42 protein-coding genes (2 of these 42 cut by a window edge) are annotated in these 57,671 nt (G+C 58.8%); 20 read left to right on the forward strand and 22 right to left on the reverse strand.

Annotated features, from left to right (window positions below):
* The 4 genes from LGH74_RS21725 to LGH74_RS21740 form a co-directional block, all read left to right on the forward strand.
* On the forward strand, positions 1 to 1,212 hold the 3' portion of the coding sequence (locus LGH74_RS21725; RefSeq protein WP_226179703.1) for a lactate utilization protein B. It extends 156 nt beyond the left edge of the window; only the last 1,212 of its 1,368 coding nucleotides appear in the window; its start codon lies beyond the left edge, outside the window; the stop codon is at positions 1,210 to 1,212.
* 241 nt (positions 1,213 to 1,453) lie between these two features.
* Positions 1,454 to 2,020, forward strand: a complete 567-nt coding sequence (locus LGH74_RS21730) for a LutC/YkgG family protein (protein WP_226179705.1) — start codon at positions 1,454 to 1,456, stop codon at positions 2,018 to 2,020.
* A gap of 447 nt (positions 2,021 to 2,467) precedes the next feature.
* Entirely contained in the window at positions 2,468 to 3,916 is a 1,449-nt protein-coding gene (gene kaiC, locus LGH74_RS21735; protein WP_226179707.1) for a circadian clock protein KaiC, read from the forward strand.
* Positions 3,917 to 3,978: 62 nt separating this feature from the next.
* Positions 3,979 to 4,254, forward strand: coding sequence for a circadian clock KaiB family protein (locus LGH74_RS21740; protein WP_226179709.1), 276 nt, complete (start codon positions 3,979 to 3,981; stop codon positions 4,252 to 4,254).
* Positions 4,255 to 4,338: 84 nt separating this feature from the next.
* Here the strand turns inward: LGH74_RS21740 and LGH74_RS21745 are convergent, their stop codons facing one another.
* A complete protein-coding gene (locus LGH74_RS21745; protein WP_226179711.1) occupies positions 4,339 to 5,772 on the reverse strand; it encodes a glycoside hydrolase family 28 protein in 1,434 nt (477 codons plus the stop codon).
* Positions 5,773 to 6,439: 667 nt separating this feature from the next.
* Between LGH74_RS21745 and LGH74_RS21750 the strand changes: the two genes are divergently transcribed.
* Both LGH74_RS21750 and LGH74_RS21755 read left to right on the forward strand, forming a co-directional pair.
* Complete coding sequence (locus tag LGH74_RS21750; RefSeq protein ID WP_226179713.1) at positions 6,440 to 9,646, forward strand: SusC/RagA family TonB-linked outer membrane protein; 3,207 nt, start codon at positions 6,440 to 6,442, stop codon at positions 9,644 to 9,646.
* Between the two features lie 27 nt (positions 9,647 to 9,673).
* Positions 9,674 to 11,188: a RagB/SusD family nutrient uptake outer membrane protein gene (locus LGH74_RS21755; RefSeq protein ID WP_226179715.1), complete on the forward strand. Its 1,515-nt coding sequence runs from the start codon at positions 9,674 to 9,676 to the stop codon at positions 11,186 to 11,188.
* Positions 11,189 to 11,358: 170 nt separating this feature from the next.
* Here the strand turns inward: LGH74_RS21755 and rhaM are convergent, their stop codons facing one another.
* The 5 genes from rhaM to LGH74_RS21780 all read right to left on the reverse strand — a co-directional run bounded on the left by rhaM (position 11,359) and on the right by LGH74_RS21780 (position 17,454).
* Positions 11,359 to 11,673 (reverse strand): L-rhamnose mutarotase, encoded by a 315-nt coding sequence (gene rhaM, locus LGH74_RS21760; protein ID WP_226179717.1) that lies wholly within the window; start codon positions 11,671 to 11,673, stop codon positions 11,359 to 11,361.
* 83 nt (positions 11,674 to 11,756) lie between these two features.
* Positions 11,757 to 13,028: a sialate O-acetylesterase gene (locus tag LGH74_RS21765; protein ID WP_226179719.1), complete on the reverse strand. Its 1,272-nt coding sequence runs from the start codon at positions 13,026 to 13,028 to the stop codon at positions 11,757 to 11,759.
* Positions 13,015 to 13,296, reverse strand: a complete 282-nt coding sequence (locus LGH74_RS21770) for a hypothetical protein (protein ID WP_226179721.1) — start codon at positions 13,294 to 13,296, stop codon at positions 13,015 to 13,017. The genes LGH74_RS21765 and LGH74_RS21770 overlap by 14 nt, the downstream gene beginning before the upstream one ends.
* 73 nt (positions 13,297 to 13,369) lie before the next feature.
* Positions 13,370 to 16,222 carry a glycosyl hydrolase gene (locus LGH74_RS21775; protein ID WP_226179723.1) on the reverse strand — a complete coding sequence of 951 codons (2,853 nt, stop codon included), beginning with the start codon at positions 16,220 to 16,222 and terminating at the stop codon, positions 13,370 to 13,372.
* A gap of 65 nt (positions 16,223 to 16,287) precedes the next feature.
* The gene (locus LGH74_RS21780; RefSeq protein WP_226179725.1) at positions 16,288 to 17,454 is read right to left on the reverse strand and encodes a glycoside hydrolase family 88/105 protein; all 1,167 of its coding nucleotides are present in this window, start codon (positions 17,452 to 17,454) and stop codon (positions 16,288 to 16,290) included.
* A gap of 199 nt (positions 17,455 to 17,653) precedes the next feature.
* Between LGH74_RS21780 and LGH74_RS21785 the strand changes: the two genes are divergently transcribed.
* Positions 17,654 to 18,418 (forward strand): rhamnogalacturonan acetylesterase, encoded by a 765-nt coding sequence (locus LGH74_RS21785; RefSeq protein WP_226179727.1) that lies wholly within the window; start codon positions 17,654 to 17,656, stop codon positions 18,416 to 18,418.
* Positions 18,419 to 18,482: 64 nt separating this feature from the next.
* Entirely contained in the window at positions 18,483 to 19,475 is a 993-nt protein-coding gene (gene mgrA, locus LGH74_RS21790) for an L-glyceraldehyde 3-phosphate reductase (protein ID WP_226179729.1), read from the forward strand.
* Positions 19,476 to 19,678: 203 nt separating this feature from the next.
* Here mgrA and LGH74_RS21795 read toward each other — a convergent pair whose 3' ends face one another.
* Together LGH74_RS21795 and pta are read right to left on the reverse strand one after the other, a co-directional pair.
* Positions 19,679 to 20,896 carry an acetate/propionate family kinase gene (locus tag LGH74_RS21795; protein WP_226179731.1) on the reverse strand — a complete coding sequence of 406 codons (1,218 nt, stop codon included), beginning with the start codon at positions 20,894 to 20,896 and terminating at the stop codon, positions 19,679 to 19,681.
* A gap of 128 nt (positions 20,897 to 21,024) precedes the next feature.
* Entirely contained in the window at positions 21,025 to 23,118 is a 2,094-nt protein-coding gene (pta, locus tag LGH74_RS21800; protein ID WP_226179733.1) for a phosphate acetyltransferase, read from the reverse strand.
* Positions 23,119 to 23,374: 256 nt separating this feature from the next.
* On the opposite strand from pta, the gene LGH74_RS21805 reads away from it, so the two are divergent.
* Both LGH74_RS21805 and LGH74_RS21810 read left to right on the forward strand, forming a co-directional pair.
* Positions 23,375 to 23,710: a YbaB/EbfC family nucleoid-associated protein gene (locus tag LGH74_RS21805; RefSeq protein ID WP_226179735.1), complete on the forward strand. Its 336-nt coding sequence runs from the start codon at positions 23,375 to 23,377 to the stop codon at positions 23,708 to 23,710.
* Complete coding sequence (locus tag LGH74_RS21810) at positions 23,700 to 24,839, forward strand: glycosyltransferase family 2 protein (RefSeq protein WP_226179737.1); 1,140 nt, start codon at positions 23,700 to 23,702, stop codon at positions 24,837 to 24,839. The genes LGH74_RS21805 and LGH74_RS21810 overlap by 11 nt, the downstream gene beginning before the upstream one ends.
* Before the next feature lie 13 nt (positions 24,840 to 24,852).
* Here LGH74_RS21810 and LGH74_RS21815 read toward each other — a convergent pair whose 3' ends face one another.
* Positions 24,853 to 25,071 (reverse strand): PspC domain-containing protein, encoded by a 219-nt coding sequence (locus tag LGH74_RS21815; protein ID WP_226179739.1) that lies wholly within the window; start codon positions 25,069 to 25,071, stop codon positions 24,853 to 24,855.
* A 173-nt stretch (positions 25,072 to 25,244) separates the two neighbouring features.
* Here LGH74_RS21815 and LGH74_RS21820 point away from each other — a divergent pair, with 173 nt between their 5' ends.
* Together LGH74_RS21820 and LGH74_RS21825 are read left to right on the forward strand one after the other, a co-directional pair.
* The gene (locus tag LGH74_RS21820; RefSeq protein WP_226179741.1) at positions 25,245 to 27,053 is read left to right on the forward strand and encodes a tetratricopeptide repeat protein; all 1,809 of its coding nucleotides are present in this window, start codon (positions 25,245 to 25,247) and stop codon (positions 27,051 to 27,053) included.
* A 476-nt stretch (positions 27,054 to 27,529) separates the two neighbouring features.
* The gene (locus tag LGH74_RS21825) at positions 27,530 to 28,513 is read left to right on the forward strand and encodes a pyruvate dehydrogenase complex E1 component subunit beta (protein ID WP_226179743.1); all 984 of its coding nucleotides are present in this window, start codon (positions 27,530 to 27,532) and stop codon (positions 28,511 to 28,513) included.
* Positions 28,514 to 28,583: 70 nt separating this feature from the next.
* Here LGH74_RS21825 and LGH74_RS21830 read toward each other — a convergent pair whose 3' ends face one another.
* Positions 28,584 to 30,080 carry a hypothetical protein gene (locus LGH74_RS21830; protein ID WP_226179745.1) on the reverse strand — a complete coding sequence of 499 codons (1,497 nt, stop codon included), beginning with the start codon at positions 30,078 to 30,080 and terminating at the stop codon, positions 28,584 to 28,586.
* Between the two features lie 158 nt (positions 30,081 to 30,238).
* Between LGH74_RS21830 and LGH74_RS21835 the strand changes: the two genes are divergently transcribed.
* A complete protein-coding gene (locus tag LGH74_RS21835; protein ID WP_226179747.1) occupies positions 30,239 to 30,778 on the forward strand; it encodes a DinB family protein in 540 nt (179 codons plus the stop codon).
* 211 nt (positions 30,779 to 30,989) lie between these two features.
* Here LGH74_RS21835 and LGH74_RS21840 read toward each other — a convergent pair whose 3' ends face one another.
* Together LGH74_RS21840 and LGH74_RS21845 are read right to left on the reverse strand one after the other, a co-directional pair.
* Complete coding sequence (locus LGH74_RS21840; protein ID WP_226179749.1) at positions 30,990 to 31,436, reverse strand: acyl-CoA thioesterase; 447 nt, start codon at positions 31,434 to 31,436, stop codon at positions 30,990 to 30,992.
* Positions 31,437 to 31,537: 101 nt separating this feature from the next.
* Positions 31,538 to 32,281, reverse strand: coding sequence for a class I SAM-dependent methyltransferase (locus LGH74_RS21845; RefSeq protein ID WP_226179751.1), 744 nt, complete (start codon positions 32,279 to 32,281; stop codon positions 31,538 to 31,540).
* 184 nt (positions 32,282 to 32,465) lie between these two features.
* On the opposite strand from LGH74_RS21845, the gene LGH74_RS21850 reads away from it, so the two are divergent.
* The 3 genes from LGH74_RS21850 (at position 32,466) to LGH74_RS21860 (ending at position 34,850) form a co-directional block, all read left to right on the forward strand.
* Positions 32,466 to 32,858 (forward strand): hypothetical protein, encoded by a 393-nt coding sequence (locus tag LGH74_RS21850; RefSeq protein ID WP_226179753.1) that lies wholly within the window; start codon positions 32,466 to 32,468, stop codon positions 32,856 to 32,858.
* A 402-nt stretch (positions 32,859 to 33,260) separates the two neighbouring features.
* The gene (locus LGH74_RS21855) at positions 33,261 to 34,130 is read left to right on the forward strand and encodes a hypothetical protein (protein ID WP_226179755.1); all 870 of its coding nucleotides are present in this window, start codon (positions 33,261 to 33,263) and stop codon (positions 34,128 to 34,130) included.
* A 78-nt stretch (positions 34,131 to 34,208) separates the two neighbouring features.
* On the forward strand, positions 34,209 to 34,850 hold the full coding sequence (locus tag LGH74_RS21860; RefSeq protein WP_226179757.1) for a YceI family protein: 642 nt from the start codon (positions 34,209 to 34,211) through the stop codon (positions 34,848 to 34,850).
* 131 nt (positions 34,851 to 34,981) lie between these two features.
* On the opposite strand, the gene galB is transcribed toward LGH74_RS21860, so the two are convergent.
* Complete coding sequence (gene galB, locus LGH74_RS21865) at positions 34,982 to 37,471, reverse strand: beta-galactosidase GalB (RefSeq protein WP_226179759.1); 2,490 nt, start codon at positions 37,469 to 37,471, stop codon at positions 34,982 to 34,984.
* A gap of 249 nt (positions 37,472 to 37,720) precedes the next feature.
* Here galB and LGH74_RS21870 point away from each other — a divergent pair, with 249 nt between their 5' ends.
* The gene (locus tag LGH74_RS21870; protein ID WP_226179761.1) at positions 37,721 to 39,859 is read left to right on the forward strand and encodes a glycoside hydrolase family 97 protein; all 2,139 of its coding nucleotides are present in this window, start codon (positions 37,721 to 37,723) and stop codon (positions 39,857 to 39,859) included.
* A 375-nt stretch (positions 39,860 to 40,234) separates the two neighbouring features.
* Positions 40,235 to 42,481 (forward strand): pectate lyase family protein, encoded by a 2,247-nt coding sequence (locus LGH74_RS21875; RefSeq protein ID WP_226179763.1) that lies wholly within the window; start codon positions 40,235 to 40,237, stop codon positions 42,479 to 42,481.
* 254 nt (positions 42,482 to 42,735) lie between these two features.
* On the opposite strand, the gene LGH74_RS21880 is transcribed toward LGH74_RS21875, so the two are convergent.
* The gene (locus LGH74_RS21880) at positions 42,736 to 43,725 is read right to left on the reverse strand and encodes a GDP-mannose 4,6-dehydratase (RefSeq protein WP_226179765.1); all 990 of its coding nucleotides are present in this window, start codon (positions 43,723 to 43,725) and stop codon (positions 42,736 to 42,738) included.
* A gap of 231 nt (positions 43,726 to 43,956) precedes the next feature.
* Between LGH74_RS21880 and LGH74_RS21885 the strand changes: the two genes are divergently transcribed.
* On the forward strand, positions 43,957 to 44,718 hold the full coding sequence (locus LGH74_RS21885) for a glycosyltransferase (RefSeq protein WP_226179767.1): 762 nt from the start codon (positions 43,957 to 43,959) through the stop codon (positions 44,716 to 44,718).
* A gap of 54 nt (positions 44,719 to 44,772) precedes the next feature.
* A complete protein-coding gene (locus LGH74_RS21890; protein WP_226179769.1) occupies positions 44,773 to 46,491 on the forward strand; it encodes an ArnT family glycosyltransferase in 1,719 nt (572 codons plus the stop codon).
* A gap of 19 nt (positions 46,492 to 46,510) precedes the next feature.
* Here the strand turns inward: LGH74_RS21890 and LGH74_RS21895 are convergent, their stop codons facing one another.
* From LGH74_RS21895 to LGH74_RS21930, 8 genes are all read right to left on the reverse strand, one after another.
* Positions 46,511 to 47,239, reverse strand: coding sequence for a 4'-phosphopantetheinyl transferase family protein (locus LGH74_RS21895; RefSeq protein WP_226179771.1), 729 nt, complete (start codon positions 47,237 to 47,239; stop codon positions 46,511 to 46,513).
* A 234-nt stretch (positions 47,240 to 47,473) separates the two neighbouring features.
* Positions 47,474 to 49,090, reverse strand: a complete 1,617-nt coding sequence (locus LGH74_RS21900; protein WP_226179773.1) for an MBL fold metallo-hydrolase — start codon at positions 49,088 to 49,090, stop codon at positions 47,474 to 47,476.
* A gap of 157 nt (positions 49,091 to 49,247) precedes the next feature.
* Complete coding sequence (locus LGH74_RS21905; RefSeq protein ID WP_226179775.1) at positions 49,248 to 49,622, reverse strand: hypothetical protein; 375 nt, start codon at positions 49,620 to 49,622, stop codon at positions 49,248 to 49,250.
* Positions 49,623 to 49,661: 39 nt separating this feature from the next.
* Positions 49,662 to 52,094, reverse strand: coding sequence for a penicillin acylase family protein (locus tag LGH74_RS21910; RefSeq protein WP_226179777.1), 2,433 nt, complete (start codon positions 52,092 to 52,094; stop codon positions 49,662 to 49,664).
* Between the two features lie 98 nt (positions 52,095 to 52,192).
* Positions 52,193 to 52,927 carry a thioesterase II family protein gene (locus LGH74_RS21915; RefSeq protein ID WP_226179779.1) on the reverse strand — a complete coding sequence of 245 codons (735 nt, stop codon included), beginning with the start codon at positions 52,925 to 52,927 and terminating at the stop codon, positions 52,193 to 52,195.
* A 53-nt stretch (positions 52,928 to 52,980) separates the two neighbouring features.
* The gene (locus tag LGH74_RS21920; RefSeq protein WP_226179781.1) at positions 52,981 to 54,639 is read right to left on the reverse strand and encodes a cyclic peptide export ABC transporter; all 1,659 of its coding nucleotides are present in this window, start codon (positions 54,637 to 54,639) and stop codon (positions 52,981 to 52,983) included.
* A gap of 148 nt (positions 54,640 to 54,787) precedes the next feature.
* Positions 54,788 to 56,125: an FAD-binding oxidoreductase gene (locus tag LGH74_RS21925; protein WP_226179783.1), complete on the reverse strand. Its 1,338-nt coding sequence runs from the start codon at positions 56,123 to 56,125 to the stop codon at positions 54,788 to 54,790.
* Positions 56,126 to 56,426: 301 nt separating this feature from the next.
* Positions 56,427 to 57,671 carry the 3' portion of a TonB-dependent receptor domain-containing protein gene (locus LGH74_RS21930; RefSeq protein WP_226179785.1) on the reverse strand. 939 nt of this gene lie beyond the right edge of the window, so 1,245 of the gene's 2,184 nt are visible here — the last part of the coding sequence; its start codon lies beyond the right edge, outside the window; the stop codon is at positions 56,427 to 56,429.

Raw genomic sequence — 57,671 nt, forward strand, 5'->3', positions numbered from 1 at the left:
GAGCACACCCTCAGCCGCCTCGATGAGTATCTGAAGCAATTCGAGGCCGAAGCTCAGCTCAACGGCGTGCACGTACACTGGGCCACCGACGCGGCCGAGCACAACGCCCTGGTACTCGATATTATCCGGCAGCACGGGGCCACGCGCATCGTCAAGAGCAAGTCCATGCTCACAGAGGAATGCCACCTGAACCCGCACCTACTGGCCCACGGCATCGAGGTCATCGACACTGATTTAGGTGAGCGAATCATTCAGCTGCGCGAGGAGGCGCCCAGCCACTTGGTGCTGCCGGCCATTCACCTGAAAAAGGAGGATGTGAGCGACACGTTTCACCTGCACTTAGGCACCGAGAAAGGCAACCACGACCCGCAGCAGCTCACCGAGGCGGCGCGGCAGCATTTGCGGGCCAAGTTTCTGGCCGGGGAAGTGGCTATTTCGGGCGTCAATTTCGCCGTAGCCGAAACCGGCGGTGTCGTTATCTGCACCAACGAGGGCAATGCTGATCTGGGCGTAAATCTGGCCAAAGTTCACATTGCCTGCATGGGCATCGAAAAGCTCATTCCGCGCCTCAGTGACCTGGGCGTCTTCACCCGGCTACTGGCCCGCAGCGCCACCGGCCAGCCGGTTACCACCTACACCTCGCACTATACCAAGCCCGCCGAGGGCCGGGAAATGCACATCGTCATCGTCGATAATGGCCGCACTCAGCAGCTGGGCCGCCCCGACTTCCGCGCCTCGCTAAAGTGCATCCGCTGCGGGGCCTGCATGAACACCTGCCCAGTGTATCGGCGCAGCGGCGGCCACAGCTACGATTTCACCGTACCCGGCCCCATCGGCGCGATTCTGTCGCCCAACATCGACATGAAAAAGCATAGCTCCCTGCCGTTTGCCAGCACGCTCTGCGGCTCCTGCACCGATGTATGCCCGGTCAAAATCGATATTCACACCCAGCTCTATAAGTGGCGGCAGGTGCTGGCCGAAGCCGGCGAAATTCCGACTGCCAAGAAGTGGAGCATGAAGTTTACGGGCCGCCTGCTGGCCAGCCCCACAGCCTTTGGAATGGGCGGCCGCCTGGCCCGCACCGGCCTGCGCCTGCTACCCCACGGCCTCACCCACGCCACCACCGTCAACGCCTGGGCCGTGGCCCGCGAGTTGCCCGAGCCTCCTAAGCAAAGCTTCCGCGAATGGTACCAAGAGACGGTGAAGCTATAATGTGCTCAAGCGCTAATGTGGTTGAATGTAGACAATGTGTCATTGCGAGCAGCGCGAAGCCATCCGTCCTCTGCGCAGTACGCACTGTCCTTTTATCAGAAAGCCCTTTTCCGTGTGCACCGATTAATAGTTTTTCACAAAAGGAAGCTTAGCACATTTCAGCGGACGGATTGCCACGGCTGCGCCTCGCAATGACACGAGTTTAGCACATCAGCACATTAATCATTCGCACATTACCCCAGTGACTACTTCCCGCGAAAAAATACTGGCGGCGGCCCAGGCCAACAAGCCCGCCGAAACGCCTTTGCCCAACATCCCGGACTTTGGCGGGGATGCTTCCGTGGAGCGTTTTACGGCCGTGCTGGCCGGTATCGGGGGCCGGGCGGTGTGGGTTGAAGGCCGGGGCCAGGTGGAGCAGGCGCTGCGGCAGCTGTTTCCCGAGGCCCGGCTTGTGGCCTCGCCCCTGTTTGCAGGTACGGTAGCCGTTGATGCCCAGACGCCCACCGCAATGCTGGCCGACATTGACTTGGCTGTGCTTCAAGGGGAAATTGGGGTGGCGGAAAACGGGGCCGTGTGGCTGCCCGAGGCCAATATGCTGCACCGCGCCCTGCCCACCATTACCCAGCACCTGGTGCTCGTGCTCGACCACCGCCGCCTGGTGGCTACCATGCACCAAGCCTACGCCCAGCTGCCCGGCACCGGCGGCTACGGCGCTTTCGTGGCCGGGCCCTCCAAAACGGCCGACATCGAGCAGTCATTAGTCATTGGCGCGCACGGGGCGCGCAGCCTGGTGGTGGTGCTCTACTAATTATTTCCTCCTGCTGAATCGAAAGAAGCTGCTGCTATTCGTGGCGGCTTTTTTCGATTCAGCCAGATCCGGTGCTACTGGCGCAGTAATTCGCGAACTTCCTCCTGAGCCCTTAAAACCGCTGTCAGAAACCCCAAAGACGCATTAGCATTACGTACAGGATAATTGGCCGGAACTTACCGGGTACTACCGTTTTCTAACCAACTGCTGCGCTTACCTGTTTATCTAGTGCTCAGCTTCCGCCAGTAGCCGCCGCTCTGCCCGGCCAAAGAAATTACTGAGTTCCAATAGCGTACCTTGCGGCTTATCCTCCCAGGCAAAAGCCCCTGCCCTCCCCCGATCTGCCTGCTCCGCTCCGGTTTCTTTCGGACTTACCCGAATTTCCTGTTCCTTCCCAGCCGGCGGCGCATTGCCTTCCGCCGCTTCATCCTGCCCTTTTCTCTGCCCATGAGCATCAAAAAACTTCAAACCGGAATTACCGCCTTCGACCATATTTCGGCCGGCGGGCTTCCCTACGGCCGCACCACCCTGATTTCGGGTAGCTCGGGGTGCGGCAAAACGCTGTTCAGCGCGCAGTTTCTGGCCATGGGTATTCAGCTTTTCGACCAGGCCGGTGTGTTTGTCACCTTCGAAGAGCAGGTGGAGGATATCCGCATCAACCTGCGCACCCTCAACTGGGACATCGACACCTGGGAAAAAGAGGGCAAATGGGTGTTTGTGGATGCCTCCCAGAAGGACGACGACTCGCTGACCGTAGGCGACTACGACCTGAGCGGCTTCCAGGTACGCCTCGAGCGGGCCATTACCAAGTGCAACGCCAAGCGCGTAGTGCTCGACTCCATCGGCAGCGTGTTCACCCAGTTTCAGGAAATGAACAGCATCCGCCACGAGCTCTTCAAAGTCACGCTGGCCCTGGGCCGCCTCGACACTACTTCTATCATCACCACCGAGCGCACTGAGGAATACGGCAAAGTGTCGCGGCTGGGCGTGGAGGAATTCCTGACCGATAACGTCATTATTCTGCGCAACGTGCTGAGTGAGGAGAAGCGGCGGCGCACCATCGAAATTCTCAAGTTTCGGGGTAGCATGCACGAAAAGGGCGAAAACCTGTTTACGATTCACCCCGAGCAGGCCATTGTCATCATCCCGCTGTCGGCCATGGACCTGAAGTACCGCTCGTCGAGCGTGCGGGTAACGTCGGGGGTGGCCAAGCTGGACGAAATGTGCGGCGGTGGCTTTTACCGTGACTCTATCATTCTGGTTTCGGGCTCCATTGGGGCGGGCAAAACGCTGCTGGTAGCCAACTTTATCAACGGAATCCAGAAGAAGGAGCGGTGTTTGCTGCTGGCCTTCGAGGAAAGCCGGGAGCAGCTGTTTCGCAACGCTACCGGCTGGGGCCAGGATTTTGCCAAGCTCGAGGAAGACGGACAGCTGAAAGTGGTGTGCATCTACCCCGAGGTATCGTCGCTGGAAGACCATCTGCTCAACATCCAGGCCATCGTCAAGGAATTCAAGCCCGACCGGATTGCCATCGACAGCCTCTCAGCCTTGTCGCGCACCAGCACCGACAAAGCCTTCCGGGAGTTTATCATTGCCCTTACCTCGTTTCTTAAGCACCAGGAAATCACCGGTATGTTTACCGTGACGACCACGCTGCTCTCGGGCGGCACTTCCGACACCGAAGGCAATATTTCCCCCCTCACCGACACCATCATTCTGCTGCGCTATGTGGAAATGTCGGGCGATATGCAGCGCAGCCTATCGGTGCTGAAAATGCGCGGCTCCAAGCACGATTCCTCCATCCGGGGCTTCACCATCGACGACAAAGGCATCAACATCGGTGAGCCGTTTATCGGCGTCAGCGGCATTCTTACCGGCATTCCGCTTCGGAGCTAGTCTCCGGACCCGCAGTCCGAATAACTCAACAGTAACCCGGTGTGGCAGCCTTAGCATAACCCATGAGCAAACTCGCTTTACATCTTTATATTAACGGGAAAAGTCACATTTCGGTGGAGGCCATTGATAACCTGAATACGATTTGCCAGGAAAAAGTCCCAGGAGAATACGAGCTGGAAGTCATCGACATTCAACTCGACCCCGACCGGGCCGAAGAGGCCGGCATCCTGGCCATTCCCACCCTGATCCGGACCTGGCCCCTACCCGTAACCCGCATGATTGGCGCCCTGACGGTTAAGTCCCGCGTCATGGCGGGCCTGGGCTTGTCGAATCTGTAGCCCGCCATTCCGCCCGTATTCCTTCCTAAAGCAAAGAAGCGGCCCTTACCCGGGGCCGCTTCTTTGTTTTCAAGTCAAGTCGTTTCAAAACTTCATGCCGGTGCTGTTGATGACGGCAACGGGCTCCTGGTCCTGGGCCGTGATGTTGATGTTTTTCACATGCCAGCCCCGGCCGTAGTTGATGCCGCCGGCGGTTTCGGCCGTCATCGTGATATTCTCCAGGGTCATGTTTTCCAGCAGGGAGTTGGCCTGGCCTTCGGCCGAAATGGCGGTTTTGGCGTTGGTTACCCGCACGTTGGTGATGGTCACGTCCTTGAAGTGCGGAATGCCTTTCTCGGCGGGCTCCACCTTGGTGAGCATAGCTTTCCAGTGCGCGGGCAAGGTTTCCTGGGTGTAGCCTTCCGGCAACGAGGAGTAGCTGTAGGCCGGGTTCCAATTCATGGTCATCAGAATGGCCGTGCCCACGCCGTCCATTTCGATGTTATCCACCACGATATCCTCCACGGTGCCGCCCCGCGTGAGGGCCGATTTGATGCGGATGCCGACTTTGGTGCCCTTGGCTTTCAGGTTGCGGGCAATGACGTGGCGAATACCGCCCGAGGTTTCCGAGCCGCAGGTAAATAGCCCGTCGCCGGCCCCGGCCACGCAGTTCTGAATCAGGATGTACTCGGCGGGCCGGTTTACGCGCAGCCCGTCCCAGTCGCGCCCGGCTTTGAGGCAGAAGTTGTCGTCGTTGCAGTCGATGTCGCAGTTCTGCACCAGCACGTAGCTGCTCGAATCAATGTCGATACCGTCGGTGCTGGGGCCGTGGCCACCCACGTTGTTGCGAATTACCAGCCCGTCGGCCGTCACGTTTTTGGAGTAGAGAATATGCACCGTCCAGAACCCGGCGCGCTGCAGCGTGATGCCCTTGAGCGTGACATTCGAGGAATTGGCGACCAGCAACGTGCGGGGGCGCTTGGCGTCGTAGTCCACTATCCAGCGCAGGCCTTTGGGGTCGTACTCCTTGCGCATGGCCCAGTAGTTGTCCCAGAACGGCTTGCCCTGCCCATCCACGGTGCCTTCGCCCACGATGGCCACGTTGTCCTGATCCAGAATATTGATGAGAGCGGCGGGCCACTTCATTTCGAGGCCGGCCACGCGGGTGGGCATATCGGGGTAATCTTTCAGATCCTGGCTGCCGAGCAGCGTCACGCCCTTATCGAGGCGCAGGGTCACGCCTTTTTTCAGGAAGAGGGAGCCCGTCAGGTATTGGCCGGGCGCAAACGTCACCACGCCGCCCTTCTTAGCCGCCGCATCAATGGCCTTCTGAATGGCCTGGGTATTGAGGGTTTTGCCATCGGCCACGGCCCCGTATTTGGCGGCCAGAAACGTGTTTTTGGTGGCCGGCAGGGTTTTGGCGCCGGTTTCTTTCACCCAGACCGGGTCGGCAGCAGCGGCCACGACCGGCTGGGGTTCAGCAAAGCTGCCCAGCCAGGTAAGCAGCGGCAGCAGAAAGGAAATACTCAGAGTCATCATGGGCGGGAAGGCTGGCGGCGTGAGAAATGGCGGCTATGACGTGACGCGTGGCCGGAAACGCGAGGAAGTCAAATTCCCACAGATGCCTCCTGCTTTCCTTGGGGGCCCCGCGTCAGTCAAGGTAGCTCTCCATTGTTTCAAATTTGCCGGTTGCGCCCAACAGAACCCTCCCGTACCCTCCTGCTGACTTAAAAAACGGCAGCGGCCACGGCGGGGCGATGCGCCGGCAGGTTGTGGACAGCGCGGCGGCGCAAACGTTTCCGGGACTTTAGCTCAGCAAAAACTCGCTTTATGGCCGCGTCAGGCCACTATTCACCCGGCCGCAGCTTCCTGGCCACGGAACTATAAACCAGCTGCTTTCAACCATTTTGGGCGTCGATAAGCCAATAAAATCCGCCTGACAGCCGAAGGCCTTACAGCTGATATATCCAATTTAGCACGGCACTCACTAACTATTTACCCTTCGCTGTTACGCACTAAACGCCATTATCTTAGGAATATAACTATCAAAAAATAATTCAAACGGCCCTGCTCCCGAAAACTGATTCTAAAAATAATAACACCCAGCAGTCTACAGGAGAGTTTCGGCTGGCGGACGAAATACTTTGGCAACACCAAAGCAGTGGCTTCGGGCACACTTCCGTCTCAAACCTCACCCTCCGCACGTATGAAAAGAAGTTACACCTTGTGGCTGGCCGGTCTGGCCGCCATTTCGCTGCCCGCCCCACTGCTGGCCGGGCCCACGGCAGCCCCGGCCTACTTGCCCAGCCGCGCCGGGGCCGAATGGCAGCTGACGGGCAAAGTAACCGCCGCCAACGGCGAAGCCCTGCCCGGCGTGACGGTGGTGCTGAAAGGTACTACCCGCGGCACCACCACCGGCCCCGACGGCAGCTTTGCACTGGCCGTACCCGAAACGGCCGGCACCCTGATTTTCAGCTACATCGGCTACCTGACCCAGGAGCACAAGTTTACGGGCGCGGCCACCATAGCAGTGCGGCTGGCCGACGATTCGAAGGCCCTGGAGGAAGTGGTGGTGGTGGGCTACGGCACCCAGAAAAAGGCCGACGTCACCGGGGCCATTGCCCGCTTCGATGCCAAGCAGCTGGAGGAGCGTCCCATTGCCCGCGTCGACCAGGCCCTAATCGGGCAGCTGGCCGGGGTGCAGGTGAAGCAGACGACGGGCGTGCCAGGCCGGGGCTTTTCGGTGCAGGTGCGGGGCTCGGGCTCCATTACGGCCGGCAACGAGCCGCTGTACGTCATCGACGGATTTCCACTGGAAACGGCCGCTCAGAACGCCGGTGGGCGCTTCGGCAGCGGCAGCCCGCTCGATAACATCAACCCCAACGACATTGAGAGCATCGAGGTGCTGAAAGATGCCGCCGCCGCCGCCATTTACGGCTCGCGCGCATCGAACGGGGTGGTGTTGATTACGACCAAGAAAGGCAAAACGGGCAAGCCCCGCATCAGCGTGAACACCTACGCTGGCTTCAGCCAGGCGGCCCGCAAGCTGCCCATGCTCGACGCCGAGCAGTGGGTAGACCGGGCCACGGAGATGATAAATGCCGCCTGGGTGAATTCGGGGCCGGGCCGCACCGCCAGCCAAACCACGGCCCAGCGCCAGGCCATCCTGGGCGTGGCTACCATCAACCCGGCGCTGATGCTGGACGACCGGTGGGCCCTGCCCGGCCACCCCGGCCTGACGTACGTGGACTGGCAGAAGGAAGCTTTCCGCACCGGGGCCACCCAGGACTACCAGGTGTCGGCCAGCGGAGCCAACGACTTCGTGAACTACTACGTTTCGGGCGACTATTTCAACCAGGGCGGCATCATGACCGGGCTGGGCTACAAGCGCTACTCGGCCCGCGCCAACATGGACATCTGGGCCAACGACAAGCTGAAATTCGGCCTGAATATCTCGCCCTCCTACTCCATTGCCAACGACCCGGGCGTGGAAGGCAAAGACGCGCTGATTCACATCGTGACGTCTATGTCGCCGGTGGTGGAAGCCGATGCCGGCCTGAATACCAACACCGGCGACTTTACCAGCTACCGCTGGGGCGCCACCCGCAACAGCCCCATCCGGCAGCTGGAAGAAAACACCGGTGAAACCCGCACCATGCGCACCCTGGGCACGCTCTACGCCGAATACCAGGTGATAAAAGGCCTGAACCTGCGCACCACTCTGAACCTGGACAACAGCGACGGAGCAGCCAAAACTTACAGCCCGGCGGCCCTGAACGGCAGCCTCGGCAACCGGCAGGCGGTGGGTGCCTACAACGGCTACCGCAAGACGACCTTCGTCAACGAAAACACGCTGGCCTACGCCACCACCCTGGGCGTGAACCACGACCTTTCGGCGCTGGCGGGCTTTTCCTACAACACGACCAAGCTCGATGCGCAACGCCTGACGGCCGCCGGCGGCTTTGTGAACGGGGCCGTGACGACCATCAACGGCGCGGCCAACGTGTCGGGCACCACCAACAACTTCACCACCGAAACCCGCAACGTGCTGGTGTCCTACTTCGGCCGGTTGCAGTATTCCTACCTGGGCAAATACCTGCTCTCGGGCACCATCCGGCGCGACGGGTCGTCGCGGTTTGGGCAGAACCAGCAGTTCGGCGTTTTCCCGTCGGTGTCGGCGGGCTGGCGCATCTCGCAGGAAAACTTCATGCAGCGCATCACGCCGCTAAGCGAACTGAAGCTGCGGGGTAGCTACGGCCTGTCGGGCAATAATAACATCGGCGACTACAGCAGCGTGGCTACACTAGGCATCTATAACTACAGCTTCGGTACCACGCCCGTGAGCGGCCAAACGCCCAACCGCGTGAACAACCCCGACCTGAAGTGGGAAAAGTCGCAGACGCTGGACGTGGGCGTGGATTTCGGGTTCCTTAAAAACCGCCTTACGGGCTCGTTCGACTACTACACCAAGACCAGCAAAGACCTGCTGCTGAACGTGCCGATTCCCTACGCTTCGGGCTTCCCGACCCAGCTCACCAACATTGGCGAGGTCATCAACCGGGGCTGGGAGCTGGAGCTGAGCAGCCACAACCTGACCGGCGCCTTCCAGTGGAATACCGGCCTCAACTTCAGCCACAACGCCAACGAAGTGGTGCACCTGGGCGTGAGCGACGCCCCGATTCAGGTGGTGTCGGCCTTCGATATTCCCAACAACATTCTGCAGGTGGGCCAGCCCGTCTACAGCATCTTCGTGGTGCGGCAAACCGGCATTCTGACCCAGGCTGACCTGGACAACGGCGCGGCCCGCTACGGCACCCAGACCGTGGGCGACCCAAAATACTTTGACGCCAACGGCGACGGCAAAATCGACGCCGATGACCGGGTGGTAGTGGGCCACCCCAACCCCGACTACACCTGGGGCATCACCAACAGCTTCAAGTACAAGGGCTTCGACCTCAGCGTGCTGGTGCAGGGCCAGTGGGGCGGCTCGATCTACTCGCTCTTCGGCCGCGCCATCGACCGGACTGGCCAGGGCTACGTCGACAACGTGCCGGCCTTCTACACCGAACGGTGGCGCTCCCCAGACAATCCCGGGGCCGGCGACCGGGGCAAAGTGTACTCCACCTTTGGCCGCATCAAAAACACCGACTGGCTGTATTCCTCCGACTACTACCGGGTGCGCAACATCACGCTGGGCTACGATTTGGGCCTGGTTATTAAGAAAAGTATTGCCCAGGGAGTCCGCCTCTACGTGACGGCCGAAAACTTCTTCGGCCACGATGAATACCGGGGCGGCTACAACCCCGAGGCTGTGAATACCGACGGCGGCGACGCCAACTTTCCGGTGGGCGTCGACTACGGCGGCCTGCCGCTCACCAAGTCCCTGATTGTGGGCCTGAACCTGACTTTCTAACCGGCCACTGCTACGCGCTTTTCAACCATGAAAAACCGATATATCACCCTCTGCGCCGCCCTGGTATGGGCCCTGAGCGGCTGCGAAAACGAGCTGGATCAGGCCCCGATTTCCAGCGGCTCGACGCCGACCTTCTTCCAGACTGCCAACGACTTCGACCAGGCCCTGACTACCGTCTACAGTGACCTGGTAGCCTACCCCGATCGGCTCTACAACCTCTCCGAAATGCGCTCCGACAACCTCTACGGCGTGGGCGAAGCTGGGGTGCGCGACTGGGAGCCCATCAATAACTTCCAGACCACGCTGGCCACTAACCCCTACGTGGCTGAGGCCTGGGCCACCAACTACAACGGCATCTTCCGGGCCAACACGCTGCTGGACCAGCTGGCCGCCAACGGCAGCATTCTGGCCCCGGCCGTGCGCACGCGCTACGAGGGCGAAGCCAAGTTTCTGCGGGCCTTCTACTACTTCGACCTGGTGCGCACCTTCGGCCGCGTGCCCCTGATTGAAAAAGCTCTGGTACCCAGCGAAGTGCTGAAAGTGCCCCGCACACCGGTAGCCGACGTCTACAACCTGATAATTGCGGACCTGCAGACCGCCATTGCCAACCTGCCCCTCGCCTACGACAACACTGTAACGGCCGACAAGCCCAACATCGGGCGGGCCACGGGCAGCGCCGCCAAGGGCCTGCTGGCGCTGGTGTACCTCACCCGCTCGGGCCCCACCTATGGCATTCAGGGACCGGGGCTGGCCAGCGGCGAATACGGCAAGGCCCTGACCTTGCTCAACGAAATCATTGCCAGCAACAAATACGGCTTCGTGGCCAAGTATGCCGACATTTTCTCCTACACCAACGAGAATAACCGCGAGGTCATTTTCGACGTGCAGTACATCAGTGGTGGCACGGGCCGGGGCGGCACGCTGCCCACGCTGATGTCGCCGAGTACGTATTTCGCGGCCGTGAAAATCCCGTTTGCGGGAGCCGAGGAAATCAAGCCGGTGTCGAATGACTTGCTTGGCTCCTACGCCGCAACCGACGTGCGCAAGGATTTCAACTTCCAGATGGGCTACACCACGCTCACCAACTTCAAAGAAACCCGGGCCTTTGAGCGCAAATACCTGAACGAAACCCTGCGCGGCGTCGACCGTTTCGACTGGCCCGTCAACTTTATCGTGCTGCGCTACACCGACGTGCTGCTGATGAAGGCCGAGTGCATTCTGCGCGGGGCCGCCGGCAGCCCGGCCGAGGTAGATGCGGCCGTGAGCCAGGTGCGGGGCCGCGCCGGCCTGGGCCCCGTTGTGGGCGTCACGCTGCCCCAGCTATTGGAAGAGCGGCGGCGCGAGTTTGCCGGCGAAGGCCTGCGCTGGCACGATTTGGTGCGCCAGGGCGTGGTGCTGGACGTGATGAACACCTGGATTGCCAAGGAAGACACCCGCAACAAAATCACGCGCAACATCACGGCCAATAGCATCCTCTACCCCGTGCCCCAGGCCGAGCTAACCGCCGCTCCCGGCCTCTACGAGCAGAATCCCGGGTATTAAAAGCCGGTAGCAACAACGGCAAACGGCCCGCCCTCGGACTATCCGGAGGCGGTCCGTTTGGGTTTAAGCAGTAGCTGCAGAAGATGCCAGTAGCGCGAACTTTAGCTTCGCGTAACTCGCGCCATTCGGGTTGTTCTGGCACGCGAGCTACACAGTTCGCGCTACTATTATTACTCCTGGTGAAATACCCGTTCGAGCTGCTTTACCACCGGCGAATTATCGGGGTTGGTTTCCATCAAATCGGCCATGTGGGCCCACCAGCGCTGCATAATGGCCTGTGCCGGCAGTTCATCGGCGGTGTGGCCGGGCAGGCGTTTCTGCACGGCGAAAAGCGTGCCGCTGGCACGGTCGAGGTAGATGGAATAGTCGCGGATGCCGGCAACGGCCAGCAGCTCGGTCAGCTCGGGCCAGATTTCGTCGTGCCGGCGCTGGTATTCGGCTGCTACGCCAGATTTGAGCTGCATGGTGAAGGCTATTTCTTCCATTAGTATAAAGGTTAGTCGATTACGGTAGCGTTGGCCGAAAACCAGCGCCTGGCGTTCCAGGAGTACAATTACCGCCTGTTACTCTACCGCAGGCCCTGGGTCTTCAGCTTCCACTGGTCGGTGCGGAAGGGCGTGGCGGGCAGGCCGGCGGCGTTGTAGAAGTTGGGCCGCGGAATGGCGCGCCAGGCGAAGCGCACGGCTACCGGCCGGGGTACCTGCGTGCTCCACACGACTACCGAGTTGCCGTCGATGCGGGTTTGGGCGGGGTGAAAGATGCTGTCGGTTCCGGCAATGGTAAACTCGCGTAACGGGCCGTTCTGGGCTACCAGCCCGCCGTCGGCGTGTTCGAAGCGCAGGCGCACTTTGCCGTTCTCGGCTTTCATCGACTGGTACACGGGGCCCGAATACACCGTTTTCTTCGCGCCATAGTCTTTTGCCAAAGCCCACTGCGCTAGCCGATGCCCGACCACCTGCTTGTTGCGCGGATGAATGTCGGCTGAGTCGCTCCAATCGGTGATGACGGCCATGCCGGTGTGGGGCACGGTTTGCATCGTGAGCAGCTGGGCCTCCCGGATTTCGGCGTTCTGGCTGTAGTGCGGGGCAATCTGGACGAAGTAGAAGGGCATTTCCGGCTGCTGCCACTCGTTGCGCCAGCTGGTAATCAGGGCCGGAAACAGGCGGCGGTACTGGTAGGCCCGCACGGCATTGTTCTCTCCCTGGTACCAGATAACGCCCTTGAGCGTGTAGGGAATCAGGGGCCGAATCATGCCGTTGTAGAGCTTGTAGGGCGACTTGTTGCTGGTGGCCCCCACGGGAGCCAAAGGGGCCGCCCGAGTCGTTTTGGGGTTGGCGGCACGCTTCTGCTGAAAGTCGGCCAGTTGTGCTTTATAGGCGGCCTGGTCCTGGACAAACGTGGTGATTCCCTGCTCGTAGCGGCTTAGAATGGGCTGAAAGTCGGGGTCTTGGGCCAGCACCTCTTGGCGCGTCCAGGATTCGGCCGGGGTGCCGGCCCACGAGGAGTGAATCAGGCCGATGGGCAGCTTGGTTTTTGCCTGAATTTCCTGGGCAAAAAAGTAGGCCACGGCCGAAAAGCCACCCACCGTGGCCGGACTGCACACCACCCAGCTGCCCTTGGTATCACGCTGGGGCGTGTCGGCCACTTTCTGCTCCACGGTAAACATGCGGATGGCCGGGTAGTGCGCCAGCGGAATTACCTGGTCGGCATCGGGTACGCCGGTTTTCCAGGTGGAAGGCACGCGGGCCACCGGGAAGGCCATGTTCGACTGGCCCGAGCAGAGCCACACCTCCCCCAGCAGCACATTTTTGACCGTCAGCAGGTTATCACCCTTTACCACTACCGTGCGTGTGCCCGCCGGCCTTGCCCGTGGGCACACGCACCAGCCAGCTGCCCTGCGCGTCGGCGGTGGTTTTCACCGGCTCTTTCTGCCAGCTTACGGTTACTGTTACAGCCTCGCCGGCCTCGGCCCAGCCCCAGAGGGCCACGTTACTTTGCTGCTGCAACACCATGTTGTCGGCTATCAGGGCCGGCAGGGTTACGTTGGCCTGGGCAGCGTGGCCCAAGGCAAGCAGAACGGCGGAAGCTATGATGGGCAGAGCGCGCATGATAAATGAAAGTTGAAGAAATATTGACAACCAGAACGCTGTACTGTAAAAAGCAGAAACCACCGGCCCGCCGCTACTGCACCTGCTGGCCGGTGGTGGTGGGCGTCAGGGTTACGGGGCCGAGGAGGCCGGAGGCCCGGGGCTGCCATTTTTCGGCCGTAAACAGGCCATCGGCACCCCGGTTTTCCTTGAGCTTGCTCGACATATTGATGTTGTAGGCATTCTTGTACGACACCTTGCGGCGGTCCAGGTCGCTGATGCGGTTGGCCATGCCGTTGCTTACGGCCACGGTCAGCGTATTGGTGGCTTTAAGCTGACTTTTGGGAATAAACACTTGATACGTAGGACCAATGAGGGTACCCAGGGGCTGGCCGTTGAGCTGCACCCGGGCACTTTCCGCCACCCGGCCCAGGTTCAATAGCCAGCCGTCGGCCGCACCCTGTGGCATCGGGAAAGCCAGGGTGTAGGTGGCCGTGCCGGCGAATTTCTGTACCGCCTCGCCGTTCCAGCTAGTCCAGGAAGTAAGGTTTTGCACCTGGGTTTTGGCCGGCAGCTCGGGTCCGCCCGAGGTGAACTCAACATCCCAGGTACCGGTAAGCGGCTGGGCGGCCCCGGCGGGCTTCTGGTAGGCATAAGCCGGGCCGGTAACGGCCGTTTCCGAGGTTTCGAGCACGCACGACTCGCCCGGGGCCAGCTGCACGTACACCTCGGGCCGGCCCTTGGCCGACGGGCGTACCGCGGCCATGCCCAGCTGCTCGGTCATGGGGTTGTACAGCGCCACCGATTTGGCGGCCGTTTGCAGCGCTACCCAGCTGTTTACTGGCTTTTCGCTCCAGTTGGCCACGAAGTACGTGTAGCCTCTAGCCGTGCGGCGGCGCTCAAACTGCAGGCCGCTGTCAGTCAAGGTTTCGCGCTTCACGCCGGCCTGGGTCAGTAGCTGGTTTACGTCGGTGCCTACCAGCACCGCGCCTTTGCCGAACACGGCCTTCCGACTACCGTTGCTGCCGGCCGTGAAGCTGAGTTGGGCCAGTTGCTTTTTAAATGCGGCGCGACGAGCCACCAAGTTGCCCTGACCCGGTACATCGTCGGGCAGGGCCTTCTGAAACACCACCGTGGCGCCATTACGGGCCAGCTTCAGCAGCTGATCCAGGGTGGGCAGCGGCAAGGTGCGGGCGTCGGGCACGAGGATGGCCTGGTAGGTGGCGCCGCCGGTTTGCAGGCCGTTGCCAGCCGTGGCTACCTGTAGCAGCTGCTTATCGGAGATAAAGTCGAAGCCGTAGCCGCGCCGGAGCAGCTCTTCGCCGGTCGTGCCCACCGTCATGCCCTTAAAGCCGTGCTCGATGCCGTCGAAATGCTGGAGCAGCACCTTGCCGGGTCGGGCGTAGGCGTCGTAGATGGGCAGGTACACCAGCACGTCGTTGGCGGGCTTGCCGGCCTGCATAAACGACTGACAATGGGCCACGTAGCGGTTCAGTTGCCCGAAATCCTGCCAGAAGGTGTTGTTGGGGTTGAAATGCACAGCTGCGTAAAACAGCCAGCCCGGCCAGGGCGCGGCCTGGGGCGAGTAGTTGGTGCCGTGGTAAAAGGTATGATTTATGCCGCCGAGCAGCATCCGGTCCATAGCCTTTTTTACGTCGCTGAGCGAGGACAGAAAATGGTCATTTTCCCAAGTCGCCGTTTCCGACGAAGCCAGCTTTTTGCCCGTTACGTGGGCTGCCGACGAGGCAAACTTGATGCGCAGCAAATCCTCACCTTCCGTCTCGGGAATGTCGGTTACGGCGTACAGGTCCAGAATATTGGCCGGCGAGCCGTGGGCCTGGTTGCGAATCAGCGCGCCGTGGGTTTTGGCCCAAGTGCTCCAAGTCTGGGTATAGTTTTCGAGCAGCAGCTCCGATATCGTTTCGCGGTAATCGGTAAGCACGCGCTGGTTTTCGTCGGTCTGGGCTTGGTCAAACAGGGCGGGTAGGTGCTGGCGCAGGTCGTAGCCGCGCCGCTGCTGGAACTCGGCAAACAGCAGCGGCGTCCAGTTGGCCTCGCCTTGGGCATCGTCTACCTCGTAGGAATCATTGAAAAAAGCCCGGATGCCCTTCAGGTTGCGGCCCTTGAAAGCTTCGTCGAAGTGCTGGAGGTAGTGCTGGGTGGCCGTTTTGGAGAAATGGTCGATTACGTCGCCTTCGCCGCCGGGGCCAGCCCGCTCCACCTGCTTGCCATGCCAGCCCTCAAACAACGCGTAGAGTTGCCAGTTGCCCGCCGGCGCGGTCCAGTTCAGCTTGCCGGCCGAATCCACCTTACTGGTCAGGTCCAGCGTTTCGCCCTTATCGGAATACGCCATCAGGGCCTGCAGGGGCAGCGACTTCTCGAAGCGCACCTGGTCGAAAGCGTGCAGCTGCAAATCCGGATTTTTGGTGATGGGCTCCACCAGTTGCTTGCTGTCGATGGGCTGGCCCACGGTACGCACCAGGGGCTTTTGGATGAACGTCACGGCGTCGCGCAGCTGCTCGCCGCCCTTCACGCGGTACGATTGGAAGGTGGCATACTTGCAGGCGTCGGCCGCAGTAACCCAGGGCCCGCCGAACGGCCAGCCCGAGGCCTGGGCCATATCCACGCCCAGCCCCAGCCGGCCAGCTTCCCTAAGCGTGTGCTCCAGCATATCGAGCCACTTGGGCGCCAGGAAATTGATAAACTGTGGCTCGGCGCCTTTCTGCCCGTATATCGTCGTTATTTCCACCCCGCCCAGCCCGGCCCGCTGGTATTCGGTGAGCAGGCGCGTGAGGTCCTGCTCATTCACGGCGCTGCCCTGCCACCACCAGCGCGTCCAGGGCTTGGCCTGCTGGGTAATGGCCGGCCATTTCGGGGCCTGGGCCACGGCAGCCGGCTGAGGCAGCGTGGCGGCCAGCAGCAGGGAAAGAGCGAGGGACTTTTTCATGGGGAAAGGGCAAGTTGTTTGTTCAGAACATCATGTCTCGCGCTGCTCTACACGACGAACGATTTTCACTTCAGCTTATACACTTCACTGCCGGCCAGCAGAAAGCAGCCGAGGCCGTAGTCTTCAAAATCGGGCTTGCTGGTAAAGCTCACGGGCTGGCCGTCTTTGGGCTCTTTGCCGGTGCCCTGCACGAAGCCCAGGAAGCCGTCCTTATGCACGCCGTCCTGCACCATGGCCTGCCAGGCTTTGGCCACGATAGGCTGATACTGCGCCTTGTCGAGCAGGCCCTGATTGAGGCCCCAGGCCATGCCGTACACAAACAGCGCCGTGCCCGACAGCTCTTTGCCGCCAAAGTGGGTGGCATCGTGCAGGCTCACGTTCCAGAAGCCGTCGGGGCGTTGTAGCGGCGGCAGGGCCTTCATCATGGCCAGGTACAGCTGCTCATATTCCGGGCGGTGCGGGGCGTTTTTGGGCATTACGTCCAACACGCGCACCAGAGCAGCCACCACCCAGCCATTGCCCCGGCTCCAGTAGCAGTCTTCGCCGTTGGGCTCCTTGTAAGGCGGCACAAAGTCTTTGTCGCGCCACCACAGCGCGTCCTGCGGGTTATACAGGCCGCTGCCGCCGTGTTGGGTTTTGGAGTAGTTGTAGATCTGGTACATCTTCTCGAAGTACCGATCGTCCTTGTACTCTACCCCGAGTTTGGCAAACACCGGCATGGCCATCTGCAGGGCATCAATCCAGTGCCAGTCGTCTACTTTGTCGCTCTGCACCATGTTGTCGATGCAGGCCTTGATGTCGCGGATCCGCTCGGGCTTGCGGTCAATCTGGTAGAGGTCAATGTAAGTCTGGCCGGCGCACTGGTTGTCGGCGTCACGGTCCGTTATGCCGTTGCGGATGCCCCACTGGTGCTTCTGGCCCCAGTCCACGGCGTAGTCGTAGTAGCGTGGTTGCTTATCGGTGGCATACAGCGCCATTAAGCCTTCGTAATACACGGCCCGCGTCCAGATATGACTGGGGCGGAGCTTGTTGGTCATAATATCCTGCCCCGGGTCGGGCCACTTGCGCATGAAGTAGTCGTTGGTCAGCGTCATGACTTTCAGCACCTCTTTCTTCCGGGGCAGCTTCTGGGCCAGCGCCGGCGCGGCAGTCAGCAGCAGCGCCAGGCTCCAGGCTCCGAGCGAGGCGGCCAAGCGGTATACAGGGCAAGAAAAGCGGAGTGGATAGGTCATGGGGCGGGCAGGCTAGCAACTGGGGGCGAATATGCGCAAGAAAGAGGCTTGCCGGGGCCAAACTCTCCTGTACTCTTCGGTAACTACGGCGGGGCCAGCAGCCAGCACCGGGCCCTAGGAGAGTGCACGATAGTACGACCCGGCGTCCTGGCGTCCTTGTAGGCTACATTCGCGCTCCTGCCTACCCTCGCCGTTGCCCATGAAAAATCCGCTGCTCTCCCGTTCCGGCGCACTTTCCCTGCTGCTGGCCGGGGCCGTGCCACGCCGCCCCACGTTTTACCTTATCGGCGACTCCACGGTGCGCAACCCCCACGCGCCCCAAGTGGGCTGGGGTGCCGAGCTGCCCCTGTTTCTCGACTCCACCCGCCTGCGCATCGACAACCGCGCTATGGCCGGCCGCAGCACCCGCACGTTCGTCTCGGAGCAGCGCTGGCGCACCGTCGATTCGCTGCTGTGCCCCGGCGACTTTCTGCTCATGCAGTTCGGCCACAACGAAGGCGGCGCGCCCGACACTACCAAAGCCGGCCGGCGGGGCGTGCTGCGTGGCACCGGCGAGGAAATCCGGGCGCTGACCTGGCCCGACGGCCGCCACGAAACGGTGCACACCTACGGCCGGTATCTGCGCTGGTTTATCCACGAAGCCAAAGCCCGGGGCGCCACGCCCATCGTGGCCTCCATGATTCCGCGCAACCAGTGGCAGAATGGCAAGGTGAAGCGCGCCAGCCAGGATTTCGGGGACTGGGCAGCTGAAGTAGCCCGGCAGGAAGGCGTAGCTTTCATTGATTTGAACCAGTTTACGGCCAACAAATACGACCAACTCGGTCCCGATGCCGTAGCCCGCCTCTTCGCCGGCGACCATACCCACACCAACGAAGCCGGCGCCCTGATCAACGCTGCCTCGGTGGCGGAAGGCATCCGGGCCAATAGGCAGCTGGCGCTGCGCAAGTATTTGAAGAAGCAGTAAGGAGTTGTGGCGGCGGCCCGCCATCTTGCCAGCCGTTTGCCCCGCCTTTTTTACTTCCGAACCCATGCACTACCTACCCAGCCCGGCCCGCTACCACGACATGACCTACCGCCGCTGCGGCCACAGCGGCCTGAAACTGCCGGCACTGTCGCTAGGCCTCTGGCACAACTTCGGCGACGTTGATACACTGGCTACCGGCCGGGCCACCCTGCGCCGCGCCTTCGATGCGGGCGTCACCCACTTCGACCTGGCCAATAATTACGGTCCGCCGCCCGGCTCGGCCGAGCTGAATTTCGGCCGCGTGCTGCGCGAGGATTTCGGCTCTTACCGCGACGAGCTGATTATTTCCACCAAAGCCGGCTACCACATGTGGGAAGGCCCCTACGGCGAATGGGGCTCCAAAAAGTACCTGGTCAGCAGCCTCGACCAGAGCCTGCGGCGTCTGGGCCTGGAGTATGTCGACATCTTCTACCACCACCGCCCCGACCCCGACACGCCCCTGCTCGAAACCATGACGGCCCTCGACCTGCTCGTGCGCCAGGGCAAAGCTTTGTACGTGGGCCTGAGCAACTACCAGCCCGCCGAGGCCCGCGAAGCTTTCCGCATTCTGCGCGAGCTGGGCACGCCCTGCCTCATTCACCAGCCCAAATACTCGATGCTGGAGCGGTGGGTGGAAGACGGCCTGCTTGACCTCTTGGGCGAAGAAGGCGTGGGCTGCATTCCCTTTTCGCCCCTGGCCCAGGGCCTGCTCACCGACAAGTACCTGCACGGCATTCCCGCCGATTCGCGCGTGGCCAAAGGCGTCGGGTTCCTCACCGAAACCCAGCTCACGCCCGAGCGTCTGGAGCAGGTACGCCGCCTGAACGAGCTGGCCCAGAACCGCCACCAAAGTCTGGCCCAAATGGCCTTGGCCTGGCTGCTGAAAGACGCCCGCGTTACCTCCGTCCTCATCGGGGCCAGCCGTCCCGAGCAGCTCACCGACTCGCTCCAGTGCCTGCAGAACCTAGCCTTCAGCGCCGACGAGCTAGCGGCCATTGAGCAGATTCTGCAAGGCTAAGACCGACCCGCTCCGGCATTTTCGCTCCTCTGGCTCTCCTGTAACTCAACAAAAAGCTCCCGCACCAGGGCCCGGCGCGGGAGCTTTTTTAGTAGCGTAACTGATAACCAAGTCAGCGGCGCGCCAGCTGTTGCCGGGCTACGCTAACCGCTTTTTGCTGCCAGGGCTGGTTGAGTTTCCGGCCAGCTTTTCCCGGCTACAGTTTATTGCTGGTCAGCCAGGAGCTCAGCGCACTGCCGGGCTATTTCCAGCTCTTCATTGGTGGGAATAACCAGGATACGAGCCCGCGAATCGTCGGTGCTGATGTCGCGCAGGCCGGGGGCGCGCTGCTGGTTGCGGGCCTCATCCAGCGCCAGGCCGAAGAACTCCATATCCTGGCATACCCGGCTGCGCACCAGCGCGTCGTTTTCGCCCACGCCGGCCGTAAACACAATGGCCTCCAGCCCGCCCAGCACCGCCGCGTAGGCCCCAATATACTGCCGGATGCGGTAGGCATACAGCCGGTAGGCCAGTTCGGCACGGGCGTCGCCGTCGTTGAGGGCCCGGGTAATGTCGCGCATGTCGCTGAAGCCACTGAGGCCTAGCATCCCGCTTTCCTTGTTGAGTAGCGCACTCACCTGCTCGGCCGAGTAGCCCAGCGGCCCGAGCAAATGCAGCAGCACCGAGGGGTCTAAGTCGCCGGAGCGGGTGCCCATCACCAGGCCGGCCAGGGGCCCGAAGCCCATGGTGGTATCCAGGGCGCGGCGGCCGCGCACGGCCGCCATGCTGCAGCCGTTGCCGAGGTGAATAGTAATCAGGCGGGCATCGGGGTTGTGCAAGTGAGCGGCTGCCTGGGCGGCTACGTATTGGTGACTGGTACCGTGAAAGCCGTATTTGCGGATGCGGTGCTCGGTGTAGAGCGCCTCGGGCAGGGCGTAGCGAAAGGCGTGTTCGGGCAACGTCTGGTGAAAAGCCGTGTCGAATACGGCCACTTGCCGGGCCTGCGGAAACAGCCGCTCGGCCACGTCGATGCCCAGCGCGTTGGCCGGGTTGTGCAGCGGTGCCAGGGCAAACAGCCGCCGGATTTCCGCTTTTACCTCATCAGTAATGAGCGTGGTAGCGGCAAACGCCTCACCGCCGTGCACCACCCGGTGCCCCACCACCGCTATTTCCGCCGGGTCCTGAATGACGCGCCCCTCCCCTTCGGTTAGCAACCGTACCACTTCGCGCAGGCCCGCCTCGTGGTCGGGCAAGGATAGCGTGAGGTGTTTGCCGGTAGGCGGGGCGTCGGGGTGGGCGGTGTCAAATACCTTGTGGGTGATGCTGCCCTGCTCCTGCCCGATGCGCTCCACCAAGCCGCTGCTCACCGGCTGCTCACTGGGCCAGCGGAAAAGTTGGTACTTGATGGACGAACTGCCAGAGTTGACGACGAATATATTCATGCAGGAAGTTTAAACAATACGAAAAGTACAGCCTATGCTACCGGGCAGCGCGAAACGAATGGCGTGCCGATGGTATTGAAAAAAGGGCTATACCGCACCCAGCTTGAGCATTCAGCGAAAAAACCAACCTACCCCTGCTGGCTCTGAATAGCGGTAATAACCACCGTATTGAACACGTCGTCCACAGTGCAGCCGCGGCTGAGGTCATTTACCGGCTTGTTGAGGCCCTGTAGTACCGGGCCGATAGCCAGGGCGCCGGTTTCGCGCTGCACGGCCTTGTAAGTGTTGTTGCCCGTGTTCAGATCGGGGAAAATCAGGACGCTAGCCTGGCCGGCTACTTCCGAGTCGGGCAGCTTCTGGCGGCCTACCAGCGGGTCTACGGCGGCATCGTATTGGATGGGACCTTCCACCTTCAGATCGGGCCGCTTTTGGCGTACCAACTCGGTGGCCTGGCGCACCTTGTCCACGTCGGCACCGGCGCCGGAAGTACCCGAGGAGTAGGATAGCATGGCTATACGGGGCTCAATACCGAAGGCCAGGCTGCTTTCGGCCGAGGAAATGGCAATTTCCGCCAGCTGCTCGGCCGTCGGGTTGGGGTTCACGGCGCAGTCGCCAAACACGGCCACCCGGTCGGGTAGGCACATGAAAAACACCGACGATACCACCGACACGCCGGGCTTGGTTTTGATGAACTGCAAAGCGGGCCGAATGGTGTGCTGGGTAGTATGCACCGCCCCGCTCACCATGCCGTCGGCGTGGCCTTTCCACACCATCATCGAGCCGAAGTACGACACGTCGCGCAGCAGGTCGCGAGCCATGTCTTCGTTCACGCCCTTGTCCCGGCGCAGCTCATAGAAAGTCTGCACATAGTCGGCGTAGTATTCCGAATTGACCGGGTCGATGATGCGCACGTGGCCGGCGGGGAAGTTCAGGCCCAGGCGCTTGACGGAGGCCAGCACCTCTTCGGGTTTGCCCAGAATAGTTAGGTCCACAATGTCCTGGTGCAAAAGCAGAGCCGCCGCCCGCAAGATCCGGTCGTCGTTGCCCTCGGGCAGCACGATGTGGCGCCTCTCCCGCTTGGCCCACTGCAGCAGCCGGTACTGAAACATGTGGGGCGTAATGCCTTCCGATTGGAAGCTGATGAGCTTTTCTTCCAGGGCCCGCACCTCCACGTACCGCTCGAAGGTGCTGATGGCCAGCTGAATCTTCTTGGGGTTGTCGGGGCTGATGCGGGAGCGAATGGCTCCCACCCGGGTCGAGGTTTCGAACGTGCCGGTGGGCACGGCCAGAATGGGCACCACGTTGGGCAAGCCTTCCAGCAGCCGGATGATGGGCGCGTCGGGCTCGGAGCCGGCCGTCAGCACGATGCCCGCCACCCGCGGGTAGCTGGCCGACTGGTTGGCCTGCAAGGCGCAGATAATAATGTCGCCCCGGTCGCCGGGCGTCACAATTAGCACGTTGTCTTTGAGGTAATTCAGAAAGTTAGGCACCTGCATGGCCCCAATGACATAATTATCGACCTGGTTGCCCAGCCCGGCTTCGCCGAAGAGCAACTTGCCGCTTAGTCCTTCCTGAATTTCGCGCATGGTGGGATGCAGTAAGTCAGGGTTTTCGGGAATCACGCTGAGCAGCACTTCCGGGGGCAGCTGGGCGCGCAGCAGCTCGCGCACGTCATCGGCCTGGGCAGGCGGCACGCGGTTGGCCACCACCAGCAGTACCGGCACTTCTCGGGCCTCGAAGCTGCGTAGCAGCGTCAGCACCGCACTCACGGTTTGGGCGGTGCTCTTATCAGCCCCCGACACGACCAGAATAACCGGTACACCCAGGTTTTTGGCAATGGACACGTTGGCATCAAATTCGAAAGCGGCGCCCTGGCCCACAAAGTCGCTGCCCTCCACCACCGTGAAGTCGTAGTGGTCTTCCCACTGCTTGAAGCGGTGAATAACCTGGTCGATAAGCTCGCCCTGGGCATCGGCTTCCATCAGGCGCAGGGCCTCGGGGCGAGTGAAGGCATAGGTATCGGCATACTCCACCGGCAGCCGAAAGTGGCTCAGTACCGTGTCGATGTGCGGGTCGCGCTGCTGAGCGGGGTCGTAGTCGATGATGGGCTTGAAGTAGCCCACCTTGCGGGCCTGGCCCAGCAGCATGTTTACCAGGCCCAGCGAAACCAGGGACTTGCCACTGTAGGGCTCGGCGGCAGCAATAAAAACGGCTTTGGTCATAGCTTGTACTAACGGGACAACGGGCGCGGGTGTTGGCGGCGCACCGGCTATGCCGGTAGCCAAACATAAGATAGCGCGACCAGAAACGGGTTACTGAACCCACAATGAGGCCCGTATTGGCCGCAGCCGGCCTTACTGCGTATGTTTGCCGTAACTTGCCGCCGTAATTGGGCCGGGCACTACCGGCTGGCTCAGCTACGGCCGATATATTTTCCAAACCTGCGTTTCCAGCGAATACGCACAGATTCTCGACACTATGTTTGACATGATGGGCATGATGGGTAAGGTCAAAGAGCTTCAGGAGAAGATGAAGCAGGCCCAAACCGAGCTGCAATACCTGACCGTGACGGCTGAATCGGGCGGCGGGCTAGTGAAAGCCACTGCCAATGGCCACCGCCAGCTGCTGAAGCTCGACATCGACGAGTCGCTGCTCACGCCCCAGGACCGCGACATGCTGGCCGACCTCGTGGTGGCCGCCGTGAACAAAGCCCTGACCGAAGTGGGCGAAAAGGCCAAGGAAGACCTGAAAAGCAAAACTAGCGGCCTGCTGCCCAACCTGCCTGGCCTCGACCTGAGCAGCTTTGGAATCTAGTACGGCCACAGCCCCCGGCGCCTGCGCCGATGTGGCCGTGGTGATTCTGAACTGGAACGGACAGCAATTCCTGCAGCAGTTTCTGCCCGCTGTGCTGGCCCACTCCGACGGGGCTCGCATCATCGTGGCCGACAATGCCAGCTCCGACGACTCGCTGGCCCTGCTGCGCCGGGAGTTTCCGACGGTGGAAATCATCCAGAACCCTGATAATCTGGGCTTTTGTGAGGGCTACAATCTGGCTTTGCAGCAGGTGCAGGCCAAGTACTACATGCTGCTCAACTCCGACGTGGAGGTGACGCCCGGCTGGCTGCTTCCGTTGCGCGAGCTACTGGAAACCCATGCCCAGATTGCTGCCTGTCAGCCCAAAATCCGGCAGTACAGCCCGGATGCGGCCCAGCGGGAGCTATTTGAGTATGCCGGGGCCGGGGGAGGCTACCTCGACCGGCTGGGCTACCCCTTCTGCCGGGGCCGCCTCTTCGACACGCTCGAAACCGACCTGGGCCAGTACGACGACCCGCGCCCGGTGGCCTGGGCTACCGGGGCCTGCATGCTGGTGCGCGCCGCTTCCTGGCACCGCATGGGTGGCCTGGAGCCGGCTTTTTTTGCCCATATGGAGGAAATCGACCTGTGCTGGCGGCTCTGGAACGTGGGCCAAGAAGTGTGGTACCACGGAAGCAGCACAGTGTATCATGTGGGTGGCGGCACGTTGCACAAGTCGAACCCGCGCAAAACCTACCTCAACTTCCGCAACGGGCTGGCGCTGGTCTATAAGAACGTGGCCGAAGCAGAGCTGTCGGGGGTGCTGGTTACGCGGCTGCTGCTCGACTGGGTGGCGGCACTTCGCTTCTTGGTACAAGGCAATACCGGCGACACGAAAGCCATTCTGCGCGCCCACCGCGACTTTTTCCGCAAAAGACGCTACTGGAAACAGCGGCGCCAGGAAAACCCGCAAAAGCTCCGCACCAATCAGCGGCCCGGCGTGTACCAGGGCAGCCTAGTGTGGGCCTATTTCGCCAACGAAATCCGCGCCTTCTCGCAGCTCGACCCACAAGAGTTTGGCCCGGCACCAGGCACACAAAAACCGGCTGACTCCGCAAGCCAACCGGTACCTAGCCCACTAAATCACTAAATCACCGTTTCACCTACAAGTCCCAGACGGTGCTGCGCTGCCGGCGCATGGCCCGGCGCACGTTCATCCAGAAAGCCAGGGCAAAGTAGAGCACAATGGGCGAGCCAAACGTGAAGAACGACGCGTACACGAAGGAGAGCCGCACGCTGCTGCTGGAGAAGCCCAAACGGTTCCCCAAAGCATTGCAGACGCCGAAGCTCTGCTGTTCGATGAAGTCAGTTAGTTTTTTCATAGCTCCTCATTTTTAACCGATTGGCCCGGTTACCGCTCCTCAAAATAACAAGAAAACCACCGGATGGCAAGCTCAGCATCTACAATTGAGCACAATTTCCGACCCTCACCCGCAGTTTTTACGTTTGTAGGCCAGAAAATTCCGTCCTACTGCCGCTGCCCAACTTATTGCCTATGAGAGTTTATGTGCGCCTGTTTTCCTCCGTGTGGATTCTGCTGGTCGCGGCCGTGTTGCCAGGGTGTACGCTTCCTCGGATGCTAAAGGTTGCGCAAGAGGGCCAACAAGTTACGGTGCAGCCCTCCGTGCTGGAAAGTAACGGTGAAAATGTACTCTTGGAAGTAACGGCCCGCGTGCCGGCGGCCCACCTCAAAAAGGGCAACGCCTACAACCTAGCCCTGAGCTACCGCTACGACAACGGCCTGCGCGAAGACACCGTGGGCCGCCTCACCTTCGTGTCGGGCGAGTATACCTACGACACCGATAACAAGGACCAACTGGTCATTACCCGGCAGTTTTCCTTTCCCTACTCGCCCCGCAAAAGTCCCGGCGAGCTGCTGGCCCTGCCCGATGCCCACCAGCTCAAACCCAATGGCAAGCGCGTGAAGGGCACCGAAATTCGCCTGGCCCGCGGCATCGTCACGACGGGGCGCCTGGTGGTGCGCCAGGATACGGCCATTGGTCTGCTGCCCGAAACGGCCGACAATAACATGAGCGGCACCCGCGTGCTGCCCTTCTTTTTTGACCAAGGCAGCAGTGCCATCCGCAATTACCTGGGCACCAACGTGCAGGCCCTGGAAGATTTTATCGAAGCCAACCAGCACACCAAGAAGGTGATGATTGCCGCCGGCCATTCGCCCGACTCGCTCGACTCGCGCGATGCCCGCCTGGCCGATAAGCGCGTGCAGGGCCTGCTGCGCTACTACAAAAAGCGCGTCGACAACGACTCCTACCTCAATAAGGTGGGCGACATCAAGTTTGAAACTGTGGCCTACCACCGGCGCTGGGACCTGTTTCTGAACAAAGTGCAGAACTCGGCCCTCAAGCCCGCCCAGATCGACTCGGTAGTGCTGCTCATCAACGACTCCAAGGGCTCGTTTGCCCAGAAGGAACGGCAGCTGCGGGCCCTCTCCTTCTACGATTACCTCGACCAGTACATCTACCCCGTAATGCGCTTCGGCACGGTGGCCGTGGAGTACACCGCTCCCAAGCGCTACGATTCGGAAATCTATTTGCTCTCCAAAAAGATTGTGGAGAAGGAAATGGAAGCCGATGCCCTTACCCCCGAAGAGCTGCGCTACTCGGCCACGCTCACCCCGCTGCTGGCCGAAAAGCAGCGCATCTACGAAACCTCGGTGGCCACCACCGGCCGCTGGGAAGCCTACCACAACCTGGCCGTGGTGCTCTTGCTGCGTTCCGAAAAGGAAGTCAGTGACAAAGTGCGCCGGGCCTACCTGCGCCGGGCCGCTACCAACTTCACCCTGGCCGCTCACCGCAACCCCACCGCCGATTTGTTCTACCGCGTGGCCACCGCCTACCACCGCGCCGGCGACCGGCTCGAAGCCCTCCAGAACTACGACTACGCCATCAAGCTGGGCGGCCCACGGCCTATTCTGGAAAAGGTATTTGCCGACAAGGCCGCGTTGGAAATCGAAGTCGGGCAGCTCGATGATGCCCTGGCCAGCATCAGCTACAGCGGCAAGACCTACCAGAACACCATGAACCGCGGCCTGATTTACCTGCTGAAAAGCAACTACGATGGCGCGGCCAACATCTACCAGGAAGCTCTGACCATTAAGCCCAACGACCCGTTGGCCTACTACTGCCTGGCCATCGTAGCGGCCCGGGCCAAAGACGAAGCCCAGGTGGGCCAGTACCTGCGCCGCGCCGTGCAGCTCGACCGCACCTATGCCCAGCGCGCCGTCGAAGACCTGGAGTTCCGCGACTACGCCAGCAGCAAGATGTTTCTGGAAGTATTGCGGTAAGCTCGTAGCGCACCTTGTGGCTCCTGCGCCGCCGCGCAGAAGCACAGCAGCAGTGGGAATGATGACAGAGACGGTGTGAAGCACCTGCTAAGGACCGTTAACGCCCTTCTAAGCGGTGTGAATCATGTTCCATGTGGCGTGAACAATCTTCGAAGGCCCGAGGATGATCTTCTGAGCGGTGTGAACAGTCTCCGAAGCAGCGTGAATCATCTTCGAAGCGGTGTGAACGAACTACTAAGCGGCGTGAACGATGTAGAGACCCATACTTGCGTCTCAATCGTTGAACGATGGTTGTATGAACGGCACGGACGACGAGACGCAAGTATGCGTCTCTACATCGTTTTGAATTCTCAGAATGAGCTCAGGGCCATTGATACGAAAACAGGCTTGCCCGTCCCGGCTTGTCGTTGTAGCTTTACGGGCCGGAAAATTTCCGGCATTTTGTTTCTGACGTTTCGAATTTCTGTCATCTGATTATGCGGACCATCCAATTCCGGGAAGCCCTGCGCGAGGCCATGTCTGAAGAAATGCGGCGCGACCCGCGCGTGTTTCTGATGGGCGAAGAAGTAGCTGAGTACAACGGCGCCTACAAAGTAAGCCAGGGCATGCTCGACGAGTTTGGCGCTGAGCGGGTGATTGACACCCCGATTGCCGAGCTGGGCTTTGCCGGTATCGGCGTGGGCGCGGCCATCAACGGCCTGCTGCCCATCATCGAGTTCATGACCTTCAACTTCTCGCTGGTGGCCATCGACCAGGTCATCAACTCAGCCGCCAAGATCTACTCCATGTCGGGCGGGCAGTACTCCTGCCCCATCGTGTTTCGCGGCCCTACCGGCAACGCCGGTATGCTCTCCTCGCAGCACTCCCAGAACTTTGAGAACTGGTTTGCCAACACGCCCGGCCTGAAAGTAGTGGTTCCTTCGACTCCCTACGATGCCAAGGGCCTGCTGAAAAGCGCCATCCGCGACCCGGATCCGGTGATTTTCATGGAGTCGGAGCTGATGTACGGCGACAAAGGCGAAGTGCCCGAGGAAGAATACCTGCTCGAAATCGGCAAAGCCAACATCGTGCGCCCCGGCAAGCACGTAACGCTGGTGAGCTTCGGCAAAATGATGAAAATTGCCCTGGCTGCTGCCGATGAGCTGGCCAAGGAAGGCATCGAAGCCGAGGTAATCGACCTGCGCTCGGTGCGCCCGATTGACTTCGACACGCTGATTGAATCGGTGAAGAAAACCAACCGTATGGTGGTCGTGGAAGAAGCCTGGCCCCTGGCTAGCATCAGCTCGGAGCTGGCCTACACCGTGCAGCGCCGCGCCTTCGATTTCCTCGATGCCCCCGTGGTGCGCGTGACCTGCATGGACGTGCCCCTGCCCTACGCCCCCACCCTGATTGAGGCCTCGCTGCCCAACGTGGCCCGCACCATCCAGGCCGTGAAAGAAGTAACCTACCAGAAGGCCTAGTTTCGGCCCGCCTGCTTTATAGAAAAAGCCCTGATTGCCCCGCGGCAGTCAGGGCTTTTTTAGTGCCGGTTTAGCGCTGCGCTTTGGTGCCACCCAGCGGGGCCAGCACGGTTACGTCGTGGGTTAGCTGGGCCTGCGTTTGGGCGGAAAGCCGAAAGCAGAGCAGCAGAAACAGCCCGTAGCCCGCCGCCAGCAACCCGGCTTTGGCCCACGACCAGCGCGGCTGGGCCAGCTGCCACTGCGCCCCGCCGAAGCAGGTTACCGCGTAGAGCAGCAGGTGCAGCGGCAGCAGAAACCGGCATTCTACGGCAATGGGCAACGAAGCCAGGCACGGCAACCCCAGCGCCAGCACCACGAGTGCAACCCGCCACGCTCCCGACTGCCGCCAATGCCTAAAGGCGGCACCAAGCATAGCCAAAGCGCCAAACCAGACCGAATAGTGCAGCCCCATCAGTAGGTTGGACCGCTGCGGCACGGCGCGCACAAACGGCGTGGGATACTGCACATCGAGCCCGTTGAACAAATGGCGGCCGTAGAGCGTGGCAAAGGCTAGCGGCTCGCCCAGCACCGTGGCGGCGTAGGCGCCGTAGCCGGAAAAGTGCCGGCTGCCCAGGCGCTGGAGCAAAGCCTGCCCGGCCGGGTCGGGATAGAGCATACGCGGGGCCGGAAAAGCAGGGTCGAGGCTGGTTTCGTACTTCTGAATGACTACGCCCCAACCCAGCTGCGTCAGATACAGATTGGCCGTGGGCAGGCGGGTATCCCGGGAAAGCACCAGGGGCGTCCAGATGCCGTGGTGCCGGCCGTTCATGAGCAGCTGCGGGCCACTTAGCAACGTACCACCGACCACCATGCCCGTCAGCACTAGGAGGCGCTGACGATAAGCAGCACTTACCAAAGCCAGCAATGCTACCGCCGGGACGGCCAGCAGGTAGATCGGTCGAATGTTGCTGGCGGCCATCAGGCAGGCCCCGGTCAGTATGGCCCGCAGCAGGCCGGGGCGCTGCAAACTCAGGCGCAAAGCCAGCAGCAGCATGGCCAGGGCCGGGAAATCGGACAGCACGAAGTTGAAATAGTCGCGCCAGAACAGGAAGCCCAGCGCGGCAAAAGCCACGCGCGGCGGCCAGCCCAGCCGGTGGCGGGGAAACAGCGTGAGCCAGAGGGCCGGCGCCAGCCAGCCAAACAGCAATGCCGCCCAGCCCGCGCCCATCAGGCGGGTAAGCAGTAGCGGCTCGGCGCCGGTAAAGTGGGCTATGGCCTTGGCCGGCAGGTTGAGCAAAGGCAGCAGATAGCCGCGCAAGGTATCGTCGTAGGCTAGTAGGCTAAAGTGGCCGGCGTGGAAGAACCGCTCGGTCAGGGTCCAGTAGCCGAGGGCATCATATACCATTTCCGAGTAGCCGGAAAAGGGCAGATACAGGCAGTAGAGAAGGAAAACTCCGCCACTTACCCAGGCCGCTAAAGCAGCTGACGGCAACTCGGCTTGGCTATTAGCCGAGTTAGTTGGCGGCCCGTTCATCGGACCGCCCGCCGCAACTGTCTGGCCAGTTGGCGCGGGGATATCAACGGGCAAAGAAGCAACAGCAGCGGGTGAGACATAGGCGTGAGCAGCAAAGACAGGCGAGCAGAAAACGAAGCAAACGGCCACAACAGGCCCGGCACACGGTCCGGGGCTGCGGATTTTACGTACCTTTTGCCCAAAGCTACTACCTTCTCCCCGCCCCCACCCGCATGAATCATCGTCTGCATCTTCGCTTCGAGCAACTCGAACAAGCCACCACCCGCCTCTTCGACCTGACGCAGGCCCTTGGCGAGCAGGCACACCAGTCGCCGGGGCCGGGGCAGTGGTCGGCGGCGCAGGTAGTGCAGCACCTGCTAGTGGCCGAAACCGGCATTGGGCAGTACATCGACAAGAAGATTCAGCAGGAAGAGGGGCTGCGCAAAACCAGCCTGCTGACGGCTATTCGCTCCCGGGTGCTGCGGCTGGCACTACGGCTGCCGTTTCTGCGCTTCAAGGCCCCGAAGTACCTGGCGGCCCTCACCCCGGAAACCGTGCCGCCCGTAGCCGAGCTGCGCACCGAGTGGGACCGGGTGCGGCGGCAGCTGGAGCGTACCCTCAACGAGTTTCCCTCCCAGCTGCTAAACCGCGACATTTTCAAGCACCCGCGCTCCGGCATGCTCAACATCTACCAGACTCTGGACTTCATGCTCGACCACGTCTTGCACCACCAGCGGCAGCTGGAGCGAATTGCGAAGGTGGTGAAGAAATGAGATAGTAAAATAGTGAGTTGACGTTCTGTCCTTGCGAGGCGTAGCCGAAACAATCCGTCATCTGCTCGTAACAAATGCCCTGTTACCAGAAAGCCCTTTATCGAACCAACGATAAAGGGCTTTTCAGTTTAGAACGCTCAGCACATTTTAGAGGACGGATTGCTTCGTCCTGTGTCCTCGCAAGGACACGAGCTACATTCTAATGCTCGGCTTACTTCGAGCTTCGCTCGATATCGGCGTAACTCTCGTGGCGGTCGAGCTGGCGCATGGCGGCGGCCATTTCGATGGGTGGCACCGTGAGCTTGCGCAGGCGCAGGTCCAGCCAGGCGCCATCGACGGAAACCGTAGCGGCGGGGCGGCCGTCGGCTTTGTAGATGGTGTGGACGATGCGCCAGCGGCTGCCGTCGGCGCTCAGGCCGCTGAGCTCGGCGGTTACCTTGATGGACTCGCTCAGGCTGATTTCCTTGAGGAAGCGGGTGTCTTCGCGGAAGAGAATGGGGCCGATGCCCAGCTCGGCAAAGCGCTGCATCGGGAAGCCCTGCTCGGCCAGGAATTCGAGGCGCAGCTGGGCGGCATAATCGGTGTAGGCCGAATGACGCATATGCACGTTGGGGTCCATATCGGCCCAGCGGGCGGTGTAGGTTTTGGCGTATTCCATGAAAGGCGGTTTTGGGTGGCTAAACCGTGGAGCCAGGGCGAAGGTTAAAGAGGCCGACCCGACTTTCGGGCGGCACAGGGCAGTTTTTGGGTGGAGTGGCTTTAGTTGTTGCCGATATTCTGCTGCTTGAGCGTGAGGCGGACCAGGTACTGCTGCTGGTCGTCTTCGCCCAGAAACTCAACTTCGTAGCCCGCTTCCTCGGCGTAGTCCTGCAGCAGGCCGGCGTCGGCAAAAAGCCATTCGAAGGCCGCGCCTTTTTCCTCGCCGTAGGTCATGAAGTACTCTACCTCGCCGTAGTACGGGCCGTTGAGGTTGATGACCAGTGCGCCGTCTTCGTCCTCGTAGAGGTAGCTGATGTCGGATGAAGTGGCCAGAATCTGGCCGCCGGGGGCCAGCAGCTGCTTAGCATACTGCAGGTAGCGCTGCAGCCCGTCGAGGGTACCCACCAGGCCCAGGCCGTTCATGAGCATCAGAATCGTGTCGTAATGCTCGCCGGCAGGCAGCGCAAACAGGTCGTGGCAGGCAGCTTCCTGCACCCCGCGCGCGCCCATCACCTGCACCGCGCCCGGCGAGGCATCAATGGCCTTCACTTGGAAGCCCCGACTTTGCAGCTCCAGGCTGTGGCAGCCGGCTCCCGCGCCGGCATCCAGCACCCGGCCACGGCATTCTTCGAGGGCGGTGCGCTCCAGCTCGGGCATTTCCCAGAGAGTGCGAAAAAAGTAGCTGGCCGGCAGCGGCTCTTCTTCCGCCACGTTGCTGTGAACGGTGAGGGCAGCTTGCTTGGTGCCATGCAAAAAAGCCAGCAGCGCGTGGCCAACCGGGTCGGAAGCGGAGGTTCGGGACATAAGGCAAAGGTAAGAGGAGTTGGCAGAGGGTACGGAAGCAGCGGGGCCGGAAGTTGCCCTGCGGCTGCTGGCAGCCCGGTAAGCGGGCAGTAAAGCAGGGCTTTTCGCCGCCTACTGTATCCTTCTGCCGGGTATCTGCGTTGTTTCCAGCAACCCTTACTCCTCTTTTGCCCTCTTTTCTGCAATGGCCAGCAACCTCGATTACCTCGACCCGACCCTGATTCCGCTCGAAGAAAAAGTAAAAGCCTATCTGGAGGCCGAAGAAGACCTGCGCAAGGCTACCGTCGAAGCGAAGTCGTTGCCCAACGCGGCGGCCAGTGAGGCCCAGGCCAGTGCCGCCTTCGACCACCGCCCCGCCACCGGCAGCTTCGACCAGCACGCCGACGAAGTGGAGCAGCGCCTGCAGAACCTGCACGACGACCTGACGCTGCTGCGCCGCGAAATCATCGATATGCTGCCTTCACGCAACGAATTCGTGAAAGTAAACCTGGGCTACGGTCCCAGCCGCGTGGGCGCCTTTGCTGTGGCCCACCCCGACGGCGCCGAGCCGCACTACGAGTTGCGCATCGTGCATTAGCCTTCCCTGATAACTACCGCCAAAGCAGCCCCGGCATTCCCGGGGCTGCTTTTGTTTTGGGCCCTAGTGCGCCGCCCAAGCTGGCAGCGACGGTAATTCTGCCAGAAAGCTCCCAGCCCAGGCAACCATTTTTGCCGCCGCGCCGAGTTGTGAGCATAGGCAGCCAGGGCAGCGGTTGGGTAGCTCCCAGCACCGGCCCAGCAGCCTGCACCAACTCACCTGATAAGGGCAGCTCCGCGGGTATTGCGGCGCCCCTTGCCGGCTGCTGATCCTGCTCGCGACGGGACCCGCAGCGCCGGGCCAGATGATGAGGCTCTACTGCCCCAGCCGGGCCCAGCCGGGGGAGCGTAGCCGCGCTACCGGCCACAACTCCTTTTTCTGTCATTTTTTTTCCGTGCAATCATGCCTGGACAGACTTTCTGTGCCCTACCCCGCCGCGTGCTGCGGCTCGGTGCCCTTGCCCTTTTTATCGGCTCCCTGCTGAGCACCACGGCCTGCTCCGACTCCTCGGGCGACGCGGCCACCCCCACGCCCACGCCTACCGTGCGCCTCGACAACGATGCCAAGCTGGGCCCGCACCTGGTTGATGCCCAGGGCAACAGCATCTACTACTTCTCCCGCGACCTGTCGGGGGCCAACACCTGCACCGGCGGCTGCGCTACCCTGTGGCCCATTTTCTACGAGCCCAATCTGGTAACTGGCGAAGGGCTGCAGGCAACGGACTTCACCACAATTACGACCACCGACGGACGGCAGCAAACGGCCTACAAAGGCTGGCCCATGTACTATTACGCCCCCCTGAACGCGGCCGGCCAGAACGTGCGCGAAAAGCCGGGCGAGGTAACGGGCGAGAGTATCGGTGGCGTCTGGTTTGTGATGAAGCCGAACTATGCGCTGCTGGTAGCCCGCACCACCGTCACCAACAAGGCCACCAACCAAAGCGTACTGAAAAGCTTTCTGATTGACAGTCAGGGCCGCACGCTCTACACCTTCGGCCTCGACCAAACCCAGCCCACCACGCAAAGCACCAATTGCAGCGGCGGCTGCATCACCACTTGGCCGGTTTACTTGGAAACGGGCCGCACGCTGCCTTCCCTGCTGAAGAGCAGCGACTTTGGGGTGATTACGCGGCCCGACGGGCCCAACAACGCCCCCCGCCAGCAGACGACCTACAAAGGCATGCCCCTCTACTACTACACCCCCGACGGAGCCACCCGCAACAGGGCCGAAGGCGACGGAATCGGGAACCTGTGGACCGTGGCCGCCCCCTAGAGCCAGCAGCTGCCCGGTTCCTGCTGCACCACGGGCCGGGTGAAACAAAGCCTTTCATTCTACCCTAACTATTGCGCTATGCTCACCAAAAGTACGCTTTGCATTCTTGGAGTATTGCTCGGGCCGGGGCTCACGGCTTATGCTCAGGCTCCTGAGGGCCAGCTGAATGCCACCACGGCCGCCACTGCCACATCTGCCTCGGCCCGGCCCCTTCCGGCGGCATTTCAGCTCCGATACGGCACTAATTACGGGCAAATCAGCTTTTTCTCGTCGACGCCCATCGAGGATATTGAGTCGCAGAACCAGCAGGTGGCCGCCGTGGTGGATATGGTGAGCGGCAAAGTGGCATTTTCGGCTCCGATGAAGGGTTTCCATTTCAAGCGCCACCTCATGGAAGAGCATTTCCACGAGAACTACGCCGAATCGGAGAAATACCCCAAGGCCACGTTCAGCGGCACATTGCTGGCCTTGCCGGCTGGGGCCAAGCTCAAAAAAGCACCCCAGCCGGTAGAAGTGCAGGGCGTGCTGATGCTGCACGGCGTGAAGCGTAAAATCAAGGTGCCGGGCACGCTGGAAATTCGCGACGACCAGCTGCTGCTCACGGCCAACTTCGCCCTGGCTCCCGCCGACTACGACATCGAAATTCCGTCTCTGGTTCGCGACAATATCGCCAAGTCCGTAGACGTGAAAGTGCTGATGACCTGTACTCTGCTGCCCTAACCTGGGCGAATAAAAAAACGTCATGCTGAGTTTGTCGAAGCATCTCTACTACAATGGTAAAATCATTTACTACTGCGGTAGAGATGCTTCGGCAAGCTCAGCATGACGTGCTTTTACAACTCCCGAAAGACCTAGCGGGGCTTGGCCGCCGATTCGGACTTGAGCTGCACGGTGGCTTCCTTCAGACCTTTGCCCGTTGCCTTGAGCTGCACGGGGCCGGCTTTGTCGGTGGTTTGCACCAGGGCCACTAGCATACCCTGGAAGGCCTTCATGTGGGGCTCGTGAAACAGCTGCAGGTTCGTCGCGTCGCCGTTGGCCACGGCCCGGAACCGGCCCGCGCCGCTTACCGCAAACTCCAGCTCGTTGCCGGCATCCGGGCAGAGGTTGCCCTGGGCATCTTCCACCCGGGCCGTCACGAAAGCCAAGTCCTGGCCGTCGGCGGTGAGTTTGGTGCGGTCGGCGGTAAGCTTGATGTGGTGCGGTTTGCCGGCCGTTTTGATTTCCTCGGTGGCCACGGCTTTGCCCTGGGCATCGTAGGCTACTACTTTGATGCTGCCGGGCGCGTACTTCACCTCGTTCCACATCAGGCGGTAGCGGGCCTGCAGGTTGGTGCCGGTGGTGGCTTTGCGCTGGCGGCCCTGGCTTTTGCCGTTCACGAACAGCTCAGCTTCGGGGTAGCTGGTGTAGCAAAACACGGGCGTAGTCTGGCCTTCCCGGCCGGGCCACGTCCAGTGGGGCAGCAGATGCAGTGTAGGCGCGGCCGTGTTCCAGCGTGAGCGGTAGAGGTAGAACCGGTCTTTGGGAATGCCGGCCAAGTCCATAATACCGAAGTAGGAGCTGTGCGAGGGCCACTTCTCGTCGTAGGGCGTAGGCTCGCCCAGGTAGTCGAAGCCGGTCCATACAAACTCGCCCATCGTGTAGGACAAGTCGTCCTGGGCCGCAAATTCCTCGTCGGGCGTCTGGGACCAGTTGCAGTACTCCACGTCGTAGGACGACGACTGGTTGTCGGGATACTTTTTGTCTTTGCCCTTTTCCACCGGAAACTTGTACACGCCCCGGGAGCTGACCGTGGAAGCCGTTTCGGAACCCATCAGCATGCCCTGGGGCAGCTTGGCGTGGGCTTCGGGGTAGCGGTGGGGTTTGTAGTTGAAGCCCGGCACGTCGAGCAGGGCCGCAAAGCCGTTGCCCACGGCCGCGTCGAACTGGTCCATGCCGGCCGTAACGGGGCGCGTGGGGTCTTCGCGGTGCACGATATCCTGGAGCTGCTTGGCAATGGCCACGCCGCCCGGCGCCCACTGGTCGGGCACCTCGTTGCCGATGCTCCACAGCACCACCGACGGATGGTTCCGGTCGCGGTGCACCATGTTTACCAGGTCCTTCTCGGCCCACTGGTCGAAATACTGGCTGTAGCCGTTCTTGACTTTGGCCTTTTTCCACTCGTCAAATGATTCGACAATCACCATGAAGCCCATTTCGTCGCAGAGCTGCACCAGCTCGGGCGCGGGCATGTTGTGGGTGGTCCGGATGGCATCGGCGCCCAAGTCCTTGAGCAACGTGAGCTGCCGGCGCAGAGCGGCCGTGTTTACCGCCGCGCCCAACGGGCCCAGGTCGTGGTGGTTGCACACGCCCCGGAACTTGCGCGGCTGCCCGTTCAGGGAAAAGCCTTTGCCCGACTCAAACTTAAAGGAGCGAATACCGAACGGGGTGGTGTACTCATCCTTGAGCACGTCGCCGGCAAATAATTTAGACGAAGCCGAGTACAGCACCGGCGTTTCCGGCGACCAGAGCCGAGGCTTGGGCACGGTGAGATTTTGCTCAAACTCCTGGGCGCCGGCCGGCAGCGGCGTGCTGGCTTTGGCTATTACTTTGCCCGCCGCGTCGCGGATTTCGGTTTCGAGCCGCAGCCCGGCCGCTTTGCCGCCCGGCATTTCTACCTTGGTTTTCAGCTTTACCGTGGCCGCGCTGGCACTGATTTCGGGCGTGGTCAGGTAAGTGCCCCACACCGGAATGTGCACGTCGTCGGTGACGAGCAGGTGCACGTTGCGGTAGAGACCGGCCCCGGGGTACCAGCGCGAGGCTTCCGGCTGATTTTCGAGGCGTACGGCCAGCGTATTGGGGCCGCTGGCTTGCAGAAACGGGGTAATATCGAAGTGGAACGTGTTGTAGCCATAGGGCCAGCGGCCCACTTCCTTGCCGTTGATGAACACGTGCGCGTCGCTCATGGCCCCGTCGAAGACCAGCACGGCACGCTTGCCCGGCCCGAAGCCGGGCACCGCCAGCGGCCGGCGGTACCAGCCCGTGCCGATGAAGGGCAGCCCACCGGTACGACCGGCTTTGGTGGTAGCCTGGGCCTCGTTGTTTTGCTCAATCTTAACCTTTTGCAGGTCGTTGGTGCTGCTGAACGGGCCGTAGATGGCCCAGTCGTGCGGGATGCTCACGGTTTGCCACTTGGCATCCTGAAAGTCGGGCTGGGCCGCGCCGGGCACGTCGCCTTTGGCAAATTTCCAGTCGTTGGTGAGCAGATATTCGCGGCGGGCCTGGGCGGCGGCGGGCAGCTGGGCCAGCAGCAAAGCTCCGGCGGCCAGGCCGCGCAGGGTGTATCGAACAATGGATTGTGTCATGCGAATGGCAATGGAAGTAGGCGGCCGAAACCGGAAAAAGCAGCTTGGCCCGGCAAGTTGCACCCGCATTGGTTAAGCGGCAACACAAATCCGGGTGGGTACCAGCGAAGTGCCCCTGGCGCAAGCAGCGCCATACAAACCGACAGCGGGGTAAGTGCCGGCTCACCTTTCTTCAGATTTACCCTACTAAACCCAGCTGTTTTCAGAGGGACGACGCGTTTTTTTCGCCAAAAACCCCAACTTTGAAACATGAATAAACTACGCAACTTATTGCCGGGCCACAACAGTCGCCGCTACCTGCTGCTGCTGTGCTGCCTGGTGTGGAGCGCCGCCCGCGCCGAGGAAATTCAGTCGCCCAATAAACAGCTGACCCTGAGCGTGGTGCTCCAGGATGGCGGCGTGCCGGCCTACAGCCTCACCTACAAAGGCAAGCCGGTATTGAAGCCCGGCACGCTGGGTCTGGAGCTGAAAAACACCACCAGCCTCACCAACGGTTTCACCCAAACCGCCGCCACCCGCCGCAGCTTCGACGAGAGCTGGCAGCCGGTGTGGGGCGAGGTCAAAACCATCCGCAACCACTACAACGAGCTGGCCGTGACGCTCACCCAGGCGGCCACCAAGCGCACGATGCTCGTGCGCTTCCGCCTCTACGACGACGGCCTGGGCTTCCGCTACGAGTTTCCGCGCCAGAAAGAACTCGACTACTTCGTGGTGAAAGAGGAAAAAACGCAGTTTGCCCTCAACGGCGACCATAAAGCCTTCTGGCTGCCCGGCGACTACGACACCCAGGAATACAGCACTGTCACGTCGAACCTCTCAGAAGTGCGCGGCAAGATGAAGGCCGCCGTGACGCCCAACGCCTCGCAGACGACCTTCTCGGAAACCGGCCTGCAGACGCCACTGATGCTGAAAGGCAATGGCTTGTACATCAACATTCACGAGGCAGCGCTGGTCGACTACTCGGCTATGCACCTGGAGCTGGACGACAAGACCTACGTGCTGGAGTCGCGCCTGACGCCGGATGCGGTGGGCAACCGAGCCGAGTTGCAAACGCCTTGCCTCTCACCCTGGCGCACGATTATCGTGAGCGACAAAGCCGCTGACATTCTCGAATCGAAGCTGGTGCTGAACCTGAATGAGCCGAGCAAGATTAAGGACACCTCCTGGATTAAGCCCGTGAAGTACGTGGGCGTGTGGTGGGAGATGATTACGGGCAAAAGCACCTGGAGCTATACCAACCAGGACAACATCAAGCTCGACTCGATTGACTACTCCAAAACCAAGCCCAACGGCACCCACGGCGCCAACAACACCCGCGTGAAAACCTACATCGACTTTGCCGCCAAGCACGGCTTCGACGCGGTGCTGGTGGAAGGCTGGAACACGGGCTGGGAAGACTGGTTTGGCAAGCACAAAGACTACGTGTTCGACTTCGTGACGCCCTACCCCGACTTCGACGTGCAGGAGCTGAACCGCTACGCCCAGAGCAAGAACGTGAAGATCATGATGCACCACGAAACTTCGGGCTCGGTGCGCAACTACGAGCGGCACCTGGATACGGCCTTTCAGTTCATGAACAAGTACGGCTACAACGCCGTGAAAACCGGCTACGTGGGCGACATCGTGCCGCTGGGCCACCACCACTACGACCAGTGGATGATTAACCACTACAACTACGTGCTGACCAAGGCCGCCGACTACAAGGTGATGGTGAACGGGCACGAGGCCGTGCGCCCCACCGGCCTGGCCCGCACCTACCCCAACCTGATTGGCAACGAAGCCGCCCGGGGCACCGAGTACGAGTCGTTTGGGGGCAACAACGCCGACCACACCACCATTTTGCCTTTCACCCGCCTCATCGGGGGCCCAATGGACTACACGCCCGGCATTTTTCAGACGAAGGTCAGCGCCTACAACCCGCAGAACAACTCGTTTGTGCACAGCACCCTGGCCCGGCAGCTGGCCCTGTACGTGACGTTGTATTCGCCGCTGCAAATGGCCGCCGACCTGCCTGAAACCTACGAAAAGCACCTCGACGCCTTCCAGTTTATTAAAGACGTAGCCGTGGACTGGGACGATACCAAGGTGCTGGAAGCCGAGCCCGGCGACTACGTCACCATTGCCCGCAAGGCCAAGGGCAAGAGCAGCTGGTTTATCGGTAGCTCCTGCGACGAAAACGGCCGCACCTCGAAAATCAACCTGAGTTTCCTGGAGCCCGGCAAAAAGTACGTGGCCACCATCTACGCCGACGGCAAGGACGCGCACTACGAGAAAAACCCGCAGACCTACGCCATCCGCAAACTCAACGTGACCAGCAAATCGAAGCTGACCCAGTACTGCGCCCCCGGCGGCGGCTACGCCATCAGCGTAATCGAAGCTGGCCGTTAGCAGACGCTTCGCAAACCTGCCCAAACGATAAAAAGCCCCGCTGGACGCCGTGTCCGGCGGGGCTTTTTTGTGGTGCTTCGCCACGGCTCAATTCGACGAACTACCGCCACCCGTTCTTCTACCCACAAGCAAGCAACCGGCGCCATAAAGGGCTGCTTCTCTGCCACCAGCCAGGGGGCAGGTGCTGTAATTGGCCGCCGTTTGGCCGGTTTGTTTCGCCCGGTGCAGTTCCCGGCAACGTTGCCGGTAACGATTGCATAGATATACCTATCCTATTAGCCTCCTATATGCTCATATCCTGAAGTTTAGCTGGTAGGTTTAGGCTAATGATTCCCCCGCTGGCAGCTGCCGGCATCCACCCACATTTCCCAGCTTATGAAGCGGTTGCTTTGTCTACTCTTACTCCTAACGCCGGCGGCATTGCGCGCCCAGGCCATAACCATCGTAGAATCGGCCGGCTGGCTGGAGTCGGCGTACGTGCGGTGGCAGCCCATTGCGGCGGCCCAGAGCTACAACGTGTACTACAGCGGCGGCGGGGCTGTCAACCAGAAGATTGATAACCAGCTGATCCGCAGCTACGGCGCCTTTTACCGGGCCGACGTGCCGGGCCTGAGCCCGGGCACCTACACGCTCAAGATTGTGCCCGTTGTTTCGGGCGTGGAAGGCACTGGCACCGTAACCGGCGCCCTGACGGTGCAGGCCCAGGACCGAGGCGGCTTTGCCTTCAGCAACGGCCGGGTGCCGGGGGCCTACAACGCCGATGGTACTGTGAAAGCCAACGCGGTAATCCTCTACATCACGCAAAACACCAAGAACACGGTTTCCCTCAACGTAACCGGGGCTACCGTGAACCCCTGCGTGGGGCTGCAAACCATTCTGGAAGGCTTCAAGAAAGGGCGCGACGCCCGGCCGCTGCTCATTCGTCTGGTTGGCCAGATTACCGACTTGAGCTACCTGCAAAGCGGCGACCTGGTTATCGAGAATGCCAACTTTGCTTCCAGCTACATTACCCTCGAAGGCGTGGGCAACGACGCTGTGGCCGATGGCTGGGGCATCCGGATCAAAAACGCTTCCAACGTGGAAATCCGCAACATCGCCACGATGAACTGCGACAGTGACGAGGGCGACAACATTGGCCTGCAGCAGGATAACGACTACATTTGGGTGCACAACGTGGACTTGTTCTACGGCCGCGCTGGCAGCGACCCGGACCAAGTGAAGGGCGACGGGGCAATGGACTGCAAACGGTCGACCTACGTGACCTTCGCCTACAACCACTTCTGGGACACGGGCAAGTCGAACCTGCTAGGTTTGAGCGAGGCCACTACCCAGGGCCTCTACATCACCTACCACCACAACTGGTACGACCATTCCGATTCGCGCCACCCGCGGGTGCGCTTCTATTCGGCCCACGTTTACAACAACTACTACGACGGCATCTCGAAATACGGGGCCGGCTCTACCGAGGGCTCCTCGGTGTTCATGGAAGGCAACTACTTCCGCAACTGCAAGTACCCGATTCTGACCTCAATGCAGGGCACGGACGTGTACAACCCCACCACGCAGCGCAACGACTACGTGAACATGCCCATCTTCTCCAAGGAAGACGGCGGCAGCGTCAAGGCATTCGACAACTATATGACCGGGCAGCAGCGCTTCGTACCATACGGTGCCAGCGGCTACCCCAATTCCACGGTCGACTTTGATGCTTACGTAGCCACCACCCGCACCGAAGTGGTGGGCAGCACCATCGTTTCGGCCTATGGCCGCAATGCCTACAACAACTTCGATACGAACCCGGCCGTGATGTACGCCTACACGCCCGACGCCCCTACGGCGGCCAAGGACAAGGCCACGCAGTACGCGGGGCGCATTGGCGGCGGCGACTTCAAATGGACCTTCAACAATGCCGTCGACGACGCTTCTTCCGCCGTTAACGTGCCACTGCAAACAGCGCTGGTCAACTATACCACCGGGCTGGTTTCGGTGCAGGGCGACGGCATAGCGCCGCCCCCACCGCCACCCTCGGGCACCGGCGGCATGGTGCACAACTTCACGTTGGCCGGCACCACCAGCACGTTTTACACCATCACCGGCAACCTGTCGACGTCGCAGGGCACGGTGGTCTACAATGGGCTGAACCTGACGCAGTGCCTGAAGCTGGAGTCGTCCACGAACGTGGCGTTTACGACCACCGCCGCCGCTACGCTGACGCTGGTATTCAATGATGCTTTCAGCGGCACAGTGAAAGTAGACAACGTCAACCAGACGGTAACGGCGGGCCGCCTGACGATGGCCCTCCCCGCTGGTGCCCACCAAATCACCAAAGGCACCACGGCCAACATTTACTACATCAACACGGCTTACGCCGGCGCCCTGGCCACTCGCAACCAGGACGCGCTGCTGCCGCTGAACGTGTACCCCAACCCGGCGGCCGATGCCGTAGTGGTAGAGTGGCCGAGCAAGCAGCCGTTTTCGCTCTATACCAGCACGGGCCGCCTGCTGAAAACGGGCGTTACCAACCAGCCCGTTGACTTGAAAGACGTCAAGCCCGGCTTGTACCTCATCGTGGTTCGGGACGAGCAAGGCCACCTGCGCACGAGCCGGCTGGTCAAGCAGTAAGCAGGCTTCCCTCCCATTGAAAAGCCCCACCAGACGCGTTGTCCGGTGGGGCTTTTTGGTGCCATGCCCATTACACGTTGCGCCGGCAGTTTACTCACATGCAGCACTCCTGCCGCAGTTCCTTGGAATGGCTACAGTAAGTTTTGCGTCATATTTTCCGGAGTCTAAAAAGTATGATGCAAAACGTGGAGCTTATTTTTCAGTTCTTAAATAACAAGCTCCAAAACAACTTCATTGCTCAGCGCCGTCCCGGCTTATTTCACGGTGGCCCCAGCATTCTGCACGGCGGGTAGCCAGGCCACAAACTGCCGCAGACCCTCGGCCAGACTGGTGCGGGGCTGGTAGCCGAGCAGGCTCTGGGCCTTGCGGATGTCGGCGAAAGTGGTGTCGACGTCGCCGGCCTGCAGGGGCTGAAACGACAGTTCGGGCTCTACGCCCACCACCCGGCCCAGGGCCGCAATCAGCTCGAGCAGTGGCACGGGCCGGTTGTTGCCCAAGTTCACGGTTTCGAATACGCCGCTGTGGCTAAGCAGGTAACGGACTCCGCGCGCAATGCCGTCGACGGTATCGGCCACGAAGGTGTAGTCGCGGGAGGTGCTGCCGTTGCCGAACACCGGAATGGGCTGGCCGGCCCGCAGCAGGCGCACAAACTTATGAATGGCCAGATCGGGGCGCTGGCGCGGACCATACACGGTGAAGAAGCGCGCATTCAGGGCATCGAGCTGGTAGAGGTGGTGGTAGGTATGCACCAATTCCTCGCCGGCCAATTTGCTGGCCGCGTAGGGCGAAATGCAAGTAGCCAGCGTGTTCAGATCTTCCCGGAACGGCTTCTCAGGCGAGTTGCCATACACCGACGACGAAGAGGCAAAAAACAGCTTCCGCACGCCGTGCTGCCGCATCCACTCCAGCAGGTGGGCGGTGCCCATCACGTTGCTTTCCAGGTAGGCGGCCGGCTCCAGCACCGAGGGCCCCACGCCGGCCTTGGCCGCCAGGTGCACCACAACATCGGCCGCTACGGCCGGCAGCGCCGCCGGGCCCTGCCGCAGGTCGGCCTCATGAAACGTGAAGTTCGGATGATCGGCAAAAGCGGCTAGGTTGGCTTCCTTGACGGCGCGTGGGTAGAACGGGTCGAAATTATCGAGGCCCACAACGTGGTAGCCATCGTGCAGCAGCCGCTCGCAGAGGTGGGAGCCGATGAAGCCGGCGCAGCCGGTGACGAGAACAGTAGAGGTAGAGGGTAGCAAGCGCGCAGAATGGATGGAAACGAATCTATTGGGGCCTAAAAGGACGGCAAAATACCAGCCGGGTGCTACTTTAGCCGGAATCGAACGGATATCTGTTCCAAACGGCCGGGCCGAAAAGACGTTACAGGCTTTTGTCGGCCGTTTGGGGTAGTAACCTCTGAAGCGTATCGTGGTTTACAAAAACGGCGCGGATTTCTCCTGCGCAACCGGCCTTTCACCTAGCTCATTCTTATGTCATCAGCCGTATCATCAGCCGATTATCTGGCCCGGCAGCAGCTCACGGTGCTGGTGCCCGTGTATAACGAGGAAGAAAGCCTGACGCAGTTTGTCGTTGAGATGAACAAGTTTCTGACCCAGGCCCCGTTGCCGACTACGGTGCTGTTTATCAACGACGGCAGCACCGACGGGTCGTTGGCGCTGCTGCGGCAGCTATGTACCCAAAGTCCGCAGTACGAGTTTATTTCCCTACGGCACAACCAGGGCCTGAGCACGGCCATCAAGGCCGGCATCGACCATTGCCGGGGCACGCTGGTAGGCTACATCGACTCCGACATTCAGACCACGCCCTTGGATTTTCTGCGCTTTCTGGAGTTTTTCCCCGAGTACGACATGGTAAACGGCATCCGGGCCCGGCGCCAGGATACGCTGGTCAAGAAACTGTCGTCGAAAGTGGCCAACACCGTGCGCCGCACCCTGATCAACGACGGAATTGAGGACACTGGCTGTCCGCTCAAGATCATTAAGATAGAGTATGCCCGGCGGCTGCCGCTGTTTCATGGGCTGCACCGCTTCTTGGGGGCGCTGGTGCAGCTGCAGGGCGGCAAGGTAAAGCAGCTCCCCGTGCAGCATTTCCCGCGCTTTGCCGGCACGGCCAAGTACACCCTCTGGAACCGCGCCTGGAAGCCCCTGGTCGATACCTTCGGCTTCCGCTGGATCAGGAGCCGCTGGAAAAATTACGAGGTCGACGAGCAGCACCCGGTTGCTCACAGCTGACTTTTCCGGGCCTCTTATCTTACCTGGTCTGATGTAGTCTGAGTGCTGCTATTCATGGAAGACGCTTCTACCCGTTCCATATTTGCCCGTAGCTGGATGCGGCTGCTCACGGTGCTGGCAGTGTGCGGCTGTAACTTTTTCGCGCACCTGGGCACCCTGGCCGTGGGTCTGATGGAAGCCCGCAACTTCGTAGCCGCCCGTGAAATGGCAGCCGGTGGCTCCTGGCTCATCCCAACCATGAATGGGCAGCTGCGCCTGGCCAAGCCGCCCCTGCCCACCTGGGCCGTAGCCGCCGTGTTGCAGCTCACCGGCGGTACCACCGACCCAGCCCTGCTGCGCCTGCCCGCCGCCTTGATGGCCACGTTGCTGGTGCTGTTCTTCTGGGGCCTAGCCAAAGAGCTGACCCGCGCGGCGCCAAGTGAAACCCTGGCGCCCGGCCGCACCGCGTGGCTGGCCGCGCTGGTGCTGGCCAGCAGCCTGCTGGTAGTTACCGTAGGCCGGGAAGGGCACTGGGACATTTTTTCCAACAGTCTGGCCGTGGGCAGCTTGTGGCTGCTGGCGCGAGGCTGGAACCAAGCCGGCCCGGCCTACGCGTCCTTTCTCGGGGCCGGATTGCTGCTCGGCGGCACTATCCTCAGCAAAGGTCCTGTGAGCCTCTATACTATCGTGCTGCCGTTTGTGGCCACCTACGCATGGGTCGGGCAACCAGATGGTCGGGCCCGGCTGCGGCGGCACTGGCGCGGGGTCCTGACGGCGGTGGGCGTAGCGGCAGTGGTAGGCGGGGCCTGGCCGATGTATGTATGGCAGCACGTGCCGGCAGCGGCGGCGGCCGTGGCCCGCACCGAGGCTACTGCCTGGGGCGAGCGACACGTCGAGTCGGTTTGGTACTACTTCAACTTCCCCGTGTTTGCCGGCGTTTGGACGGTGGTGGCCCTGGCGGTACTGGCCGTGCCCTACGCCCGGCGGCGGGCGGGCCGTTTCGTGCCCTACGCTCTGGCTCTGGGCTGGCTGCTAGCCTCGTTTGTGCTGCTGAGCATTGTACCGGAGAAGAAGGAGCGCTACATGCTGCCGCTGCTGCCGCCCCTAGTGCTGCTCCTTACCGGGCTGCTGCGCTATTGGGAGCAGGAATTTGAGGCCCGCCGGGCCGCTGCTACCGGTCCCGACTACTGGCTGGTACGCGGCTGGGCTACGGTACTGCTGCTGGCCGGCGTAGCAGTACCGGCCCTGGTTGGGGTGGCCCGGCTGCCCGGTTTCGGGATTACGTCGGCCCGCTTCATCCTTACTGTGTTGATATTCGCTGCCTTGGCCGGATTCGTGGCTTGGCGAGGCTGGCAGCAGCGCCAAGCCACGGCACTCATTATGGCTTCTATTCTCAGCATGAGTGCGCTACTTCTCCTGCTGTTGCCAGCTTATGCGGCGCTGAAAAACCGTAGGGCTACCGTGGGCTTGCGGCGTCTGGCGGATATCCGAGCTACACCCAGTTGGCAACATCTTCCCTGGCTGGCGCTGGATGAGCTGCACGTGGAGCAGGTATGGGTCGCCGGGCGGCCGGTGCCCACCTGGGCGTCGCCGGCCGATAGTATGCCCACGCGGCCGGTCCTGGTGTTTGCAGCAGCTCCACTGGCACAGCGGCTGCCGGCTGCCTGGCGCGGCCGGATGCGGGTGGCCGCCCCCGACAGCTTTTACCTGGGCAGCCGGCCCGAAGACGGGCAATTCTTCACTGCGCTGCTGCTGCCCATATCCACTTCAGACAACCTATCCGTACAGCATTAAGCGTTGTGGCCGGCTCCACTTATGCGCAACCTAACGCGGGCTGGGGAGCTGTTGTGGAGGTAACAACAGGCTTAAGATCAGGAGCAGCTAATTCGTGAATTGTAAGCTCTTCCAGTACCAGATCATAGTGCTCAACGTTGACTGCTAAACAGCCCGCGTACTGCTCATCAAGCTGTAGTGGTCGGATATACCAGTTGCTATCATCCAAATCGACTTGGCCATTGTCGGGAATGATATTTTTCAGAGGAATTGTCAGGCCCCGGCTATCGGCTTTTATAACGCTTTCCTTTATCGTCCAGAGCTCATAAAACTTTTGCAACGGGTTCTGGCAGTGGTTGATTTGCTGCCATTGCGCCGGCGTCATTACCTCGTCAAAATGAGAGAAATCAATATTCCTCATCTCCTCAACATCTACTCCTAAGCGTATTCCCTGGCCGGCTGCGCACAGGATATAGTGCCCGGAATGAGACAAATTAAAATCAGCGTTTCCCACCACATACGGTCGGCCGTGCGAGCTATACAGAATTTGGCTCAGCACATCGTCGGCAAAGCCCAGCTTGGTTAAAGCGTGATGCACAAGCAGCTTCCCGAACAGGTGCGCCTGCTTATCCTGCCAACGCACGTAGCGCGCATTTGCCTGCCGGATACTGGCCGGAACGCCAGTTAAATATTTAGCAAAGACTGCCCGGGGCAATTCCCCCTGCAGCCTTATGTAGGCGAGGTAAACAACGGGTTTTGACTGCTCCATAATTCAATACAATACATGACCTAAGAAGATAACATTCAGCACATTTCGCCGGCCGTAGCTATAGTAGCCTACCAGACTAGAATGAAAAGCAACAAGGCCCCCAGCACAAGCGTCATGCAGAGTCGCACACCGTTGGAACCAGAGACCTTGTTGATATTTAGTAGCCACTATGGCAACGCAAAGGGTTAGCAATTCGCCTCCGCATCTGACGACATAAGTGGGCTGGATTGTTAGTTAGCTCATCATCATCATTTCATAGTCGTAAAGCAGTTCCTTCTCCCCAAACAGTCTTTCGGTAATGATATTCCGTTTGGCGCACTCTTCTACCAGCATATTGGACTGCACAATGGGCTTAGAATCGGCGGCATACCGGATGCTGCTGATAAACTCCAGCCACGGCTCCTGGCCCATAGCGTATACGTAGGCCTCCTTGGGATTGAAAATGTCAATCAAATGCATGCCCTTCTCAAAGTCACAGCCGGCCAGGCGCCGCGACTGGTCATTGTCGCGCGGCATATCTTCGGTTAGCAGCGGGCCATACAGCCACGAGAGCGGCGCCCCATCACACTCCATACCCAGGAATAGCACGTCAACGTCGCCAAGCACGCGCTGAATATGCTTGTAGAGTCGGGGTTCCATCACGCGCGAGTCGGCCACGAAGAGGAAGCTGAACTCATTAATGGCAACGTGGAAGCAGATTTTTGCCCGAATATTCAAGTCACTATGCTCGCCGGTAAATGGCAGCCCGGTGACGGTGCAGTTCTCGAATTTAATTTCCTGCAGCTCGTCAATTTCCAGCACGTTCTTAAACCCGATATTCTCGAAGCAGAGCTTTAGGCTCGGGTCTTGCAGCGCGCCGCTGTTGGTAGCCGGCACAATCAAATGCCTGATCTTATGCCGCAGCGGCAGCAGCGTTTCAAGCACGATATGGTCCTGGTGGTTGTGGGTGATAAGCACGTAGTCAATCACGTCGGGCAGGTCGAAATCGGAGAAATGCTCCACGCTCGACTCATAGCCATAGTAGCTAATCAGCGGATCGACCAGAATGCTTACATCCTTGGTTTCAATCAGGATACAGGCGTGGCCCAGATAGCGCATGCGCGCTTTAGAACCGGTATACTTCTCGTATTTAGGGTGCTCTTTCTTCGTGAAGAAAGTATCGAACAGCTCCCGGTCTTTGGCCTGCACGCCCAGCAGCGCGGCTACTTCATCAATGGAGCCAGCTTCGCGCTTCATCCGGCTCAGCACATCAATCCCCGGGTGGTCGAAGGGAATATCCAAGTGTACCACTTCCGGGTCATCCAGCTGGGGCGTGCTCAGGCAGAAGGGCCGCTCATCGTTGTTGGTCATCCACAGGGCAATGCTTTGGGAGCTTTTCGCATAGAATTCGCTCTTGTACAGCAACGACTCGAAGAAGCGGTAAGAAGGATTATTGTTCAGGTCGTATACCAGCTCCACATACCCTTTGAGAATTTCCGGCACCTTATCGTAGAACCCTTCCAAAGAATACCCTTTTGCCTGGGTTTTAAGCATCTTATCCAGCTCAGCTACGGCCTGGGCGAATTCAATGGCATTTGCCTGATTTTTAATGGTATCCGCCTTCAGCTGCTTTACTTCCTCAATCCGTTTGCCGCCATAGTCCATAAACGGACCACCCAGCATTTTGGGGTTGCGCACTGCGGCAGCGTGTATCTGCGGCGCCTGCAGGTACGAATTCATGATTTTCAGGTGCCGTCCTACCACGTTCATAGCTGCGGTAGCCGGAGAAATCAGGTGCGTCCAGGCATACCATCTGTCGACTAGTGGCCCGATAATAACGTTTGGCTTGAGGTGATACAGTTCTTTGTTCATGTCACTAATGGTTTTAAGAATTGAGAAATAAGAGTTAGGAATTTGAAGTAGTATAAATCGGCCAGCAGGCCGGCGTAGACACATAAAATGGGCTAGCTCAGAGCCTGACGACAGGCCGCACCAGTAGCTAGCCTGCATACTGTCGCCGGCAATAACTTTAATCCTCAAGTACGGGGCTAGCTGCCCGATAGGAAAACAGGCCTTTGCCGGAATACATGGCCAGGCCGGCGAGTAGCCCGCCAATTATTCCCGCAATCAGGAAAACAACGATTTTAGGCAAGGAGAATAACAGTGCTACTTTCTGGAGAATAAGGCCATCGTACTGAATATCATAGTAGACGTTGGCGCCGGCCCATAAAAGAAAGCCGGCTATAAAGCCGACAGAAAAACCGGCCACGTTCCATTTCAGGTAGTTTATAAGTACTCCAAATATAAATAAAGGAATGATAAATCCCCACCAGGGCAGCATATCCACCTGGTGCGCAAGCAACAGCAGTATTATGCTGATAATCACTGCTTTTAGGCTATCCATATTTCTCATAAAGAATGTATTAACAAATAAAACAGGGTCTCACTTGGTAAGCGTCCAGGTGCTCTTGGCGCTCTGCTCAGCTTCATGCTGAGTTATAAATAGGTGCAGGGGATAATATTTACCTTTTTGCCAGTCACCCACGAAATTATCGTAGTGCAGGCTACCAATATTGCCGGACTGGCCCCCAGGGTAAATCCCGTATGCTTTAGGCCGGTCGCCAAGCTCCACCACCATCCGCCAGGATGGGCCCCACTCGGCCGATATTGCATTCAATGCTTCGGGGTTACCGGCCGAAGAAATATCCATCTTACTGAACGCCGGAATATTGGTCATGTGCATAACATTCACCTTGTTGAAATCAGCCCAGCCTCTGATTCCTTCCTTTCGGAACTTGCCATATTCCCGGGCTGCCACCACGAAGGACTGTGTAATAATATCGGCGGCGCTTTCTTTTTCTGAGGTTCCTATTTTATCGAAATATATGCTGGTCGGTTCTTTCTGAATCAGATCCAAAAGCACATAGTCTTCCGGAGGGCGCATAAAGAAGGCATACTGCGTCAACTCATCCCAGGTATAGTCACGCACCTGCTTCCACCACAAGTCAAATAAAAGAGCCTGCTGGTCACCAGCATCGTAGGTGCCCTTCCAGGTACTGATACCGGTTAGCAGACTTTTCTGGTTTGCTGTAAGCCGGGTTTGGTTGGTATTTTGTAGTAGCAAAGGCAAGATTAACTCCGCGAAAAAGTTGGTGTTATCCAACTGCATTGCCTCCATGCTGGCAATATCAAACTGGTTGCCCTGCTGCAGCATCTGGTGAATCCGATTGGCTCTGGTTTCACTGAAATAGCCGTTGTAATAATAAGGAAAGCTGGGGCTGGTAGGATGCTGATTAGCGGAAAGCACGTAGTTGCTGGCCGGATTATGGACTTTAGGTAAACTATCGTCTTTTATATATCGGCTGTAAATATGCTTGCTTTTGGTGCCGTCGAGAATGAATTTTCCTTGTCCATACCACTTTACTGCTACGCTGCCCTGATGATCTACGGCAATGGTATTGTCTTTGGATATGAAGGTAAAGTTCTGGACCGGGCACCGGTAGTGGCGGATTGCGTCTTCAAAATCGGTGTAATTCCCGGCTTTGTTCAGCTTAATGAAGGCCAGAAATTCATTGGAAGCCTGGTGCAGTTCCCATTTCAGCGCGCAATTAACTAAGTCTGCATGGCTGCCATTAAATCCTTTGTCGTTGACAATCGGCCCATGAATTGTGCTGTACACCGTGTCGAGGAATGGTGCGTGCCCTCTGCGTTTTATCTCCTCAATTCTAAAGCCCAGATCAACCCATTGCCCATCCAGCTCATACTTTTTGTAATCGTCTGATACCTTTAATCGGTACCAGTCCTTCACGTCATCCGCCCCGTTGGTTATTCCCCAGGCAATCTTTTCGTTGAAACCGATAATTACCGCCGGGGTGCCGGGCAGAGAGACTCCGTATACGTTCATTCCCGGTGCCGACAGTTGCATTTCGATCCAAATAGCTGGCAATGAAAGTCCCAGGTGAGGGTCGCTGGCCAGAATAGGAAAGCCAGACTTCGTCTTTTTACCGGATACGGCCCAGCTGTTGCTACCCAGCTTCGGGTTGTAAGTGCTTTTCGCGACCAGCGAGTTGGCCGACAGGAAAGAGTAGGTCAGGTAATCCGGATCATGGTCGGGCCTGGTGCTTTTCTGCGACGTTGCCGCGGTGGCACCACTCATCATCGGCGTCATGTGGGAATGAAATTCGGGGTATAGCTGCCCAAATTTCTCTTTGCCCAATGCCAAGAACATTTTTGACATGAACAGATCTTCCCCATAGCCAGAAAGAGCATTAGCCATATTCTTCAGGATCAACGCGCTTTTCAGTTTGGTCCAGGGCTCGGGCTCATAGTCCAGCATCTTGTACTCAAAAGGCATCGTCTTGTAGCTCAGTTCGCCGATGTATGCGTTTACGCCTTTGGTGTAGGCCGTCAGCACCAGGTTCGTTTCGGGGTCCTTCTCCATCATGGCCAACGATTTTTTAGCCGCTTCCTCAATACCCAGGCGCTTCTGGTTACGGTCTATGTCCAAAAAATCCTCTTTATCGAATACCTCTGAAAGCCGGCCAGCTGCTGCGTAGCTCAGAAAATCCATCTGCCATAGGCGTAGATAGGCTGTTACATACCCCTGCGCATAATACAGGTCCTGAGTATTTTTAGCATAGATATGCGGAACTTTACGTTCATCAAAAAATATCGTAACTGAATCCGAAAGCCCCTGCCTGGTAATAGTGAAGCGCGATGCATTGATGCGTTGATTGTTGCCGTTTTGAACAGCACCTACGAAAGGCTGCATCAATTTTCCTATTGGAAATGCTCCAAACATTTGGTTCGACAAGGCGAATACCAAAAGAACAAGAGCAAGTAATGGAAACAGAAAATAACTGTTTATAAATTTCATTTAAAGCTTTGTTTTTAACTATACAACTAACTATTCACTCCCACCACAGTATCATTGAAAGCAAAAGCATTGGTGAGTTATTCTACGAATCATCAGCACTATACAGTAGCAGATATTGACACAGATTCTACAGCTCTTTTAAAAACACTATGCTGATATCGGTCATTGATGATAGTAGCAATTGCAGTTGGATGATCATAAATAAAAAAATGCCCTCCCGTTAGCACCGAATACTGGAATACTCCCTGAGTGAAGCGGCCCCAGTTGGCAATTGCTGCCACCTGCTCCTCCTGGCTTCCCATCATAGCGTAAATGGGAGCTTTCACGACGCAGTCATTGCTTAGCTTATTTTGCTCCGCAATTTGAAAATCTGCTCTTACTATGGGCAGGAAATATTCTAGCAAATCCTTATTGTCAAACAACTCCATCGGGACACCGCCCATTTTCCGAAGTTCCTCCACGAAGTCTTTTTGCCCCAACAAGTACCGCTTGGTTGCGCCGCTTACCCCAGGGCCAGCGTTGCCACTCACGAACACATGCGTCGGAAAGACATTAACATTCTCCAGCATCCGGGCCACGTGGAGAGCTAAATAGGCTCCCATGCTATGCCCATAAATCACAAAGTGAGGCGAGTTAATCTTTGCTTTCAGCTGCTCGAAGATGTCCTGGGCCGCCGCGTCAAAATCAGTTAGCAGCGCTTCTTTCGTTCTTTTGCCTCTGCCAGGCAGTTCCAGGGCAACTACTTCAAAGCCCTGTAGCTCAGGAACCAGAAACTGGAATGAATAACAGCTGCCACCCGCGAAATGCAGTAAAAATAATTGGGGCTTTTTCATAATATGATATAAATAATATACACCGCTCACAGAATAAAGACTAGTTTCCTGAGCTATGGTATCAGCTTCTCTTCGCTCACATTTACATCTTCCTCGCTCAGGATTCCATACTCCATTTTATATAATTTATCAGCACACCGATAATATCTATCGTCGTGCGTAATAGCAATTATAGTTACTCCCTGCTTTTTCAGAATCGGAATTATCTCTGTATAAAACTTTTTTCTAAAGTAAGGATCCTGGTCAGCCGCCCATTCATCGATAACTAGGACTGGCTTTTCCTCCAGCAACGCTGAAATAAGAGCCAAGCGCTTGCGCTGCCCAGTGGAGAGAGCTGTGGTAGAGTAGCGCAGACCATCTATCTTTACTATTCCCTCCATTTCAAACAGGTAGAGGTAATAATTCCATTTATCCAAATCGAAATGATCAGCTACCAGTATTTCATCGAATAGATAAAAATCATTGAAAACAACGGAGAAAACCGTTCTATAAAAGGGATAGTTATCATCATTAATAGTGACATCATTTAATTTAATTTCACCAGCAGAAGGCTTGCACAAGCCCAGGACGGAATGCACGAAGGTAGTTTTACCGCTTCCGTTGCCCCCATAGATAAAGACAGTTTCCCCCTTCACAATACTGAAGTTAATCGGTCCAATGCTAAACGGCGACGAAGCACTTGTATAATTGAATTCCAACTCGTTGACGCTAATACCGCAGAATTCCTCTTTACTCATGTAAGTTTCGGATATCGGGTTGCTAAAGTTGGCTTCTTCCAGCTCCTTTTTCAGGTCCATGAGTCGACCACTGGACACCTTGGCCCGCACAATATTCGGCAGCAGCACCATAATCGTTTCAATGGAGCCTAGCAGATAAAGCAGAATAAAAACATAATTAACCGTTGCTGCCGGCTTGATACCAAGCTGGATACTGAAGAACAGCAGAACAGACGAGATAAGAATATAGAAGAGTACCTGCCCGGTTATCTGGTTATTCAGAAAGCCCGTAAAGGCAGCTGTGTTGTTTGAAAACGCAGTATGGGCAATAGTGTTAATCTTATGATCAAAAATATGCCGACCCTTTTTAGGCTCCATGTATATTTCCTTGAAACCGTGCAGCACAGAATTAAGCTCATCAATAAAGCTGTCTTCCAGGGAGCGGGATTTCTCAAAATACAGATTGTTTTTCCCGGAGCCCACCAGATAGACCGTTACCCCGAGCAAAGCAATGCCCAGCGTAATTAGAAACAAAGCAGGTGAAAGAGATATCAGATAGATCAGGCAGGCCGTTGAAACGATAGAGGCCGTAACAAATTCAATAAGGCTCAGGGAGGTGTTGGTCAGCACATTCACATCGTTCACCAGAACTGAGGAAATTCTCACCTTCAGCCCCGACATCTGTTGGTAATTGGCCTGGAGCACCAGAGATAATACCTGCTTTCGAAGTTTCCAGAACAGACTTTGGGATAGGTGAATGATTGCCAGAGCCAGACTGCGGCGCACCCAGACATATACCAGAATGATGAAGGCGAAAGCCAGAATGTATTCTTTGCTAATGGTTTTCAACTCATTCGCACTGATGAGCGATACTACTCTGGTTACCAGATTGATGAATAGAAAACTGCAAAGTCCGGATAATAGCCCCAGGGATACATTCTTTAACAGTCCCCACTTCCCCACTTGAAGCAAGATAATTTTCCATAATTGTTTCATACGATCTTGTATAGTGTAAGTACCTTTTGAATTATCTATCTTCTGAATAAAGGAAGAATAGCAAGTGTATAACCGGGGTCTGTGGTCCGCCTCAGGACACTGTAATACTATATCTGTTGGTACAGGTGACGCAGCACCGGGGTAGCAGTTAGAAAATTTTACCTGGATTCAGTATGTCCCGGGGGTCGAGCAGGCGTTTGATGCTTCTGGACAGAGCCAGGTGGTCTTCTGAAAATTGAACTTCCATAAATTCCTTTTGTAGCATGCCGATACCATGCTCCCCCGATATAACCCCGCCATTAGCAATGGCATACGCATAAATATTTTTCACCGCCTCTGCCGCTTTTGCTTCTGCCTGAGGCCCCATGTGTTGCTCTAACATTATCATCGTATGCAGATTGCCGTCGAGCGCATGCCCAAAACAAGCCACTGCCAGATGGTAGCTTGCCGCTATTTCCTCCACCTTAGTGATGTACTGGTAGAGCAGCGACAACGGAATGGAGATATCGATATCCCGGTAAGTTTTTCCTTTACCCGACAATGCGGCACCGATACTGAAACGAAGTTTCCACAGCTGCTCCTTTTCCAGCGCAGTAGTGCCAGCCAGAATTGGTTCTGTCGTATATTTTTCCAAAACGCTCCCGGTCTTTTCCATCGCATGGAGCAGCGCCGATTCGGTAACCTCCTGCAGACCGATCAACAAGTGTGCTTTTATGCCCTCCTTTACAAGTGGTAAAGTTCTATTCAGGTAAGCGGCCGTAAGGTGCAGCGCCTCCTGCCCTATCAACTCCACTGCTGCCGGGGAAATGCTTGCCTGCTTGATGGCTAGCACGGCATTACACGCCGCTTCCATCGTCTCAAACCCGGCCAAGAGCGTTACTTCGTGCTCGGGCCGGCGAATCAGGCGATATACTACTTTGGTAATGATACCCAGCACGCCTTCACTACCCACAAATAATGGGGTCAGGTTCAGGCCCGTGGCATTTTTAGGTACGTTGGCTCCCGTCCAGATGATGGCACCGGTGGGTAATACAACCTCCAGGTTTAGCACGTACTGCGCCGTGGTGCCGTACCGGCACGAGTGGATGCTGCCGGCATTCTCGGCCACATTACCCCCAATGAAGGAGTAGGCTTTGCTGCTGGGCTGAACCGGAAAATAGAGTCCGTGCTGCTCGACTTGCTCGCACAGCTCGGCTGTTATCACCCCCGATTCAGCTACAACATAGCCATTGATTTCGTCTATGCGAATAATCTTATTCAGCCGCTCGAGCGACACTACCACGCCGCCCTGAATGGGTAGCGCCCCGCCGGTTACGCCACTACCACCACCCCGAGGAGTAATGGGAATCCGTAGCTCATTGCATGTTTTAACAATAGCGGCTACTTCTTCCGCCGTGCCGGGCTTGACTAAAATATCGAAGCCAAAATTCAGTCCCAGCGTCTCATCCTGCCCATAGGAATACAGGATATCGGTATCGGTTAACACGTGGGCAGGCCCACAAATATCGGATAGCAAGTCAACAGCCTCCTGCCAAAAGCTGACAGAGCAATTAGAAACCCTCATGGCTGATAGTGAGATTTATAAATACAGTAATATGGCAAAGCTGCTCCGGCCAAACACCTTGCCCATTCGAAGAGCATTGGTACTTATGCGTTAGTGGGCAGCCACTATAGAATTCAGATACCCGGTTATACTATTTTATTCCTACCTAGATAAAGCACCGGCAGAGCCTAGCTGGCTATTGCGGTTTAATGTGACAAATATTGCAAAAAGATATGTAACCGCGCTACTTGCCGCCTCTACTCATTTCCTCTTCGGTGGCAGTGCTCTGCCGTACTCTTTTCACTTCACCGTTTCCAAAGCGGTAGGAGCAGTTGAGACTCACTATTCGGGTGTCACGAATTGACGTCCAGGTCTCTTGCATATTTTTAAAGGTCGTGACGCCGCGCGGATAGGATGTCCAAAATAAGTCGTTCACGTTCAAGGTTAGGGAGCCACGGTCTTTCAGAATCTTTTTCTGCACGCCAAAGCTGAGGTTGAACTGGGGCTTCATGACAGTAAAAGCTTCCTGGCTCCGGTGTGTATATAGCACGTTCATCTCCATCGACAGCCCGTTGACAACCTGGAGGCTGTTGTTGGAATTAAGCTGAAAAGAAGGCAGTCCGTTGTTTATAATATATCCGTCGGTATTACCCGAATAGCGGCCATAATAACCCAGTAAGCTGGAGTTAGTCGTCCACCAGGAAGTCAGAGCCTTCGAGTACACCATATTCAGACTGTAGTAGTGAAGACGGTCCAGGTTGACGGGCGTCAGAATCGTGGTCTTGGAGTCTCCCTCAAGCACCAGGGTTTCGGTAATTACCCCGCGGGTGAGACTATACCCAAACGTGACAAAAAAGCTATTCTGCAGCGAATACGTTACTTCACTGTTGTAGGTGAGCTGCGGACGAAGACTGGGGTTGCCCTGGGCAAACGAGGTAGCATCAATCAGGCTCCGGAAAGGATTCATCTGGTGATAAGCCGGCCGGTCGATGCGCCGGCCCGCCGTGGCGCTTAGGCTGTGGTTATCACTGATCCGGTACTCGTAAAAGGCCGACGGAAACAGCTGCATATAGTTGCGGCGAAATTCCTGACCGGAAAGCAGCTGCTCACCGTGGGCCGCCGTGTGCTCAGTGCGAAGCCCGAGTTGGAAAGAAGACTTGTGGTACTCCTTTTTCAAATTTACGTACGCAGCGTTGATATTCTCCGAGTAGAGAAAGTGGTTACTTCTGATAGCATCAAATACCTGATTGCCGCCTATATAGTCAAAGAACTGATTGTTGTTGTCGTTCGACACGTAGCTCGATTTTATTCCGGCTTCCATGGTGGCGGAATCTTTCAGGGCCTGCGTGTAATCCGCTTTCGATACGTAGATGTTGAACTTGCCATTCATGTCGCCGCGCAGCCGGCTCCGCTCAATAGCCGTTTCATTCTCACTGTTCAGCGTGGTCAAAAACGCCTGGTCCGAGGTGTTGGTATAGTCGACGTACTC

It is taken from the genome of Hymenobacter lucidus (assembly GCF_020447265.1).
Classification (GTDB): domain Bacteria; phylum Bacteroidota; class Bacteroidia; order Cytophagales; family Hymenobacteraceae; genus Hymenobacter; species Hymenobacter lucidus.

Coding starts and splice junctions, on each gene's coding strand:
- kaiC (WP_226179707.1), top strand. CDS start 2,468: ATGAGCATCAAAAAACTTCAAACCGGAATTACCGCCTTCGACCATATT.
- LGH74_RS21740 (WP_226179709.1), top strand. CDS start 3,979: ATGAGCAAACTCGCTTTACATCTTTATATTAACGGGAAAAGTCACATT.
- LGH74_RS21745 (WP_226179711.1), bottom strand. CDS start 5,772: ATGATGACTCTGAGTATTTCCTTTCTGCTGCCGCTGCTTACCTGGCTG.
- LGH74_RS21750 (WP_226179713.1), top strand. CDS start 6,440: ATGAAAAGAAGTTACACCTTGTGGCTGGCCGGTCTGGCCGCCATTTCG.
- LGH74_RS21755 (WP_226179715.1), top strand. CDS start 9,674: ATGAAAAACCGATATATCACCCTCTGCGCCGCCCTGGTATGGGCCCTG.
- rhaM (WP_226179717.1), bottom strand. CDS start 11,673: ATGGAAGAAATAGCCTTCACCATGCAGCTCAAATCTGGCGTAGCAGCC.
- LGH74_RS21770 (WP_226179721.1), bottom strand. CDS start 13,296: ATGCGCGCTCTGCCCATCATAGCTTCCGCCGTTCTGCTTGCCTTGGGC.
- LGH74_RS21775 (WP_226179723.1), bottom strand. CDS start 16,222: ATGAAAAAGTCCCTCGCTCTTTCCCTGCTGCTGGCCGCCACGCTGCCT.
- LGH74_RS21780 (WP_226179725.1), bottom strand. CDS start 17,454: ATGACCTATCCACTCCGCTTTTCTTGCCCTGTATACCGCTTGGCCGCC.
- LGH74_RS21785 (WP_226179727.1), top strand. CDS start 17,654: ATGAAAAATCCGCTGCTCTCCCGTTCCGGCGCACTTTCCCTGCTGCTG.
- mgrA (WP_226179729.1), top strand. CDS start 18,483: ATGCACTACCTACCCAGCCCGGCCCGCTACCACGACATGACCTACCGC.
- LGH74_RS21795 (WP_226179731.1), bottom strand. CDS start 20,896: ATGAATATATTCGTCGTCAACTCTGGCAGTTCGTCCATCAAGTACCAA.
- pta (WP_226179733.1), bottom strand. CDS start 23,118: ATGACCAAAGCCGTTTTTATTGCTGCCGCCGAGCCCTACAGTGGCAAG.
- LGH74_RS21805 (WP_226179735.1), top strand. CDS start 23,375: ATGTTTGACATGATGGGCATGATGGGTAAGGTCAAAGAGCTTCAGGAG.
- LGH74_RS21815 (WP_226179739.1), bottom strand. CDS start 25,071: ATGAAAAAACTAACTGACTTCATCGAACAGCAGAGCTTCGGCGTCTGC.
- LGH74_RS21820 (WP_226179741.1), top strand. CDS start 25,245: ATGAGAGTTTATGTGCGCCTGTTTTCCTCCGTGTGGATTCTGCTGGTC.
- LGH74_RS21825 (WP_226179743.1), top strand. CDS start 27,530: ATGCGGACCATCCAATTCCGGGAAGCCCTGCGCGAGGCCATGTCTGAA.
- LGH74_RS21835 (WP_226179747.1), top strand. CDS start 30,239: ATGAATCATCGTCTGCATCTTCGCTTCGAGCAACTCGAACAAGCCACC.
- LGH74_RS21840 (WP_226179749.1), bottom strand. CDS start 31,436: ATGGAATACGCCAAAACCTACACCGCCCGCTGGGCCGATATGGACCCC.
- LGH74_RS21845 (WP_226179751.1), bottom strand. CDS start 32,281: ATGTCCCGAACCTCCGCTTCCGACCCGGTTGGCCACGCGCTGCTGGCT.
- LGH74_RS21850 (WP_226179753.1), top strand. CDS start 32,466: ATGGCCAGCAACCTCGATTACCTCGACCCGACCCTGATTCCGCTCGAA.
- LGH74_RS21855 (WP_226179755.1), top strand. CDS start 33,261: ATGCCTGGACAGACTTTCTGTGCCCTACCCCGCCGCGTGCTGCGGCTC.
- LGH74_RS21860 (WP_226179757.1), top strand. CDS start 34,209: ATGCTCACCAAAAGTACGCTTTGCATTCTTGGAGTATTGCTCGGGCCG.
- galB (WP_226179759.1), bottom strand. CDS start 37,471: ATGACACAATCCATTGTTCGATACACCCTGCGCGGCCTGGCCGCCGGA.
- LGH74_RS21870 (WP_226179761.1), top strand. CDS start 37,721: ATGAATAAACTACGCAACTTATTGCCGGGCCACAACAGTCGCCGCTAC.
- LGH74_RS21875 (WP_226179763.1), top strand. CDS start 40,235: ATGAAGCGGTTGCTTTGTCTACTCTTACTCCTAACGCCGGCGGCATTG.
- LGH74_RS21885 (WP_226179767.1), top strand. CDS start 43,957: ATGTCATCAGCCGTATCATCAGCCGATTATCTGGCCCGGCAGCAGCTC.
- LGH74_RS21890 (WP_226179769.1), top strand. CDS start 44,773: ATGGAAGACGCTTCTACCCGTTCCATATTTGCCCGTAGCTGGATGCGG.
- LGH74_RS21895 (WP_226179771.1), bottom strand. CDS start 47,239: ATGGAGCAGTCAAAACCCGTTGTTTACCTCGCCTACATAAGGCTGCAG.
- LGH74_RS21900 (WP_226179773.1), bottom strand. CDS start 49,090: ATGAACAAAGAACTGTATCACCTCAAGCCAAACGTTATTATCGGGCCA.
- LGH74_RS21905 (WP_226179775.1), bottom strand. CDS start 49,622: ATGGATAGCCTAAAAGCAGTGATTATCAGCATAATACTGCTGTTGCTT.
- LGH74_RS21910 (WP_226179777.1), bottom strand. CDS start 52,094: ATGAAATTTATAAACAGTTATTTTCTGTTTCCATTACTTGCTCTTGTT.
- LGH74_RS21915 (WP_226179779.1), bottom strand. CDS start 52,927: ATGAAAAAGCCCCAATTATTTTTACTGCATTTCGCGGGTGGCAGCTGT.
- LGH74_RS21920 (WP_226179781.1), bottom strand. CDS start 54,639: ATGAAACAATTATGGAAAATTATCTTGCTTCAAGTGGGGAAGTGGGGA.